Origin of the sequence: Rhizobium sp. BR 314, from assembly GCF_047445805.1 — a bacterium.
Taxonomy (GTDB): Bacteria; Pseudomonadota; Alphaproteobacteria; order Rhizobiales; family Rhizobiaceae; genus Rhizobium; species Rhizobium lusitanum_B.
Genome location: NZ_JARWLA010000037.1, coordinates 1 through 57,671 on the forward strand (window position 1 = coordinate 1; position 57,671 = coordinate 57,671).

The window sequence follows — 57,671 nt, forward strand, 5'->3', positions numbered from 1 at the left end:
GCGCAGTTCCCGCCCCGAAATCCTTGCGGAAGAAATCATCGAACGCTTGACCTATCGCATCGGCAAGGATGCGAAAGTGGCCAAACCGCATGACTGGTTGACGGCAACGATCCTTGTTGTTCGCGACCGCGTTATCGACAAGTGGATGGAATCGACGCGCCGCGTCTACGAGACCGGCGCCAAGCGGGTATATTACCTATCGCTCGAATTTCTGATCGGGCGCCTCATGCGAGACGCGATCTCCAATCTCGGCTTGATGGAAGAGATTTCCGACGCCCTGTCTTCGCTCGGCGTCGACATCCGGGTCATCGCCGGCCTTGAGCCTGACGCAGCGCTTGGCAATGGCGGCCTTGGCCGCCTCGCCGCCTGCTTTATGGAATCGATGGCAACCGTCGACGTCCCGGCTTACGGCTACGGCATTCGTTACGTCCACGGCCTGTTCCGCCAGCAGATGGCCGATGGCTGGCAGGTGGAACTGCCGGAAACCTGGCTCGCCCACGGCAACCCCTGGGAGTTCGAACGTCAGGAAAGCTCCTACGAAATCGGCTTCGGCGGTGGTGTCGAGACCGTTGGCGGCCACGACGATCAGCCTCGCTACGTGTGGAAACCCGCCGAGCGCGTCATCGCCACGGCCTTCGACACGCCTGTTGTCGGCTGGCGGGCAAAGCGCGTCAACACGCTGCGTCTCTGGTCGGCACAGCCGATCGATCCAATCCTGCTCGACGCCTTCAACGCCGGCGACCATATCGGCGCGCTGCGCGAAAGCAACAAGGCAGAAAGCCTGACGCGCGTCCTCTATCCGGCCGATGCAACGCCTGCCGGCCAGGAACTGCGTCTGCGTCAGGAGTTCTTCTTTTCGTCGGCGTCGCTGCAGGACATTCTGCGCCGCCATCTGCAGCAATATGACGACTTGACCAATCTGGCGGACAAGGTCGCGATCCAGCTGAACGACACGCATCCGGCCGTTTCCGTCGCCGAAATGATGCGCCTGCTCGTCGATGTTCACGGCCTTGTTTTCGACAAGGCCTGGGACATTACGCGCGAGACGTTCGGCTACACCAACCATACGCTGCTGCCTGAAGCGCTCGAAAGCTGGCCTGTGCCGCTGTTCGAACGGCTCCTGCCGCGCCATATGCAGATCGTCTACGCGATCAACGCGAAAATTCTCGTCGAGGCCCGCAAGGCCCGCAACTTCAACGACACGGAAATCCGCTCGATCTCGCTGATCGACGAAAACGGCGATCGCCGCGTGCGCATGGGCAATCTCGCCTTTGTCGGTTCGCACTCCATCAACGGCGTCTCGGCACTGCACACCGACCTGATGAAGGTCACGGTCTTTGCCGACCTGCACAAGCTCTATCCGGACCGCATCAACAACAAGACCAACGGCATCACGCCGCGCCGCTGGCTGATGCAGTGCAATCCCGGCCTGACCGGCCTTGTCCGCGAGGCTATCGGCGATGCCTTCCTCGACGATGCCGAACAGCTGAAGCCGCTCGATCAGTTCGCCCAGGACAGCGCGTTCCAGGAGAAGTTCGCCGCCGTCAAGCGTGCCAACAAGGTGCAGCTGTCCAATCTCGTCGCCAGCCGCATGGGTATCAAGCTCGACCCGAGCGCGATGTTCGATATTCAGATCAAGCGCATCCACGAATACAAGCGCCAGCTTCTCAACATCATCGAGACGGTGGCCCTTTACGATCAGATCCGCTCGCACCCCGAGTTGGATTGGCAGCCGCGCGTCAAGCTCTTCGCCGGCAAGGCGGCCCCGAGCTATCATAACGCCAAGCTCATCATCAAGCTGATCAACGACGTCGCTCGCGTCATCAACAACGATCCGTCGGTTCGCGGCCTGCTGAAGGTCGTCTTCGTGCCGAACTACAACGTCTCTCTCGCCGAAGTCATGGTCCCGGCCGCCGACCTTTCCGAGCAGATTTCGACTGCCGGCATGGAAGCATCGGGCACCGGCAACATGAAGTTCGGTCTCAACGGCGCATTGACCATCGGCACTCTCGACGGCGCCAATGTCGAAATGCGCGACAATGTCGGCGAAGACAACATCATCATCTTCGGTTTGAAAGCCGATGAGGTGGCGAGCCTGCGCAGCGATGGCCACGATCCCCGCGCCGTCATCGAGCGTTCCCGTGAACTCGCGCAGGCGCTTTCGGCCATCGCATCGGGCGTCTTCTCACCGGATGATCGCAACCGCTACGCCGGCCTGATCGAAGGCATCTACAGCCACGACTGGTTCATGGTCGCCGCCGATTTCGATGCCTATGCCTCCGCGCAGCGCGAGGTCGACATCCTCTGGGCTAATCCGTCCGAGTGGTACGCGAAGACGATCAACAATACCGCGCGCATGGGCTGGTTCTCCTCCGACCGGACAATCCGTCAATATGCCAAGGAAATCTGGAGAGCCGGATGAAAAAGCCGAAGAGACCCGCTGACGGCACAAGCTTGAGGGACATTTCGGCAGAGGATATTGCTGCAATTCTCGCAGGCACCCATACCGATCCATTCGCCGTTCTCGGCGTTCACCGGACGGATGACGGTTTTGTAGCACGCTGCTTCATCCTTGGCGCGGAGGCGGTGAGCGCCACCGCGCTGGATGGCACCATCATCGGCGAGCTGGATTGTCTCGATCCAGCGGGTTTCTTTGCCGGCGAGGTGAAGCTCTCCAAACAGCAACCGGTACGCTATCGCGCCCGGCGCGCCGATGCTGAATGGGCGGTCACCGACCCCTATAGCTTCGGCCCGGTCCTCGGACCGATGGACGATTATTTCGCCCGTCAGGGCACGCATTTGCGCCTCTTCGACAAGATGGGCGCCCATCCCATAAAGCATGAAGGCGTGCAGGGCTTTCATTTCGCCGTCTGGGCACCGAATGCCCAACGCGTTTCGGTCGTTGGCGATTTCAACAATTGGGACGGTCGCCGGCACGTCATGCGTTTCCGGTCCGACAGTGGCATCTGGGAGATCTTCGCTCCGGATGTACCGCCAGGCGTCGCCTATAAGTTCGAGATCCGTGGCCAGGACGGCGTGTTGCTGCCGCTGAAAGCCGATCCGTTCGCTCGCCGCAGCGAATTGCGCCCGAAGACCGCCTCCGTCACCGCCAATGAACTCAATCAGGTCTGGGAAGATGCAGCCCACCGCGAGCATTGGGCAAGCGTCGACCAGCGCCGCCAGCCCATCAGCATCTACGAGGTGCATGCCGGCTCCTGGCAGCGCCGTGATGACGGCTCCATGCTGTCATGGGATGAGCTTGCCTCGCGCCTGATCCCCTATTGCGTCGACATGGGCTTCACCCATATCGAGTTCCTGCCGATTACCGAACACCCCTACGACCCATCCTGGGGCTATCAGACGACCGGCCTTTACGCACCGACCGCGCGCTTCGGCGAACCTGAAGGGTTTGCCCGTTTCGTCAACGGCTGCCACAAAGTCGGCATTGGCGTCATTCTGGATTGGGTGCCTGCTCATTTCCCGACCGACGAGCACGGTCTGCGCTGGTTCGATGGCACCGCACTTTATGAGCACGAGGATCCGCGCAAGGGCTTCCATCCCGACTGGAACACCGCAATCTACAATTTCGGCCGCACCGAAGTGCTGGCCTACCTACAGAACAATGCCCTCTTCTGGGCAGAAAAATACCATTTGGACGGTTTGCGCGTCGATGCCGTCGCCTCCATGCTGTACCTCGACTATTCGCGCAAGCATGGCGAATGGATCCCCAACGAGTACGGCGGCAACGAAAACCTCGAAGCTGTCCGCTTCCTCCAGTCGATGAATTCAAGGGTTTATGGCGCCCATCCGGGCATCATGACGATTGCCGAGGAATCCACGTCCTGGCCGAAAGTGTCGCAGCCGGTCCACGAAGGCGGCCTCGGCTTCGGCTTCAAATGGAACATGGGTTTCATGCACGACACGCTGAGCTACCTCGCCCGCGAGGCCGTGCATCGCAAGTACCACCACAACGAGCTGACCTTCGGCCTGATCTACGCCTTCTCGGAAAATTTCGTTCTGCCGCTCTCCCATGACGAAGTGGTGCACGGCAAGGGATCGCTGATCGCCAAGATGGCCGGCGACGACTGGCAGAAATTCGCCAATCTGCGCGCCTATTATGCCTTCATGTGGGGTTATCCCGGCAAGAAGCTGCTGTTCATGGGTCAGGAATTCGCCCAATGGAGCGAGTGGAGCGAAGAACGCGCGCTGGACTGGAATTTGCTGCAGTACCGTATGCATGAAGGCATGCGGCGCCTCGTCCGCGATCTCAACTTCACCTATCGCAGCAAGCCGGCGCTGCATGCCCGCGACTGTGAAGGCGAAGGCTTCGAATGGCTTGTCGTCGACGATTTTGAAAATTCGGTCTTCGCCTGGCTGCGCAAGGCGCCCGGTGAAAAACCGGTTGCGGTCATCACCAATTTTACGCCAGTCTACCGTGAGAATTACACGTTGCGCTTACCAGCTGAGGGGCGGTGGCGCGAGGTGCTGAATACCGATGCCGACATTTATGGCGGCAGCGGCAAAGGCAATGGCGGACGTGTGCAGGCAGTAAGCGCCGGCGGCGGCATACAAGCGACGATAACGCTACCACCGCTGGCGACCATCATGCTCGAACCGGAATTTTGAGATCACTACGGACAGGGAGGAATAAAATGGTAGAAAAACGTTTCCAGCCGCTGGCACGCGACGCCATGGCCTACGTTCTTGCCGGGGGCCGAGGCAGTCGATTGAAGGAATTGACAGACCGTCGCGCCAAGCCGGCCGTCTACTTCGGCGGCAAGACCCGCATCATCGATTTCGCCCTCTCCAACGCGCTCAACTCCGGTATCCGCCGCATCGGCGTCGCCACTCAGTACAAGGCGCACTCGCTGATCCGCCATATGCAGCGAGGCTGGAACTTCTTCCGCCCGGAGCGAAACGAGAGCTTCGACATCCTGCCGGCATCGCAGCGCGTGTCGGAAACGCAATGGTATGAAGGCACGGCCGACGCCGTTTACCAAAACATCGACATCATCGAGCCCTACGGCCCGGAATACATGGTCATCCTCGCTGGCGACCATATCTACAAGATGGACTATGAATGGATGCTGCAGCAGCACGTCGATTCTGGTGCCCAGGTCACCATCGGCTGCCTTGAAGTGCCTCGCATGGAAGCGGTCGGCTTTGGCGTCATGCATGTCAATGAGAAGGACGAGATCATCGATTTCGTCGAGAAGCCCGCTGATCCGCCCGGCATTCCCGGCAATCCGGATTTCGCGCTGGCATCGATGGGCATCTACGTCTTCCACACGAAGTTCCTAATCGAATGCCTGAAGCGCGATGCCGCCGATCCCAACTCCAGCCGTGACTTCGGCAAGGACATTATCCCTTATATCGTCAAGAACGGCAAAGCGGTCGCCCATCGCTTCACGCAATCCTGCGTTCGTTCGGATTTCGAGCGCGAAGCCTACTGGCGCGACGTCGGCACGATCGATGCCTACTGGCAGGCCAATATCGACCTGACGGCCGTGGTGCCTGAGCTCGACATCTACGACAAGTCCTGGCCGATCTGGACCTATGCGGAAATCAGCCCACCGGCGAAGTTCGTCCATGACGACGAAGATCGTCGCGGTTCGGCCGTTTCCTCGGTGGTTGCAGGCGACTGCATCATTTCCGGCGCCAGCCTCTATAACAGCCTTCTTTTCACCGGCGTACGCGCTAACTCCTACTCCAAGCTGGAGGGGGCCGTCGTGCTGCCGAGCGTAAAGGTCGGCCGCCGCGCGCAGCTGAAGAATGTCGTCATCGACCATGGCGTCACCATTCCCGAGGGATTGGTGGTCGGTGAGGATCCCGATCTGGATGCCAAGCGCTGGCGCCGCACGGAAAGCGGCATCTGCCTGATCACCCAGACGATGATCGACAAGCTGGATTTGTAACTTATGAAGGTTCTCTCGGTATCGTCCGAAGTCTTCCCCTTAATCAAGACAGGGGGCTTGGCCGATGTGGCCGGCGCCCTGCCAATCGCACTAAAGCCTTTTGGCATCGACACGAAGACCTTGATCCCGGGCTATCCCGCAGTCTTGAAGGTCGTTCGCAACCCGGTCGCCCGCCTCGAATTCGCCGACCTGCTCGGCGAAAAGGCGACCGTGCTGGAAGTCGAGCATGCAGGCATTTCCCTCCTGGTGCTGGATGCGCCGGCCTACTACAACCGCACCGGCGGGCCCTATGTCGATGCCACCGGCAAGGATTACCCCGACAATTGGCGGCGTTTCGCCGCCCTGTCGCTGGCGGCTGCGGAAATAGCCGCAGGTCTTCTGCCGGGTTGGCGGCCGGATCTGGTGCATGTGCATGATTGGCAGTCGGCCTTGGTGCCGGTCTACATGCGATATTATCCGACGCCCGAGCAGCCGAGCGTACTCACCATCCACAACATCGCGTTTCAGGGCCAGTTCGGCTCCGACATCTTCCCCGGTCTGCGCCTGCCGGCTCACGCCTTTTCCGTTGAAGGCGTCGAGTATTATGGTGACGTCGGCTTTCTGAAGGGCGGCTTGCAGACGGCCCACGCCCTCACCACCGTCAGCCCATCCTATGCGGAAGAAATTCTGACGCCGCAATTCGGCATGGGCCTCGAAGGCGTCATCGCCAGCAGGGCGAACAGCCTACACGGCATCGTCAACGGCATCGACGACGACGTCTGGAACCCGGCAACCGACACCATGATCGAACAGACCTACAGCGCAACGACGCTGAAGGATCGCGCCGCGAACCGCGGGCGCGTGGTCGAACATTTCGGCCTCGATGACGACGATGGCCCGATTTTCTGCGTCGTCAGCCGGCTGACCTGGCAGAAGGGGATGGACCTTCTTGCAGGCGTTGCCGGCGAGATCGTCCACATGGGTGGCAAGCTTGCGATCCTGGGCGCCGGCGATGCGGCGCTGGAAGGCGCCCTATTTGCCGCAGCCGGCCGTTATCGCGGACGCGTCGGCGTTTCCGCCGGCTATAACGAACCCATGTCGCATCTGCTTCAGGCCGGTTGCGACGCGATTATCATCCCCTCGCGCTTCGAACCCTGTGGCCTCACGCAGCTTTATGGCTTACGCTATGGATGTCTGCCGATCGTCGCACGGACGGGCGGCCTTAACGACACCGTTATCGACGCCAATCATGCCGCTCTGCAGGCGAAAGTCGCGACCGGCATCCAGTTTTCGCCCGTCACCGCCGAAGGACTGCTGCAAGCCATGCGCCGTGCCATGCACCTTTTTCAGGATCGAAAGGTCTGGACGCAGATGCAAAAGCAGGGCATGAAATCCGACGTATCCTGGGGCAGGAGCGCAGAACGCTATGCCGCTCTCTACTCCAGTCTAGTCTCGAGAGGCGCTTAACCCGATGATTAAAACCGTATCCACCACCCCCTACACGGATCAGAAACCCGGCACCTCCGGCCTGCGAAAGAAGGTTCCCGAATTCCAGCAGCCGAATTACGCGGAGAACTTCATCCAGTCGATTTTCGATTCGCTCGAGGGCTATCAGGGCAAGACCCTGGTCATCGGCGGCGACGGTCGCTACTACAATCGCGAGGTCATCCAGAAGGCCATCAAGATGGCTGCCGCAAATGGCTTCGGCAAGGTGATGGTCGGCAAGGGCGGTATCCTCTCGACGCCTGCTGCCTCGAACATCATCCGCAAATACAAGGCCTTCGGCGGCATCATCCTGTCGGCCAGCCACAATCCCGGCGGTCCGACCGAAGATTTCGGCATCAAGTACAATATCGGCAATGGCGGCCCCGCGCCTGAAAAGATCACCGACGCTATTTTTGAGCGCACGAAGGTTATCGACAGCTACAAGATCGCTGACTTTCCGGATATCAACCTCGATCGCATCGCTCGCGAAGATGTCGGCGGTATGATCGTTTCGGTCATTGATCCGGTCGAAGATTACGCTGCCCTCATGGAGGAGCTGTTCGATTTCGGCGCGATCCGCAATCTCATCAGCCTCGGCTTCCGCATCTGTTTCGATGCGATGAGCGCCGTCACCGGTCCCTATGCCAAGGAGATCTTCGAGATCCGCCTCGGCGCACCGGACGGCTCGGTGCGCAACTTCCTGCCGCTGCCCGATTTCGGCGGTCATCATCCCGATCCGAACCTTGTCCATTGTAAGGAGCTCTACGATGAGATGATGAGCGATGATGCGCCCGACTTCGGCGCGGCATCGGATGGCGACGGCGACCGCAATCTCATCATCGGCAAGGGCATCTACGTGACGCCGTCCGACAGCTTGGCGATCCTGGCTGCCAACGCCAATCTCGCGCCCGGCTATTCACACGGCATTGCCGGCATTGCCCGCTCCATGCCAACAAGCGGTGCTGCCGACCGCGTTGCCGAAAAGCGCGGCGTCGGCATTTACGAGACGCCCACCGGCTGGAAGTTCTTCGGCAACCTGCTCGACGCCGGCATGGCGACGATCTGTGGCGAGGAAAGTTCCGGAACCGGCTCAAATCACGTCCGTGAGAAGGATGGAGTATGGGCCGTATTGCTCTGGCTGAACATCCTGGCCGTGCGCGGTGAAAGCGTCATCGATATCGTGACCCAGCATTGGGCCACCTACGGCCGCAACTATTATTCCCGCCACGATTATGAGGGTGTCGACACCAATGCCGCGAACGGCCTGATCACGGCTCTGCGCGAAAAGCTGCCGACCCTGGCCGGCACGAAGTATGGCGATCTCACGATTTCCGCCGCCGACGACTTCGCCTATCACGATCCGGTCGACAAGTCCGTCAGCCAGCATCAGGGCATCCGCATCCTGTTCGAAGGCGGCTCCCGCGTTGTCTTCCGCCTCTCCGGCACCGGCACGACGGGCGCAACGCTACGCGTCTATATCGAGCGTTACGAACCCGATCCGACCCGTCACAACATCGAGACGCAGGAAGCGCTGGCAGACCTCATTGCCGCAGCTCAGGCGATCGCAGATATCAAGGGCCACACCGGCCGCGACGCGCCGACAGTCATCACCTGATCATGATGTCAGCCTAAGCCTTTCTCCTCGCTGGCGCGGGGAGAAGGCGGCCGGAAGTCGCCACGAAATTGGACGACGACCGGATGAGAGCTTTCGCGGAAATCGACGTGACTGCACGACTTGCCGGGCGTCCTGCCTTTCACCTGCCTCTCTCCCCGCAAACGGGGAGAGAATTGAGTCCCAGCGACGCGGAAAGCCCACGAGACATGTCAGATCAGACAATCCGTTCCCTTGGCGCTACCCTTACCGACGCGGGCGTCGAGTTTGGCGTTACCTCCAAGCGTGCCGAACGCATCGAACTCTGCGTGTTCGATGCCGAGGGCAAGAAGGAGATCCTGCGCCTGCCATTCACACGGGATGGCGACGAGCATCGCCTTCTCGTCAAGGGCGCGAAGCATGGCATGCGCTATGGCTTGCGCGCCCATGGCGCATACGATCCCGATCAGGGCCTGTGGTTCGACCCTTCGAAACTGCTGATCGACCCCTATGCCAAGGAATTGGACCGGCCGTTTCAATATGATCCGCGCCTCGGGATTGTCGGTGAAGACACCCAAGACCTGATGCCGAAGGCGATCGTCACGCGTGATGTAGCCGTTGCCCCGGCCAAGCCGCTGTTCCAACCCGGCGGCCTGATCTATGAGGTCGCCGTCAAACCCTTCACCATGCTGCACCCGGATGTGCCGGCAAAGCAGCGCGGCACCATCGCTGCCCTCGCCCACCCTTCGGTGATTGCCTACCTCAAGCGCCTCCGCATAGATGCGGTCGAGTTGATGCCAATCACCGCCTGGATCGACGAACGGCACCTGCCGCCGCTCGGCCTCACCAATGGCTGGGGCTACAATCCGGTTGGCTTCATGGCGCTCGATCCGCGTCTTGTTCCCGGCGGCGTAAAGGAATTGCGCGAGACCGTCGCCGCACTCCACGCTGAAGGCATCGGCGTAATCCTCGATCTCGTCTTCAATCATACCGGCGAAAGCGATCGCCACGGCCCGACGCTGTCGCTGCGCGGTCTCGACAACCCCAACTACTTCCGTAGCCTGCCGGATCAGCCCGGCACGTTGGTCAACGACACCGGCACCGGCAACACCGTTGCCTGCGACCAGCCGGCGACGCGCAGATTGATCATCGACAGCCTGCGCCATTTCGTCCAGCATACAGGCATCGACGGCTTCCGCTTCGATCTCGCCACGGTGATCGGCCGCGGCGGCAACGGGTTTGATCCCCACGGCATGACGCTGCGCACCATGCTGGCGGACGAGGTGCTTCGGGATCGCATCCTGATAGCCGAGCCGTGGGATATCGGTCCTGGTGGCTATCAGCTCGGAAATTTCCCCGCGTCCATCCTCGAATGGAACGATCGTGCCCGCGACGACTTGCGCCGCTTCTGGCGTGGCGACGCAGGGATCGGCGATCTCGCGACGATTCTTGCCGGATCCTCCTCCATCTTCGGCCGCGACGGCCGCGCACAGACGCGCAGCGTCAACTTCCTCGCCGCCCATGACGGCTTCACGCTGATGGATCTCGTTTCCTACGAGAATAAGCACAATGAGGCCAATGGCGAGAACAATCGCGACGGCCACAACGAGAATTACTCCTGGAACAATGGTATCGAGGGCAAGACAGACGATCAGTCCATCCTGAACAAGCGGCGCGCCGATATCGAAGCCATGCTTTCCACCCTGTTTGCCACACGCGGTACGATCATGCTCACTGCAGGCGATGAGGGTGGACGCAGCCAGCAGGGCAACAACAATGCCTATTGCCAGGACAACGCCATCACCTGGATGGACTGGGCGACGCTCGACGAGGAACTGATCGGTCACACCGCCTGGCTCGCCGGCCTACGCCGCCGCTTCTCCGCCTTTGCCGATATGGACTTCTTCAAAGGCGATGGCGACGTGCTCTGGTTCTCGGCAAGCGGCGAACCGATGTCTGTGCCGGATTGGGAAGCGCCGGATGCCGGCATCCTTGGCATGGCGGTCCGGACGGAAGATCGCTCCAATGGCCGGTCAACGCGCCTTGCCATGCTGTTCAACCGCTCCACGGAAGAACTTTGCGCCGCGCTGCCGACCTCGGAAAGAGGCGGCTGGTCGCAGTTGACGGTGTCAGGTGAAATGCCAGCGGGAGAGCATATCGCCATCCCTGCCCGCTCCGCTTGTTTCTTCGTCGAATCCTGATCTTCGTTGCACTTTCCGTTCCGATTCGCCAGAAAGGGTCAGCGGCCATTAGAGCCGGATGATTTTAGATCGACTCGACTAAAAATCATCCGGCTCTAGAAGCAAAGAGGTAGAGCATGATGTCGTCCGAAAACCGCGCACACTTTTCGGCATCATGCTCTTGAACTGACGAGGATGGAATGCCCGGCGATATATCGCTTGCAGAGATCATGAAACTTGCGGGAACGGAGATCGGCGTTTCCGACTGGATCACCGTCGACCAAACCATGATCGACACCTTCGCGGACGCCACGCTCGACCATCAGTTCATTCATGTCGATCCTGAGCGCGCCAAGGCGGAAACGCCCTATGGCGGCACCATCGCCCACGGCTTCCTGACGCTCTCTTTGCTGTCCGCAATGAACTACAGCGGCCTGCCGAAAATCCGCGAGCAGACCTTGGGCATCAACTACGGCTTCGAAAAGATCCGCTTCATATCGCCGGTCAAATGCGGCACGCGGGTGCGCGGCCGCTTCCAGCTCGCCGAAACGCGGCTACGCGGCGCCAGCATGCTCATGCTGACCTATGATGTCACAGTCGAAATCGAGAACGAGCGCAAGGCGGCGTTAACTGCGACATGGACGACCATATCGCAGTTCGATCCCAAGGACCGGCCGAAGGAGGTTTGATCCGAGCGAATGCGGGACCTAGAGGCCCGCATCCTCCGCAGCCTCGCTCAGAAGGCCAAAGGCATAATCGGAGAAGGAGCGCCAGACTTCGACGCGGAATGTCTGGTCATCGAGCCGCAAGATCACCACTTCTGCCTTGCCGAGCAGCGTGCGCGAGCAAGCGCCGACGGGAAATGCGCCTAGCGAAACATCCTGCGGGCAACCACCGGCAAGCGTCGCTTCCGCACCGGGGCCTGAGACGATGACGGCAGTGTTGCGGTGAGAAACATCAGTCGCCGAGTGCAACACACCGGACGATGCTGCCGCGCTGACCAGATCGGCGCCATTCTCATCGATGACAAGCCATTCATCGGGTCCGATCCACAGAGCATGACGACCGTTGTCGCTGGCCGAGGTCTTCGGCCGGGTCGGCACTTGCAGGCCGAGCGCATGCGAAAGGCCGCCAACAGAATCGGCCGGTGCGCGCAGCGAAATGCGGCTTGCGGAGGCCGCGGGCGTCAGCCGAACGGTGGCCGAGCCGCCGTGGCGGCCGGAAAGTGGCAATTTGCGGGTAGCGAGATCAGCCATTGATCCGGCCTCCTTCCTTGTCAAAGAACACCAGATCCGTCACCTCGACGGCAATCGTCTTGTCAGGCATCGGCACGTAGAGCGTCTTGCCCATGCGCTCACGACCGCCGGCAACCAGCGCGAAGGCGATGGAGCGGCCGAGATTTTCGGACCAATACGCCGAGGTAACGTGGCCAAGCATGGTCATCGGCTTCGGTTCATTCGGATCGGCGACGATCTGCGCACCCTCCTCCAGCACCACCTTCGGATCGCGGGTGACGAGGCCGACGAGCTGCTTGCGCCCTTCCTTGACGAGATCCGGCCGCTTCAGTCCGCGAATACCGACGAAATCCGTTTTCTTCTTGGAAACGGCCCAGGCAAGGCCGGCATCGTCAGGCGTAACCGTACCGTCCGTATCCTGGCCGACGATGATGTAGCCCTTCTCGGCGCGCAGCACGTGCATCGTCTCGGTGCCGTAGGCGCAAGCGCCCAGCGGCTCGGCGCGAGCCCATACGGCCTCCAGAACCGACTGGCCGTAATCGGCCGGCACGTTGATTTCGTAGCCCACTTCACCGGTGAAGGAGACGCGGAACAGCCGCGCCGGCACGCCGCAGACCTTGCACTCGGCCACACTCATATGCGGGAAGGCCTCATTGGACAGATCCTGTCCCTCGACCAGCGGCTCGATGATCTCGCGCGCCTTCGGTCCCTGCACGGCTATGACGGCCCACTGTTCCGTGGTCGACGTCAGCCACACCTTCAGATGCGGGAACTCGGTCTGCAGATAGTCTTCCATATGATGTAGCACGCGCGGCGCACCGCCTGTTGTCGTCGTCACATGGAAGCGATCATCGGCCAGGCGTCCAACGACACCGTCGTCATAAACGAAGCCGTCTTCGCGCGTCATGATGCCGTAGCGGCAGCGGCCGGGCTTCAGCGTATCCCAGGCATTGGTGTAGATCAGGTTCAGGAACTCGGCCGCATCCGGCCCGACCACCTCGATCTTGCCGAGGGTCGAGGCATCGAACACGCCGGCCACTTCGCGCGCCGTGCGGCATTCGCGATTGACGGCCTGATGCATGGTTTCGCCGGCGCGCGGATAGAACCAGGCGCGCTTCCAGTTGCCGACATCTTCAAAGATCGCGCCGTGCGCCTCCTCCCAAGCATGCATCGGCGTCTTGCGGGCGGGATCGAAAAGCGAGCCGCGCGAATGGCTGATGAGCGTGCCGTAGGTGACAGGCGTATAGGGCGCACGGAAGGTGGTGAGGCCGACCTGCGGAATATCCTTGCCGAGCATTTCGGCAGCAATCGCCAACCCGTGCATGTTGGAAAGCTTGCCCTGGTCGGACGCCATGCCATTGGTGGTGAAGCGCTTGATGTGCTCGATGGAATGCATGCCCTCGCGCACCGCAAGACGAATGTCCTTGGCGCAGACATCATGCTGGAAATCGACGAAGGCCTTCGCATTCGTGTCCGGTCCCGCACCTTCGGCAGCGCCGATCATACCGCCGGTCCATTCGAAAGCCTGCTCGGCATGGAGCTGGATCTTCTCGCCACCATTGGTGGCGCCCGTGGCACGCGCCATCAGCTCACCGGCGGCCAACGATTCTTCGATCGCGGCCTGCAAGCCATCCGTGCCGTTGCAGGCACCGACCGACAGGCAATCCTGAACATAGGTGCCCGGCAGGAAACGCTGCTTCTCTGCCTCGAATTTCAGCTTGCCGCGCGACTGCGAGAACATATGGACCGAGGGCGTCCATCCGGCCGAGACCAACAGGGCGTCGATGGCGATCTTGCGGGTCGCGGAGCTGCCGTTGCGCGAAACGGTCATGGATGAGACGCGCAGCTTGCCAGCGGTATCGACGACAGCATAGTCGGTCATCACTTCGATGCCGAGCTGCTTTGCTTCGGCCAGCACTGCTTCACCCGGACGGGCGCGGCTGTCGACGATGGCAACGACCGAGATGCCAGCGCGCTTCAGGTCGAAAGCGGCCTCATAGGCGGAATCATGCGCGGTATAGACGCCGATCTTCGCGCCGACGGCGACGCCATAATGGTTGAGATAGGCGCGCGCGGCCGAGGCAAGCATGATGCCTGGCCGGTCGTTGTTCGGAAACACCATATGGCGTTCAATGGCGCCTGTCGCCAGAATGACACGCTTGGTACGCACTTGCCACAGCCGCTCGCGCGGCAGGTCGCGGCCCGGCTTCGCCAGATGGTCGGTCACCCGCTCGGCAAGGCCGATGAAATTATGGTTGTAGTAGCCGAAGGCCGTCGTGCGCGTCAGCACCTGGACATTCGGCATCGCCTTGAGCTTGGCGACGATAGCCTGCGCCCAGTCATAACCCTCGACGCCGTCGATCTTGACGCCAGTGTCGAAGCGCAGCGCGCCGCCGACATCAGGCTGCTCGTCGCAGAGGATGACCTTGGCGCCTGTCTCGGCTGCGGCGAGCGCTGCGGAAAGACCGGCAATACCGGCACCGACAACAAGCACGTCGCAATGGGCATAGCGGCTGGCATAGTGATCCGGATCCTCTTCCGTGGGCGCGACGCCGAGGCCGGCTGCACGACGGATGAAGGGCTCATAGATGTGCTTCCAGGCCGACTTCGGCCACATGAAGGTCTTGTAGTAGAAGCCGGCCGCAAAGAACGGCGACATCCAATTGTTGACGCCGCCGACATCGAAGGCAAGCGACGGCCAACGGTTCTGCGACTGCGCCTTCATGCCGTCGAAGACTTCCTGCACGCTGGCGCGCACATTCGGCTGCCGCCGCGCCGCATCGCGGGAGATATCGAGCAAGGCATTCGGCTCTTCGGCCCCAGCCGAAAGAATGCCGCGCGGACGGTGGTATTTGAACGACCGCCCGACGAGATGAACGCCGTTGGCAAGCAGGGCGGAGGCGACGGTATCGCCTTCGAGCGCGGTATAGCTCTTGCCGTCAAAAGTGAAGCGAGCGGTTCTGGCCGGCGTTAGACGTCCCTTGCCTGCGATACGATTGGCGCCGCTCATTCAGCAAATCCCTCTTTTTGTGCCGACTGTTCCTGTTCGTTCTGATGCTGTGCCGCCGGCTCGGAAGTGCGCTGAAGCAACGTTGCCGGATCCGGCTTCGGCTCGCCGGCCTTATAGGTACGGTAGAACTGATCGCTCACCGTGTCGCGCGCCGCATTGAAGAAGCGGCCGCAGCCATGGATATGCCGCCAGCGCTCGAAGATCAGGCCCTTCGGATTGTCGCGCAGGAAGAAATATTCCTCGAACTCCTCGTCCGAGATCCCGGCAATATTGGCCGGCCGCACGATATGCGCATCGCCGGCGTTGCGGAATTCGAGTTCCGAACGCTCTTCCTCGCAATAGGGGCAGTAAATCAGCAGCATCGTTTTCTACCTGTGTTAAAGCTCGGAGCCCGAAAGGCTTGTGCCGGGAGGCTGGGCGCAAAGCCGCCGTCCCATGGTGACAAATGGTGTTATGCGCTTCAGCAGCGTCTCCAGCGATCCATAGGGTTTGAGCACATCGGTCATTCCCAAATTGATCAGGCTCATGCCCAACAGATCCGTGTCGATCGCAAATGCTCTCTTCGCCTCCGGTGTCTGCTCCGGCACGAAATAGACCGCCGGCTTTTTCAGCACCTTGACACAGGCAAGCACGCCGCTTTCGGCCGTAAACGGCCAGTCCGCCTCGTCCTTTGCCTTGTGGATCACCTGCATGCGAACATCCTCGGCCTCTGGAAAGAGATCGCTGACTTCGGTCACGACCGCTCCCGCCGGCAATGAAAACCCGACCGCAAGAACGATCCCGACCGCCGTCGGCATCAGTGCGCCACGGCTGCGGCTGCTGCTTCATCGATCAGACGGCCGGTACGGAAGCGATCCAGATTAAGTCCGGCATTGAACCGATGCGGCTCGTCGCGGGCGATGAGATGCGCAAACAAATTGGCCGAACCGGGCGTCGCCTTGAAGCCGCCCGTGCCCCAGCCGCAATTGACATAGAGCCCCGGCACCGGCGTCTTCGACTGGATCGCCGAACGGTCCGGCGTGTTGTCGACGATGCCGCCCCAGGAGCGCATCATCTTGACGCGGCGGAACATCGGGAAGAGCTCACAGATCGCATCCAGCGTATGGGTGATGATCTGCAGTCCGCCGGTCTGGCTATAGGAGTTGTACTGGTCCGTGCCGGCACCGATGACGAGCTCGCCCTTGTCGGACTGCGAGATATAGGCATGCACCGTGTTCGACATGACGACGCAGGGGAAGATCGGCTTCAGTGGCTCCGAAACCAGCGCCTGCAGCGGGCTCGATTGCAGCGGCACGCGCACGCCGGCCATCTGCATGACGACGGTGGTGTGACCGGCTGCGGAGACGCCGACCTTCTTGGCGCCGATGAAGCCTTTGCTCGTTTCGACGCCCGTCACGCGGCCATCCGGGCCACGACGGATGCCGGTGACTTCGCAATTCTGGATGATGTGAACGCCGCGATCGGAAGCAGCGCGGGCAAAGCCCCAGGCAACCGCATCGTGTCGAGCCGTACCGCCGCGACGCTGCAGGGCAGCGCCGTTGATCGGGTAGCGCGCCATCTTCGAAATATCGAGCGGCGGGCAATAGGCTTTGGCCTGTTCCGGCGTCAGCCATTCATTGTCGATGCCGTAGAGGCGGTTGGCGTGAATATGCCGCTTGAAGGACTGCTGGTCGTGCACATTGTGCGACAGCATCATCACGCCGCGCGGCGAATACATGACGTTATAATTGAGATCCTGAGAGAGCCCTTCCCAGAGCTTCATCGAATGCTCGTAAATGTGCATGCTCTCTTCATAGAGATAGTTCGAGCGGATGATGGTCGTGTTGCGGCCGGTATTGCCGCCGCCGAGCCAGCCCTTTTCGATGACGGCGACATTGGTGATGCCATGCTCCTTGGCGAGGTAATAGGCCGCACCCAGGCCATGACCGCCGGCGCCGACGATGATGACGTCATACTCCTTGCGCGGCTCCGGCGAGGTCCATTGAGCCTCCCAGCCCTTGTGAGCCCGCATCGCTTCCCGTGCCACGGCAAAAACAGAGTATTTACGCATTCGCCCTCAACTCCTTCAGGCAAGACGCCATCTTTATGGATCATACAAATCGCAAATCAGAAACCGACACAACGGCTCTTTTGCGACGCATTCAGGACCAGCTTTCGACACGGATAAATTTACCCCGCGCTGGAACCCTCCCGTGATCAAGCACTAGCAGCTTTATTTGTGCTGCAGATGGCAGACCTTCACACGCCCGCCATGACCATCCTTGCGCCAGACACATCCCTCATTCCGCGGTTTTCCCTTGTAAAGGTAGATTCTCGCACGGTGTTTGCTGTCGAAAGTCTGGTTGGAAAAGTCATGGCCGCCGACTCGCACATTCTTGCCAAAGCGCACTTCGCCGGCTGCGGCAGGCGCGTGCACGGTGACGAGAACGGCGAGGACAACCATAAATGCCGCGCGCAGTCTCCCAACGACAGCGAAGCGGAGCGATTCCATAAAGCGATTCCCCCTCGATCCGGTCAATTGCTTAGACTGTGCAATTACCGCAGCACACGAATGACTGTGATCCGAAATACTCACACAAGCATGTCAATGTGGCAAAGATCGAGGTCCATCGATCGTTAATTCAGCCGCTTCGGAGAAGCTGCCACAGGCACAACTGACTGAATTCGGTACTCGACAAACCGCTTTTTCCTTTGCAAACTCACGATCTGGCTAGACTTTGACAAACCGATCTGCTATCCCGCCTACCAATCGCAAGGCTGCGGCTGCGCGAACGTTATATTTTTGCCTCCTGGCGCTGCCGTCGCCGCTGGCATCAACCAAACCAAAGGAACGTGATTCTCGTGCAGGTACTTGTCCGCGATAACAATGTCGACCAGGCTCTCCGCGCTCTCAAGAAGAAGATGCAGCGCGAAGGTATTTTCCGCGAAATGAAGATGCGCGACTACTACGAAAAGCCGTCGCAGAAGCGTGCTCGCGAGAAGGCTGAAGCTGTTCGTCGCGTTCGCAAGCTTGCTCGCAAGCGCGCTCAGCGCGAAGGTCTTGTTGCCAAGTAATCGCCGTTTTTCGACGTTTTCAGATGCATGTGGGGCGGGGGCGAGTCGTTCGCCGCCGCCTTTTTGATTTATTCTCGGCGCAAATCGGATTAAATCAGAACCGCCTGATATGACGCATGGGGAAAGCGAACCCGATAATGGCAATGACGACTTTCGAAAAGTACCGCGCTTCGAGCAACGCCTCCCGTGCTTCGAAGAAGATCGCGGCCCTGCCAGCCTTGGCGATTCTTGCTGCAATTTGCCTTTCCGGCTGCCAGACAGCCTCTACCGATAGCGTGATCCGCATCGACAAGGCGCAGGGCTCCTCCGAAAATATCGCCTCGCTGACTTCGGTCATCAATGCCAATCCGCAGGATCCGGAAGGCTATAACGTGCGCGGTACGGCCTATGGCCGCGGCGGCGATTTCAACCGTGCTCTCGGTGACTTCAATCAGGCCATCCAGCTCAATCCGAAGTTCTATCAGGCCTACGCGAACCGCGCGCTCATCTACCGCAACATGGGCAAGCTGCCGGAAGCAACGGCAGACTACAATGCCGCCCTGCAGATCAACGGCAGTTACGACGTCGCCTACATCGGCCGCGGCAATCTCTACCGCCAAGCCGGCCGCGACAACGATGCCTTCAACGATTATTCCAAGGCGATCAGCCTGGGAACGACGGATGGCCGCGCCTATAACGGCCGCGGTGTGATCTTCCAGAAGCGCAATCAGCAGGACAAGGCGATCGACGACTTCTCCAAGGCGATCTCGCTGTCACCGAATTCGCCTGAGCCTTATAACAGCCGGGGCATTTCCTATCTCGCGCAGAACGACGACGACAACGCATTCGCCGACTTCAACCATGCCATCGACCTGAACAATAAGGTCGCCGAATCTTGGGCAAACCAAGCGTTCGTCTATGAGCGCAAGGGCGACAAGGCGAAAGCCCGCCGCTCCTATCAGCATGCCATCAATCTCGATCCGAATTACCAGCCGGCCCGAGACGGTCTGGCCCGCGTCGGCGGCGGCGCCTGAAATTAGAACATAGCGACGCAAACCCGCTTAGCCGCCGGCAAACCTTGCCCGGCGGCTTTTCTTTGCGCCATCCAGCGCTTAGTCTCCATGAATCCTATCACAGCGAGACAGCGACATGTCCTCCCAGCAAAAAGTCACCGTCATCGGCGCCGGAATCATCGGCGCTTCCATCGCCTGGCATCTTCAGCGTAAGGGCGCCGATGTCACGGTGATCGCGCAGAAGGCCGGCGGTGTCGCAACGCCGAACTCCTTCGCCTGGATCAATGCAAGCTGGGGCAATCCGGAATTCTACTTCCATTTCCGTCGTCGCTCGATGAATGAATGGAAGCGGCTTGCGGTGGAGCTGCCCGAGCTGCCACTCAGCTGGTGCGGCGGATTGTGCTGGGATCTTCCCGAGGCCGAGCTGGATGCCTACGCAGCCCAGCATCATGGCTGGGGCTATGGCCTGCAACCGGTCAATCGGGCTAGCAGTGCAATGATCGAACCAAGTCTTGCCGAGCCGCCGGACTATGCATTGCATGTCGCCGAGGAAGGCGCCGTCGAGCCACTTGCCGCTGCCGAGATCCTGCTGAAGGACGCAACGAGAAAGGGGGCAAGGCTACTGTCGGGCATCGAGGTCAGGCGCCTGTTGACGGAGAATGGCCGCATCACCGGCATCGAAACTACGCAAGGAACTTTCGAAGCCGATCATGTCGTTCTCGCCGCCGGCGCAGCGACGGTCGCGCTCGCCGCATCGGCCGATATCGATGTGCCGCTCGAAGCCCCGCCGGGCCTGATCGTCCACTCCCGTCCCGCGCCAAAGCACCTGAACGGTCTGGTTCTGATGCCCGAACTGCATATGCGTCAAACGGCGGAAGGGCGCATCATTGCCGGCAGCGATTTCGGCGGGAGCGATCCCGCCGGCAATCCGGAACAAGCAGCCGATGAACTGTTCGGCAAGGTCAAGGCGGCCTTGAGGGGCGGAGAGGACTTGGCTCTGGATTTCTACACGGTCGGTTATCGTCCGACGCCAAAGGACGGCCTGCCCATTCTCGGAGGGGTCGATGCCGCAGCCGGCCTCTATCTGGCAGCGCTCCATTCCGGAGTGACGCTGGCACCTCTGGTCGGATTGCTTGCCGCCGAAGAGATACTCGACGGCAGGAAGATCGCGGAGCTTTCTCCCTTCCGTCTTTCTCGCTTCGCATGAGAGCCGGACAGGCGGTTGCCGAGATGGGAAGAACACCTCGCTATGGTCGTAAATATCGGGGATCGCTTATGATTTCGCAGCAATGACTTTTCAGATGTTGCAAGGCAATTTACCGGGCCCTAACATGGTACATTCAAGAGCATGCAGCTCGGGTCTAAGCATGGGGGCGCTTGGCATGATGACCAAAACCATTCTTTTCGTTTTTGCCAGCGCGGGCCATCGGCATGGGGATGCGATCGGCTAATCGCTCCATGAGGAAGCCACACTTCCCAAAAGCGTCGATTGGAGCCTATCTGATCGCCATCGCATTGGCGATCGCCTTGCCTATCCTGGCTTTTGTCGCACTGCTCCTCGTCCAGCTCGAAGACAATGAGCGCGATGCGTTGAAGGGAGATACGGTCCAGGCCGCCCAAGGCTTGGCGCGCGTCATAGACCGTCAATTGCAGGACATGGCGACGACGTTGCGGCTGCTTTCGTCCTCACCGGAACTCGAGCACAATGACATCGCCACCTTCTACGCACGGACGGAGACCGTTCTGCGAACCGATTCGCTTTTCGTTCTGCTCATGGAGAAGGACGGCCAGATTCGGCTGAATACGCGCTGGCCTTTCGGCAAGGCGCTCGGCAAAACGGGCAACATAGCCGCACTGCAATCAGCGCTGGCTTCCGGACGCATCGAGACCTCCGACGTCTTCGTGGCATCAACGGCACGACGCTGGGTATACAACGTCACTCTGCCGCTCGAGCATTCTCCAGCCGGCGCCGCCCTGGCTATCACCCAGGATGCCAACGACCTTGCCAAGCTCGTGACGACGGAGGCGCTACCGCCGGGTTGGTCGGCAGCCGTCATCGATAAGTCCGGCCATGTCGTCGCGGCCGGCGGCCCGACCACCCACGCACCGGGCGATGTTTTCACCAAGGAGATCCTGTCGAAATTGATCGCATCCAGCGGCGTCTATCAGGACGAAAAGGTCCTGCCGCGCTCTCTGCTCGGCTACGCGCAGATCTCCGGTTGGTCATGGAAGGCGGTGGTCTGGGGGCCGGTCGCCTCGGCGCAGTCTTCTCTGATGAGCACCTGGCGCTTCCTCATCTATGGCGGCGTCACGCTGCTGCTGATCGCGCTGATCGCCGTCTACGCACTGGCGAGGCAGGTGCGTATCACCATACAGAGTATCGCCGACATGGCGGAGCGCATGGGCCGCGGCGAGATTGTCGCTCCGATCGACACCAGTGTTATCGAAGCCAATCAGGTGGCGGTCGCTCTCTCCAACGCCTCCTTTGACCGAAGCGTCACGGAAGATCGCCTGCACTTCGTGATGCATGAACTCGTGCATCGCACCAAGAACCTACTGGCGCTCGCCCAGGCGATGACACGTCAGCTCGCGCGACAGACAGACAGCGTCGATACCTTCCAGCGAGCGGTCGCGGACCGATTGGAGGGGCTAGCCCGCTCGATAGAAGTGTTGACCAGCGAACAATGGTCCGGCGTCTCGCTGCGACGGGTGATCGACATCCATCTCGCGACGTTCCTGCAGGCCCCGCAGCAACTGGATGTCCAAGGTAACGATTTCCTGCTGAAGCCCGAGGCTGTTCAGAACCTCGGCCTGGTTCTGCACGAGCTGGCAACCAATTCGGTCAAATATGGCGCGCTTTCGGCACCCGAAGGCAAGATCGATATCGAATGGACGAATGAAATCGGTGACAACGGACCGATGATCCGTTTCATCTGGAGCGAAAGCGGCGGCCCCGAGGTCAAACCGCCAACCGAAGCCGGCTTTGGCACCACCGTCACGAAGGTCCATGCCGCCGCGTCCTTTGGAGGTAATGTCGAGGTGGACTTCCGTGCCACCGGCCTCATCTGGACCCTAATTGCGCCGCGCAACATGATGGAACGCGAGCGAAGCTAAAGACTACGTCCGGGAGACGGCAGCAGCACGCGCAAGCAGCAGCGCACGCTCCCTGTCATTGCCCGTCATCTCGGCGGCGCGACGGAATTCGACGACAGCCTCTGCACCTCGTCCGAGTTTTTCCAGAAGATCGCCGCGAACGGTCGGCAGTAAATGGGACTCCTTCAGCCGCGGCTCGTCCTTCAACGCATCGGCGATCACAAGCCCGTAAGCGGCGCCGAACGCCATGCCGACGGCGACGGCGCGATTGATCTCGACGATCGGCGACGGGGCGGCCAGAGCCAGTGCCTGGTAGTAGGCAGCGATGGCGATCCAGTCGGTTTCGGCGGCAACCACTGCCCGAGAATGACATGCGGCAATCATCGCCTGCAGCAGATAAGGACCGGGCATTGTCGTGAGGAGCAGGGCGCGGTTCAAGCGATCGAGGCCGCTGCGGATCAGCGACCAATTCCACCGGCTACGGTCTTGATCGAGCAGCAGAATCGGATTGCCCACTTCATCGGTCCGGGCAGCGAAGCGCGAAGCGTTCAGCTCCATGAGGGCCAGCAGCCCCAGCACCTCGGGCTCCTGCGGAAGCAGTGCCGCCAGCGATCGTCCGAGACGCAATGCCTCGCCGCATAGATCGGCCCGCAGCCAATGCGGTCCTTGCGTTGCGACATATCCCTCGTTGAAGATGAGATAGAGCACCTCCAGCACCGCTGCGAGGCGCTCTCGCCGCTCGTCTCCCCGAGGTGTCTCAAACTCAAGGCCAGCCTCGCGCAGCGTCCGCTTGGCGCGAACGATGCGTTGGCCGATGGTCGCTTCCGACAAGAGAAAGGCGCGACCGATTTCCTGCGTGGACAACCCGCCGAGCAGCCGCAAGGCAAGTGCTGCGCGTTGTTCGGGCGGCAGTACCGGATGACAGGCGGTGAATATCAGCCGCAGCAGATCGTCGTCGATATCTTCATCCAACAATGACTCGATATCGGGCGTCTCGCGCTCAAGTGCGGCAAAGTCGATCGCGAACTCGCGATTCTTGCCGGCAATCAACGTGGTACGGCGCAGCCGGTCGATCGCCTTGTTTTTCGCAGCCCGTGTCAGCCAGGCCGCCGGGTTACGCGGGATGCCATCGCGGGGCCAGCGTTCGAGGGCCAACACGAAGGCATCCTGCGCGATCTCCTCCGCCAACCCGATGTCCCGCAATAGGCGGTTGAGCCTGGCGGCGAGCCTTGGCTGCTCGATCCGCCAGACAGCTTCGATGGCACCAGAGGTGGTCACCCCTTGAGCTCGCTGAAGCCTGCAGCCGCTTTCTGCACATCCTCGGGGAAATCGCTCATCTCCTGAACGCGGCGAACCTCGATGATGGCATTTTCCCCTGCGGGGCAACGGCGCGCCCATTCGATGGCCTCGTCTCGCGAGCGCACGTCGAGGATCCAGTAACCGCCCAGCACTTCCTTGACCTCCGCGAAGGGGCCATCGACGACCGTGGGCTTTCCGCCCTTGAAGCTCACTCGCGCACCGGAAGCCGGAGGATGCAGTCCTTCGAGCGCCAGAAGCACGCCGGCCTTCTTCAGTTCTTCATTATATTTCATCATCGCCTCGATCGCCTCCAGGCTGGGCAAGGCATCGGGCGCGGCGGAAGCGTAGCCGTCGGGAATCATTAGCATCATGAATCGCATGAGTTCTGTCTCCTTGGTTGATTAGAACATAGCACACGACGAACGAGCCACCGCAGAATCGACGGGAGCTCGAAAAATAGATTCGATTTTTTGAAGGATGATACGTGCCGGGCCACGAACCTCGATCGTGGGCCTTGCACGTTGCGATGACTTACTCATTCATCGCCTTGACGATTTCCTCGGTCACCTTCTTGGCATCGCCGAGAAGCATCATCGTGCCATCCTTGTAGAACAGCGTATTGTCGATGCCGGCATAGCCTGAGCCGAGCGAACGCTTGATGAAGAGGCAGGTCTTGGCCTTGTCGACGTCAAGGATCGGCATGCCGTAGATCGGCGAAGTCTTGTCGTCGCGCGCAGCCGGATTGGTGACGTCGTTGGCGCCGATGACATAGGCGACATCGGCCTGGGCGAATTCCGAATTGATGTCCTCGAGCTCGAAGACTTCGTCATAGGGCACGTTGGCCTCGGCCAGCAGCACATTCATATGGCCCGGCATACGGCCAGCCACAGGATGGATGGCATATTTCACCTCGACGCCATGCGCCTTCAGCCTGTCGGCCATTTCGCGCAGCGCATGCTGAGCCTGCGCCACGGCCATGCCGTAGCCCGGCACGATGATGACCTTGGAGGCGTTCGCCATCAGATAGGCGGCATCCTCCGCCGAACCGAGCTTCACCGTCCTGTCGGAATTGTCGACCCCACCCGCGATCGTCTCGCCACCGAAGCCGCCGAGAATAACAGAGACGAAAGAGCGGTTCATGCCCTTACACATGATGTAGGACAGGATCGCGCCTGAGGAGCCGACAAGCGCGCCGGTAATGATGAGCGCCAGATTGCCGAGGGTGAAGCCAATGCCGGCGGCAGCCCAGCCGGAATAGGAGTTCAGCATCGACACGACGACGGGCATATCGGCGCCGCCGATCGGCACGATCAGCAACACGCCGAGGGCCAGTGACAGCAGGACCACTGCCCAAAAGGCGAAATGGCTCTCGCTAGCGGCCAGGCTGATGATGAAAATGACGATCAAAACAAGTAGAGCAGCGTTGATGACGTGGCGGTTCGGCAGCATGATCGGCTTGCCGGACATGCGCCCATCGAGCTTCAGGAAGGCGATGATCGAACCGGTGAAGGTCAGCGCGCCGATGGCGACACCGATCGCCATCTCGACGCGGGCTTCGGTATGAATTTGGCCGATTTCACCGATGCCGAACGAAGACGGGGTATAGAGCGCGGACGCCGCGACGAGAACAGCTGCCAGACCCACAAGTGAATGGAAGCCGGCCACGAGCTGCGGCATCGACGTCATCGGAATGACGCGGGCGATATAGGCCCCTGCCCCGCCACCGATGGCAAGGCCGAGAATGATCAGCCCCAAGCCGCCAAATGACGGCGTTGCCAGCACCAGCGTGGTGACAATCGCAATGCCCATGCCGATCATACCGTAGAGATTGCCGCGCCGGCTGGTGGCAGGATGGGAGAGGCCGCGCAGCGCCAGGATGAACAGGACGCCGGAGACGAGATAGAGGAACGCCGCAACATTGCTCAGCATGCGGCCCTCACTTGTCCTTCTTCTTGTACATTGCCAGCATGCGCTGGGTGACAAGGAAACCACCGACGATATTCACCGAAACAAGCACCAGCGCTACGAAGCCGAAGCTCGTGGCGAGACCGCTCGCAGAGATACCGACCGCCAGCAGCGCGCCAACTACGATGACCGAGGAGATGGCGTTGGTGACCGCCATCAGCGGCGTATGCAGAGCCGGCGTCACCGACCAGACAACATAGTATCCGACGAAGATCGCCAGCACGAAGATGGCCAGCTGAAAAACGAAGGGGTCGACTGCACCGCCAGTTGCGGCGCTCGCTACTTCCGGGGCCCGTGCGGCGGCGACCCTGACGGCGGTAACGGCATCATTCAGTTGCTGAAGCGCTTGGTCCATCGCTTGGCTTGCCATGTCAGAGATCTCCCTTCTTGACCGTCGGCTGGTCGGGATCGACGAAGTTCGGGTGCACGACTTCGCCGCCATCGGTCAGCATCGTCGCCTTGATCAGCTCGTCGGCACGGTTCAGACCAAGGCTTTTGCTGTCCTTGTCGACCATGGTTTCCAGGAAGGTGACAAGGTTCTTCGCGTAGAGAGCGGAGGCGCTGGCGGCGATCCTTCCAGCCATGTTCGGGTATCCGATCACCTTGACGCCTTCGACATCGGCGACCTTGTCATATTCGGCACCCTCGATATTGCCGCCGCGCTCGATCGCAAGGTCGACGGCAACAGCACCGGGGCACATCGCTTTCAGCATATCGCGGCCGACGAGCCGCGGCGCCGGCCGGCCCGGGATCAGAGCCGTCGTGATGATGATGTCCTGCCTGGCAATATGCTCGGCAACGAGCGCCGCCTGCTTGGCCTGATATTCGCTGGACATTTCCTTGGCGTAGCCGCCTGCAGTTTCCGCCGCCTTGAACTCCTCGTCCTCGACGGCAATAAACTTAGCGCCGAGCGAGGCGACTTGTTCCTTGGCCGCCGGGCGCACGTCCGTGGCGGAGACCAGGGCGCCCAGCCGCCTCGCGGTCGCGATCGCCTGCAGGCCGGCAACGCCCGCACCCATGACGAAGACCTTCGCGGCTGGGATTGTACCCGCCGCAGTCATCATCATCGGCAAAGCCCGGTCGTAGACGGAGGCAGCTTCGATGACTGCCTGATAGCCGGCAAGGTTCGCCTGCGACGACAGAACGTCCATTGATTGCGCGCGCGTGATCCGCGGCATCAGTTCCATGGCGAAGCTCGTGATTCCGCCGCGCGCCATTTCGGCGAGGGCAGCCTCGTTGCCGTAGGGATCCATGATGGCAATGACGATAGCGCCGTTCTTATAGCGGGAGATCTCGCCGGCCGTCGGCCGCCTCACCTTGAGGATGACATCAGCCGCCCTCGCATCCTCGGCGGAGCCAATGCGCCCACCGACGGCTTCAAATTCAGTATCTGGAATGCGGGACAAGGCACCTGCGCCGGCTTCGATCACGACATCGAAGCCGAGATTTCGCATCTTCTTCACGCTGTCGGCGCAGGCGGCGACGCGCGTCTCCTCCGCCACGCTTTCCTTGGCTACGAAAACCAGATTGCTCAACGACAATACCTCGCATTAAACGGCGACGCACCGAACACGGTGGCGCGACGACCTGTAGAATTACGGGAAAGCCCGGGCCAAAAGGCCCGGTGTCGATCAGCGCGGAAAGGTCAGCGCAGAAGAATGATGCTTGCGATGGAAAGAACGATGAAAATCAGCAGGCCGCCGAGGAAACCTGCATGACCGAAAAAGCCCGCTGCCATGCCGATCAGCAGCGCTGCAACAATCGCGGAGCCGACCTTGGCGCCTGAAATGAAAAGACTATAGGTCTTCTCATGCTCCTTGTAATCCATCGGAGCACCCACTTCGGCGGGTCCAGTATGATGTTCGGCCATTCCAATAATCTCCCCTCAATACACCCAGCCCGAATAGCCCGAATGGGCCAAGGGCTGAAGTTCGTCCTCAAAAGCGGCGGCACCAGACAAGATGATACCGCAGCCAAATTTCCTCTACCGAGGGGTTACACAAAGCGAGAAGAAATGCAATGCACGAGAAGGTCGCAGCCACACACAGGCTAGCCGAATTGCCCGTGAATCTCACGCCTTCCGCCGCTCGCCAGCCGTGCTGTCGGCAGAATGGTCAGAGGCGGTGAACCATTATCCTTGTCGCGCGAGAACATCATGCGCCGTTCGTAGGGTTCCGAATCGAAGAAGGGATAGCGCTTCATCAGCTTGCCGCGAATCTCCTTCGATCGCGACGCCAGCAGCGTTAGTTCGAAACCATAGGTCTTGGTCATACGCGGCGGCACGACAGTGTCGGCATAGAAGACGCGCTTGTAGAAGGCCGCATGCGCCGGACGAATATGCTGCATCACTCGATCAGTGTCGAAATAGATGGCACCGACGATCGCCGGGCGCAACGTGAGATAAGGCAGTGCCGGCAGTTCGAGCTCCAGATCGGGATCGACGGCAAAGCGGGCGGGATCGATCAGCGTCATGCCGGCATCGAGGAAGGCGTGTATCTCGTCGGGAAAGATGCCGGTCGACTGGCATACCCGATGATCCGGCGTGACATGGTGTATTCGCACCGTGCTCACCAGTTCTTCGTAGTAATAGACACCGAAGATATAAGCATGATCATCGAAATCGATGTCGTCGATAAGGTTCTTGGCGGCCACGGGCAGGACGGAGCGCGCCTTGTAAGCTTTGTAGCGTAGCCGCGCGACATCCTCCATGTCTTCGCTGCTTTCGATCCGGCGGTATTCCACGTGATCGAGCACCTCCATCAGCTTCCCTGCGAAGCTGTTTTGCAAAGCACTCATGTTAGTCATGGTTAATGTTCCGTAAAGGTTAACGGAACATCTTTGGTATTAATGGAAAATTTGATCAATATTTGTTTTAAATTTTATTAACTATTCGTTCATTAAGGTTAATTTTCTTAATCAATACCGGTATAGGTTTTTGCACTTGAAATTGTTCAAGTCAGCACCGTAGCAAGCCAGGATTCGGGCGGTGTCGCCTCCCCGTTTGCGTAGGTGAAACGGACTGCGGTCTTCCGGATAATTCAACGAAATGAATGGCTTACTGAAAGAGCTTGGCGGGAAAAGAGGCCGCAGCTCAGCGCGTCTACGTCTTTGAAGAGATGACCAGGGACACGGGCCGCAGATGCGTCAGGCGACGTGATCGTGCCGCAGGCCCGATTGCCGGCGGCTGAGGCTGTCTACCATTCCCACAACCTGCTCTTTCGACACAGGCATGGAGAACACATAGCCCTGAATGATATCGGCCAGGTCCTTCTCGACGATCAGAGCCAGTTGCTCCAGCGTTTCGACACCCTCGATCACGATGTGAAGGCTCAAGGCACGGGAGAGATCGACGATACCGCAGAGAAGCTTGAAACGACGGCTGTCCGTCGTGATATCGCGAACGAAGGAGCGATCGATCTTGACGATGTCCACAGGCAAGGAGTCGAGATAGCTGAGGCTCGAAAAGCCCGTGCCGAAATCGTCGATCGCAATCGTGATGCCCTTGGTCCGCAGATCCGCCAGAATGGAACGAACGGTCGCAATCTCGTCCATAAGGCAGCTCTCCGTGACTTCGAGATGCAGCCGCGACGGCTCCAGTCCCGACGTCTCGAGTGCTTCCACGACGACATCGACGATATCATTGCTGCGCAGATCGTGGGCCGAGAGGTTGACCGACACGGCAATCGGCGCCGGCCAGGCGACGCAATCGCGGCAGGCCTGATTGATCATGAAGCGGGTAATGCCGCTCACGATCCCCATCTCTTCGGCAATCTGGACAAAAATGTTGGGCGGGATCGAGCCCTTTTCCGGATGAACCCAGCGCGCCAGCGCCTCGCAGCAATCGATGCGGGCGCCGTCCGGCGTGAACATTGGCTGGTACATCGCCAGAAGCTTGCCGTTTTCCACCGCTTCGCGCAGATCGTCCTTCAGCTTCTGCCGCTCGACATAGCGCGCATCCATCTCCTGCTCGAAGGCACTGCAACTGCCCTTCATCCGCAGCTTGGCGTCAAACAAGGCCAGATCTGCTTTGATCTGCCACTCTTCCGGACGGAACTCGCGGCTAGACATGGTCACATATCCGCCGCTGAACGAAATCCTGAGGCTGTTGTCGTCGACATCATAGGTGCCCGTCATCGCGGCGTGCAGCGCGCGGATCTGGGAATCCAGGTCAGGCGCATTGTCTTCGTTCGGGAAGAACAGTACGAATTGATCACCCACCAGCCGCGCCGGAAGCACTGTGGTGCTGGAATGCTCCTTCAGGCGTTCTGCGATGGCAACCAGCAACCGGTCACCCGTCACATGGCCCTTGGTGTCATTGACATGCTTGAAATCGTCGACATCGAGCACGAGAATGCCGACCTGGCTTTCGGCCGTTCGCGCCGCAAGCTTCTCCTTGACGAGTTCGACGAAATATTCTCGGTTCGGCAGCCCCGTCAAAGGGTCGTAGCGCACCATATGCAGGATCTTGCGCTCCGCGCGAATGCGCACGGTAACATCCTCGAAAATCAGGATAACGACACCATCGGCGCGGCGGCTGGCCGAAAACTCGAGGAACTGATCCTCGTTGAACTGGATGAGGGTGCGGGACAGCGTGCCGCTGACGAGCTGCGCCATCTGCCGTTGGATAAGCCCTGGCAACGACCCATCGATGAAGGCATGGCGCGCGCCGTAACGCAGCACGACGTCGAATTCGCAATCCTTGAGCTGCTCCTGATGCGAGAAATTCAGAAGCTCGCATGCCTTGCGATTGACCACGAGGATACGATTATGGGCATCCAGCATGAACAGGCCATGCGTCATGTTGTTGAGCGCGGTATCGAACCGGTCCGCGATCTGCGATATCTCGCGCGATGCAATGACGTTCTTGTAGAGAAATTCGCGCACGCCGTTCGCCATCGCCCGCGTCGTCAATCCGAAGGGGACGAGCATGATGGAGACAACAGCCTTGTAGAGCTGCTGCGACACCAGACAGGCGATAATGATCGGCAAACAACAGGCTAGCGTCTGGAGATCGATCGCCTTCTGGGAACCGTAGTTGCGGCCGACGATCGAAACCATCGACGCCATCGTGACCGCGATGCAAATGAATTCCGCCAGCGGATCCTGCACCATAAGGATGGCATAACCGCTGCCGATGCCGAGGATGGAGGCGGTTCCTGCCGCTCCGATGACATAGCGAGTTTCCCAATGGGCGATATCAGCGCGCGTGAAAGCGTGCTTGTCGGCGGCATCGAAGCGCCAGAAAGAGTGCATCCGCAATGCGAAAACGGCCGCAAAAGCCACGCAGAGAACGAGATAGATGCTCGCGCGCGTGCTCATGAAGACGATGACATACGTCAGGATGTGAACAGCCACGCCCGTAAACAGCGTTTTACGGTTTCCGAAAAGCGAACTGACGAACGACAGATAAACATCTGTCGGCACGGTGTCCGGGCTTGGAGGCTTCATTCAGAGTTCCCCTGATGCGGCGGACACCCTATGTGAAACACTTTAAAATTTGATTGCCTAAATAGTACGCATCTAGACAGATTTTCCAATTAAGCCGGTAACTTAGGTTGAATTGACGTCATGATACGCATCGTATTCGTGCAACTGATCCAAGTGCATTCCGACCGCAGCTTAATATTTAAGTCACTAATAAATAAAACAAAACATCATTAAACACTTATGTAATGCGGATTATAGCTTGCCCGCCCGCTGCTGGATCATCATGAACGTATCAAATGTGTATTCGGAGAGCTGCATCCACAAATATGCATCTTTCTTGTAGGCCACCTGGTCCTCATAGATGCGCTTGAAGGAATCGTTGGATTTGGAGAGCTCCGCGTAAAGCGCGCCAGCGGACTGGAAGCAGGCCTCCATGATTTCCTGGCTGAAGGGCCGCAAGGTCACGCCCTGTTTGACGATTTCCTTCAGGGCCTGTGGGTTCTTTACATCGTATTTCGCCAGCATGTTGGTGTTGGCAAAAGCGCAGGCATCGGTAAGAACGGCCTGATAGTTCTTCGGCAGTGCGCCCCATTTTTCCAGGTTGAAGAATGCATGCACCACGGCGCCGCCCTCCCACCATCCCGGGTAGTAATAGTATTTCGCAATCTTCTGCAGCCCGAGCTTCAGGTCATCATAGGGACCGACCCATTCGACCGCATCGATGGCGCCCTTGTCCAACGCGCCGTAGACATCGTTCACGGCGATATCCTGTTGCGGGGCGACGCCGATCTTCTCCATCACCTTTCCAGCAAGGCCGGCCAGGCGCATCTTCAGGCCCTTGAGATCGTCAAGCGTGTTGATTTCCTTGCGGAACCAACCGCCCATTTGCGCGCCGGTATTTCCGGCAGGAAGGCCTAGCATGCCTTGCGTGGCGTAAAACTCGTTCATCAGCTTGTTGCCATTGCCCTGGTAGAACCAGGCATTGGTTAGCCGGGCATTGAGGCCGAACGGCAGCGCCGTGCCGATGGCATAGGTCGGGTCCTTATTGGCGAAGTAGTAGGAACAGGTGTGCGCGGCATCCACAGTTCCCGCGCTCACCGCATCGGCGGCCTGCGCACCGGGCACGATTTCTCCGGCCTCGTAAACCTGGATGGTGAAATTACCGTTCGTCGCATCCGAAACATGGGCGGCGATATCTTCGGCGCCGCCATAGATCGTATCCAGGCTCTTCGGAAAAGACGATGTCATCTTCCAGGTGATCTTGGGAGATTCCTGGGCCAGAGCCGGGCTGGCAAGCGCGGAGGTAGCGGCGCCTGCGCCAACAGCCCCTGCCCGCCTGATAAAGGAACGGCGATCCATCGAATTCTCCCATACGGACGGCTTTGCTGGAGAGCGGCGCGCTCCCCGACCCGGCGCAAGCGATGGAGCTAACCACGCCGCACCCGGTCTTTCAAGTTTGCTCTTGCATCGCATTATGGCGATTCCTGTACATCCTTGTGACGAAGGAAAACAAAGCCGCCCGGAAACCACTCCGCGTTGCCGACGAACGGATATTCGCATAGATTTGAAGCGAGGCTAATTCGCCCTCGGATTGACATCTTCGCCAGTCAGGGGTCTGAGGAAATAGCTCTTTTCGCACATCCCGGAGTCTCGAATGTCCAGACCGATCATCGCCATCCCCGCTGATATCCGCGAGTTCGACGGGACAAGCTGGCATGCGGTGCAGCTGCAATATGTCCGCGCCGCCGTGAAGGCTGCCGGATTGATGGCTCTGATCGTTCCTGCACTTGAAGATGACAACGATGCCGACGCCATTCTCGACCGTGTCGACGGCTTGCTCGTCTCCGGCTCTGCAACCAATGTGCATCCATCGCTCTATGGCAAGGAAGCCAAGGACAGCGACGGTCCCTTCGATCCGGCGCGCGATGCGACGTCGCTGCCGCTCATTCGCCGTGCCATCGAGCGCGCGATCCCCATGCTCGCCATCTGTCGCGGCATTCAGGAGCTGAATGTTGCTCTCGGCGGCACGCTCGCCAGTGAAATCCAGGACCAGCCCGGCATATGGGATCATCGCAAGCCGCAGAATGTCGACCGCGACACGATGTATGCGATCCGCCAGAGCGTCTTCGTCAAGGAAGGTTCGTGCATCGCCCGCGTCGTCGGACCGGGCGAAGTGCGCGTGAACTCGCTGCATCGCCAGGCGATCGCGAATACGGCACCGAGGCTGCAGGTGGAAGCATTGGCCGAAGACGGCACCATCGAGGCCGTCTCCGTTATCGGCGCCAAGGCCTTTGCAGTCGGCGTGCAATGGCATCCGGAATATTGGGCCGAGACGGATTCGCCGTCGCTCAAGCTCTTCAGCGCCTTCGGCGACGCCGTTCGCGACTATGCTGCCAGCAAAGAGCGGCTCGCCGCCGCCCAATAGAGCGTTTCAGCCTTTCGTCGGATCGCGAAAACGCTCCAATTCCCTGTCGCCGGCATATACAGGAGGAAAATCGCGGCGCAATTTTCCTCCGGATGCTTCGTCGGCATGGGGCCGTATGATTAGCCGCGCGGCTTGACCGGCGTTTCCGGCACCGGTGTCAACGGCTGGCCCTTTGCGAACCATTCGATGATGTTGTCGACCACGAGATCGGCCATGGCATTGCGCGTCGGCATTGAAGCGGATGCCACATGCGGCAACAGCGAAACATTCGTCAGCGTGAGATAACCGGCCGGAACATTGGGCTCGTCGTAGAACACGTCGAGACCGGCGGCTCCGAGCGTGCCATTGCCGAGCGCAGCAATCAGCGCATTATCATCGACTGACCAGCCGCGACCGACATTGATGAACACGCCTTGTGGCCCGAGCGCAGACAGGATCTCGGCGTTGATGACTTTGTGCGTCTCCGGCGTCTTCGGCACGATGGAGATCAGCGTATCCACCGATTGAGCCATTTCCTTCAGCGTCGGATAGTAATCGTAAGGCAGCGAGTCACGCGGCGAGCGCGTGTGATAGCCGATCCTCACCTTGAAGGGCTCGAGCCGTCTCGCAATCTCCAGACCGATGCGGCCGAGGCCGTTGATACCGACACGACGTCCCTTCATCGAGAAGGGAGAGAGTGGAAATGCCCCTTCCTTTGCCCAACGCCCCTCGCGCAGCCAGTCTTCCGCCTTCGGAAACTGGCGCAGCGTGTTCAGCAGCAAGGCGATCGCAGTATCGGCGACCTCGTCATTGAGAACATCGGGGGTGTTGGTGACCACGATCCCCTTGGAAGCGGCATGCTTCACATCGATGCCATCATAGCCCACGCCGAAATTGGCGATGACTTCGAGATTCGGGAAGGAATCGATCCATGCAGCATCGAAGCCGCCTCCGACGGCAACACCCCGCACCCGCTCCGCCGTATCCGCATCGACCTTCGGGCTGTTGCCGCGATCGACCGAAATAACATCGAACTGCTTTGCAAGCCTTTCGAACACACGCGGATGTATCTTCCCCGGAACGAGGACGGCAATGCGGTTATCGGGCATGAATCTTTCCTCTTGCGATAAGGTTCGGCGCTCGTGGAGCAACCCCGGGAAAAGCGGGCAGCGCCTTCCCGTCCGGAATTGCGCCGAACAATGAAATAGAGCGGTTCTACGATCCCGTGAAGGGCCGAATTGCTCTAGCGAGCCTTATAAGGAGCCGTCGACTGTCGGATACGCATTTCCGGCTTGATGAGATGGATACCATCCGGCTCATGGCTTCCGGCCAGCCTGTCCAAAAGCGCTCGCGCGGCAAGCCTTCCGACTTCGGCCTGACCGTTCCACACCGTCGTCAGCGCCGGCGTTGCGATCGCCGCCTCCTCCAGATCGTCATAGCCGGTGACCGAAATATCCCGTCCGGGCACAAGTCCGGCGCGGGAAATGCCGTTCATGAGGCCGATGGCGACCAGATCGTTCCAGCAGACGGCCGCCGTCGGCTTCTGCTGCAGCGACAGGAAATGTACCGCCGCCTCGAAGCCGCCCTGCTTGGAGCGCGCGCCGGGAATGCGCAGATTGGGGTCGACTTCGATACCGGCCTTGCGCAGCGCATTGACATAGCCCTGATAGCGGTCGCGTCCCGTCGAGGTCTGATCCGTACCGCCGATCATCGCAATGGTGCGGTGTCCGAGGCTGATCAGGTGGTTGGTGGCAAGCGAGATGCCGTAGCTGTCATCGCCGCGATAGGTCGGCAGGTCAAGCGCATCGATCTGCCGCGCGACGAGGATGGCGGGCATGCCGTTTTCCTCCGCCAGCTCGAAATCTTCCGGCGGCGTGCCGATCGCCGGCGACATGATGACGCCATCGCCACCGAGCTGCAGCAAGGTCTCGATGAACGTTCGCTGCTTTTCGACGGAATCATAATGATTGGACAGGATGAAGGTATGGCGGCTGCGGTCGAGCTCGCTTTCGATTGCCTTCAGGATTTCCCCGTAGAAGGGGKTCATGATGTCGTGGACGACGACGCCGATGATACCCGATCGCGAGGTTCTGAGGCTGGCGGCGCGGCGATTGTAGATATAGCCGAGCGCCCGCGCCTGATCCTTGATCTTCTCTCGGGTGTTGACCGCGACCAGCGGACTGTCGCGCAAGGCCAGTGATACAGTTGCCGTTGAAATGCCAAGCGTTTCCGCAATCGTCGAAAGCTTTATCTTTTGCGCCACGCGCTCCCTCCCCGTGAGCAGCCGTAACCTATTCCGTTCGTTTCACGATTCCGGAATTTAAAATATTTAATTAAAAGCTTTAATCGCGTTGCGCAACTCGAATTGTTGAGGAAACTCAGATTTCCTCATCGTCTTCCTCGTCATCGCCCGCCTGGAGGTTGTTCTCGATTGCCTTGAGCAAGCGAACGAGCGAGCGAATGTCTTTTTCCGAGAAGCCGCGTGTTGCGAGCTCATCGCAGCTGGCGGCGGAGCTTTCGATCTCACTCACGCTGTTTCGGCCCGTTTCGGTGAGATAGACCTTCGTCAGGCGCGCATCTTCGGCATCCGGCCGCCGTTCGACGAAGCCTTGCGCCTCCATGCGGCCGATGGTGCGGGTCATCGTCGGCGCCTTGACGCCGAGTTTCTGCGCCAGCGAGCCGGCCGGAAGACCATCGCTCGCAGCCAGGGCAAGAATGACACCGTCTTGCCCGGCATAGAGGCCGCTCGCCGTCAGGCTGCGGGTCATCACCGTACGCATCGAACGTGCCGCCTGCGTCAGTGCCGGCGACAAATCGGCAAGCGTGTAGTCCCGGTGATCCTTCTTCTTACCTGACTTACTTTTCTTCCCGACCTTGTTCTTCTTACCCATCGTGATTCCGTTGACCTTTTCGCCGATGCGCCATCACGCTATGACATTGCGCAGGTTATTGACATAAACAAGAGGCACATCCTCAGATGGCGCATCCTTTGCCACGTTTCGACGACAATGATGCTACACTCGCCCCAGAAGAACGGGCAAAATGGATCGCAGTGCTGCCACTTGGCGCCTATGAGCAACACGGCCCCCATTTGCCCTTCGATACGGACACGCTGATCGCCGAAGGCATCGTCTCACGTCTCAGGGTTGCCTTGCCCGCCAAACTGCCGGTCACCTTCCTGCCCGCCGAACCGGTCGGCTACTCGATCGAACATATGAATGTCGCCGGATCGAAGTCGCTGACCTTTGACGCGGCCGTCAATCGATGGCTCGGAATTGCCGAGCGCATGAGCGGAATCGGCATCCGCAAATTCGTCATGCTGAATGCCCATGGCGGCAACTCCCCGCTGATAACAATCGTTGCGACGGAAGCGCGCGTGCGCTTCAATATGCTGGCGGTCGCGACGAGCTGGACACGCTTCGGCGTACCCGACGGACTGATCTCGCCTGACGACAGGGCCATCGATATTCACGGCGGAGACATCGAAACCTCCGCCATGCTCGCCCTCCATCCGCAGCAGGTGGACATGGCGAAAGCCGCAAATTTTCCATCACGGCAATCCGATTTCATTCGCGACTTCAATCACCTTCGTGCCTACGGCCCTCATGCCTTCGGTTGGAAGATGTCCGACCTCAGCGAAAAGGGCGTGGCCGGCAATGCCGGCGCTGCAACGGCACAAAAGGGCGAAAGACTGATCGCGCATTCCGTCAAAGGCCTTGTCGAACTGCTTGAGGATGTCGATCGGTTCGATGTCTCGACATTGACTTAGCGTTGCCGCCGATCCGCGCCTCAGCAACCCAATGTGATCTTATAACATATAAAAGCCTTTGAACTGAGGTCGCCAACTCCTTATATGGAACCCGACCAATGTCTGCTCCCCGGGGCAACCTTCCATATTTCGAGGCTCCCATGACCGAAACAGCCACGCAAAAGCCCATTCCCGTCACCGTTCTCACCGGCTATCTCGGTGCGGGCAAGACGACGCTGCTGAACCGCATCCTGTCCGAAAATCACGGCAAGAAATACGCCGTCATCGTCAACGAATTCGGCGAGATCGGCATCGACAACGACCTCATTGTCGAGTCGGACGAAGAAATCTACGAAATGAACAATGGCTGCGTCTGCTGCACCGTTCGCGGCGACCTCATCCGCGTCGTCGAAGGCCTGATGCGCCGCCCTGGCCGCTTTGACGGCATCATCGTCGAAACGACAGGCCTTGCCGATCCGGTTCCAGTCGCCCAGACCTTCTTCATGGACGACGATGTCCGCGCCAAGACTGAGCTCGATGCCGTTGTCGCGCTCGTCGACGCCAAGCACCTGCCGCTGCGCCTGAAGGACAGCCGCGAAGCTGAAGACCAGATCGCTTTTGCCGATGTCGTCGTCATCAACAAGTCCGATCTGGTATCGCCGGAAGAGCTGGCCCAGATCGAGGACGTCGTCCGCGCCATCAACCCGGCTGCCCGCGTTTACAAGACGACCCGTTCCGGCGTTGATCTCGCCCGCGTGCTGAACCAGGGCGCCTTCAATCTGGAGCGTGCGCTTGAAAACGATCCGCACTTCCTCGAGCACGGCCACGAGGATCATGTCTGCGGCCCGGATTGCGATCACGACCATCACGACCACGATCACCACCATCATGACCATGACCACGATCATCACCACCATGATCATGATCATGACCACGGTCACGACCATCATCACCACGCCCCGTCGCCGATCCATGACGTGACCGTGCAGTCGGTTTCGCTGCGCGGCGGCGAGATGAATGCCGAACGCTTCTTCCCCTGGATCCAGAAGATCACGCAGGTGCAGGGCCCGAACATCCTGCGCCTCAAGGGCATCATAGCCTTCAAGGACGACCCGGAGCGCTACGTTGTTCAGGGCGTGCACATGATCATCGAAGGTGATCATCAGCGCCCGTGGAAGGACGGCGAGAAGCATGAAAGCCGTCTCGTCTTCATCGGTCGCGAGCTTGACCGCGAAAAGCTGGAAGCAAGCTTCAAGGCCTGCGAGGCGTCTGCCTGATGCCGACTGTTGCTCCGCTTGATATCGACGGCCACGTTCTGGCCGTCGAATTTTTAGGTGACACCCCCCTCTTCGCCAGCGCCGCCGGCACGATCCACCGCCTGGAGGGCGGGGACAAGGCCACCGAAGTTCATAAGGGGATGCTGACCTGCATCCGCGATCCCTATAGCGAAAGCTTGATCTCGGGCGGCGAGGACGGCAAGATCCTGCGGATTGCCGCAGATGGCAGTGCAACGGTTCTGGCCGAAGCCCCGCGCAAATGGATCAGCCAGCTGGCCGCCGGCCCGCAAGGCGCCGTCGCTTATTCCTACGGCAAGAGCACCTTCGTGCGCCTGTCCGATGGCACCGCGAAGGAGTTTCCGGAAGAACGCACCGTCGAGGGCATCGCCTTTGCACCCAAGGGACTGCGCATCGCCGTCGCCCGTTACAATGGCGTGTCGCTGCATTGGGTCGGGATGAGCGCGCAGCCGGTCAATCTGGAATGGAAAGGTGCCCACACCAGCGTCACCTTCTCGCCCGACGGCCAGTTCATCGTCACCACCATGCAGGAGAACGCCCTGCACGGCTGGAAGCTGGATGCCAAGCCGGGCGCCGAAGCGCGCCACATGCGCATGACGGGCTACCCCGCCAAGGTGAAGTCGCTCTCCTGGTCCAACAAGGGCAAATGGCTTGCCTCGTCGGGTGCACCGGCTGCCATCGTCTGGCCCTTCCAGGGCAAGGACGGCCCGATGGGCAAGGCACCGCTCGAACTCGGCAGCCGCGCCAACATCATGGCGACCTGCGTGAAGTTCCACCCGGCCGAAGATATCCTCGCCATCGGCTTCATCGACGGCATGATCCTGGCGGTTCGCATCGGCGATGCCAAGGAGGCGCTCTTGCGCCGGCCGGGCAAGGGTGCGATCACCTCAATGAGCTGGAGCAAATCCGGCAAGCTGCTCGCTTTCGCTTCCGAAGCCGGCGACTGCGGTGTCGTCGACGTTTCGGCTTGAGATGAGGAAGGGGCGGAGCGCGCTTTCCGTCTGGAATCGCGTGAACGCACATAAATGGAGCGGTTGAGCGACCCTATGAAGCGCTGAACCGCTCTGAACAGAAAGACAGGATCATGCCTCAGTCAGGAACGGCCATTGCCGGAAATTCCCCTGCGCTCGACGAAAACGTCTGGGATGTGATCCTTTGCGAGGCTTCCGAGCTTGCGGAGCGCGAGCCGACGCTCGCGCCGCTGCTGCGGGCGCAATTGCTCGCCAGCACTTCCGATGCCGATGGCCTTGCCCACGTGCTTGCCGCGCGCCTCTGCGTGGTCCGGATCGAGCATGATGCTCTGCTGTCGCTACTCTTCGATGTGCTGAGCCGGCATCCGGCAATCCTGCGGGCGACTGAGGCCGATCTCATTGCCGTACGCACGCGCGATCCCGCTTGCACGACCTATCTGCATGCGCTCCTGAACCTGAAGGGCTTTCATGCCCTGCAGACGCACCGCATCGCGCATGCACTCTGGACGGAAGGCCGCAAGGAAATTGCGATCTGGCTTTCCAATCTCGTCTCGCTCGTCTTCGGCCCGGATATCCATCCGGCGGCAAAGATCGGCACCTCGATCATGCTCGATCACGGCTCGGGCATCGTCATTGGCGAAACCGCCGTCATCGAGGATGAGGTCTCCATCTTGCAGAATGTCACCTTGGGCGGCACCGGCAAGGAAAGTGGCGACCGGCATCCGAAGATCCGCCACGGCGTGATGATCGGCGCCGGTGCTAAGATCCTGGGTAACATCGAGGTCGGCGCCTTCAGCAAGGTTGCGGCCGGCAGCGTCGTGGTGAAGGCGGTCCCAGCGCATTGCACCGTCGCCGGCGTGCCTGCAGTAGTCGTCCGTATCCATCGCGCCGACGAGATCCCGGCCGAAACGATGGATCAGAATATTTAGGGCATTTCTAGGAAAAGCGCGCAGCGGTTTTCCGTCCGCAATGCGCAGAGGAACAGGAAGATGGGGCGTTTTCGCGATTCAACGAAAAGCACTCTATCTTCCCGTCAGCATAGCTAAGTCAAAGCGAAGTCCCGCGAAATGGCAGTGCCCTCGCCCGTTCGGAGCGAAGGCAAATAACTTTCAGGCAGCCTTGGAGACCGGTGGCTGTGCGAGCTTGCAGCCGCTGGCAACGATCATGCCGGCAGCGCTGTCCAGCCAGCCTTCCTTGAGCTCGAGAGCCAGGAAACGATCGCGCTGGAATGGGCCTGGCATCACCAGATGGCGGGTCTTCGAAGCAAAGAAGCCGAAGCGCTCATAGTAAGGCGCATCGCCGACGAGTAGGATCGCGCCGTGCTCACGCTTCTTGGCTTCCAGGATGGCCGCGCGCATCAGCGCCGAACCAACACCCTTGCCCTCATAGGCGGGATCGACGGCCAGCGGCCCGAGCAGCAGCGCATCGACCGGGCGGGTCTCCCGATCAACGCCGGCTTCGACGTTCCACAGGCGAACCGTGCCGATGACATGGCCACTGCGGTCACGCGCAACCAGCGCCAGGCCTTCGGCCGGCACGCGACCCTGGCGCAGCTTTTCCGACGACTTCTTGCGGCGGTCGGGACCCATGGCGCGATCCAGCAGGTTTTCGCGCGCAACGACATCGCCTGCGTTTTCCAGGTCGAGGGTGAATGTGGACGGCGCAAAGAATGCGCGCACAGAATCAAGAACAGCGGCCATCTTGGCCTCCCGTACCCAATACCGTTATCAGCGGTGGTGACGAACTATTGTGAGGGTGCCGCCCCGATTGACTGCGGGGACGGCGATATCAAACTCAGATTATGTAGGCTTTCAGCGGGTCGAAACCATTGAATGCCACAGCCGAGTAGGTCGTGGTATAGGCACCGGTGCCTTCGATCAGGACCTCGTCACCGATGGTGAGCGTCACCGGCAGCGGATAGAGGTTCTTTTCGTAAAGCACATCAGCGGAATCGCAGGTCGGCCCGGCGATGACGCAGGGTTCCATTTCGTCGCTGTCGCGCTCGGTGCGGATCGGGTAGCGGATCGCCTCGTCCATGGTTTCGGCGAGACCGCCGAACTTGCCGATGTCGAGGAAAACCCAGCGAGCGGCATCATTGTCCGACTTCTTCGAAATCAGGACGACTTCAGCCTTGATCACGCCGGCATTGCCGACCATGCCGCGCCCCGGCTCGATGATCGTGTGCGGGATCTGGTTGCCGAAATGGGCGCGCAGAGACGCGAAGATCGCCTTGCCATAGGCTTCGGCCGTTGGGACGTCGCGCAGGTACTTGGTCGGGAAACCGCCGCCCATGTTGACCATCTGCAGGTGAATGCCCTGCTTGGCGAGCGAAACGAAGACGCGCTTGGCATCGGCAAGAGCATCGTCCCAGGCATCGACCTTGGTCATCTGCGAGCCGACGTGGAAAGACACGCCGTAGGATTCCAGACCCAGCTGGTGAGCGTAGACGAGAACATCGACGGCCATCTGCGGGACGCAACCAAACTTGCGCGACAGCGGCCATTCGGCACCTTCGCCGTCGGTCAGAACGCGGCAGAACACACGAGCGCCGGGAGCGGCACGGGAAATCTTCTCGACTTCCTCATGGCTGTCGACGGCAAAGAGGTTGATACCGAGTGCGTGAGCACGGGCGATATCGCGCTCCTTCTTGATGGTATTGCCGAAGGAAATGCGGGCAGCGGTCGCACCGGCATCGAGCGCCATTTCGATTTCAGCGACGGACGCGCAATCGAAGCTGGAGCCGAGGCTTGCGAGCAGGCGCAGCACTTCCGGAGCCGGGTTGGCCTTGACGGCATAGTAGATGGCGCTGTCCGGCATAGCATGACGGAAGGCACGGAAGTTATCGCGGACGACGTCGAGATCGACCACCAGGCAAGGACCGTCCGGACGTCGGGTAGCGAGGAAGTCGCGAATACGCTGCGTGGTCATGTCTATTCCCTTTCAATTCCAAAAACTCCGGGGAAGACCCAGAGGACAAAGGGCGACGCTCATTCGCTTAGGAACCAGCCGGTGGAGACCCCGGTACCATGCAAATGCGCGAAGCGCGGATGATGAACGAGTGCCGCAAGCGGCGCTAATTCGCTTTGTCTGCCATGGATTGGAGGGGATATCCCAACCGCACTTCCGGCAATGAAGGTGTGCCTCTTCAGTAACCCCGGCTGATGGAAAGCCGGGAGAGAACAAAAAGGCCCGCACCGTCGTTGCTTCAGATGTCCTCGCATTTTTCGGTTGGCCGAAATAGCGACTGGAGGGGTTAGTTCCAGGTACCTTACCGATTTTCTCACCACATCGAGGATCGGCGGACACCCACGGGCACGTGCGACTTTGGGCTGATCCGGAAATAGGAACATTCGCGATCATAATCAAGAAAATTTTTGCCCTATGCCCGAAAAAAATAATTGAACAAAATGCGCCGATTTGTTCAACATCCCGAAACAGTTAACGGGGGGCTTCGCCATGGATACTTTAACCCGGATTCGCGCCTTTATAGATGTGGTGGAAGCTGAGGGCTTTTCAGCGGCCGCACGCAAGACCGGACGCTCCAAGGCGTTGCTTTCGAAATATGTCCGCGAACTCGAAGATGAACTCGGCGCGCTGCTGCTCAATCGCACCACCCGCCAATTCTCCATGACCGAGGCCGGCCACACCTATTACCGCACCGCCTCCGACATCCTGAAAGAGATCGACAACCTCGCCGACCTCGTGCGCGAGAACAATCAGCAGCTGAAGGGACGACTGCGCATTTCCGTGCCGCGCACCTTCGTCGATGCCGAAGTCGGACAGTCGCTGATCGATTTCGCCAAGGAAAATCCTGATCTGGCATTGGAGATCGCGGCAGACGACCGCTTTGTCGATCTGATCGAGGAAGGCTTCGATGTGGCCGTGCGCATCACCAAGCTTGAAGATTCCGGCATGATCGCCCGCAAGATTTCAGACTTCCGCGTCCATCTCTGCGCGACGCAGGAGTTCCTCGATCGCCATCCGTCCCTGGAGCACCCGACCGACCTTACGCGCGTGCCCTTTATCATCGACACCAACACCCGTTCGCAGGGTAGCATTCGTTTCGTCGATGCCGATAGCACCATCTTCAACGTCGCTATCAACGGCACGCTTGAGGTCAACAGCCCGCATGCGACGCTACGTGCGTCGCTTGCCGGCCTCGGCATCGCCGTCGTCCCCGATTTCATCGGACGCAAGGCGATCGAAAGCGGCCAGTTGCTGACGCTGTTCAACGACTATCTCCCGACCGACCGCGGTATTTATGCCGTCTATCCGCATCGCCGCTATCTTCCGGCAAAGGTGCGCATCTTTGTGGATTATTTGCACAACTGGTTCCGCAAGAACGGCTGAACACTCCGGCTGTCACAACCAACAAGGCCTGCAGCCGATCGCCCATGCCCCGCGTGTTTATAGGAGGAAATGCCCCCAACTCTGTCTCGGTTGAAATTTCTCCCCGCGCCCTGTCAAAATCGCGCCGGTTCAAACGTCACTGCTGCAGCGGGCACTGAAGCTCCGCGTAACGCGAGAAAGGAACGCGTCATGCAATATATGCTGTTGGTGTATTGGAACGAAGCTGAACACAAGAATGCTAAGAAAGAGCAGAAGGCCGAGATGTTTGCGGCCTATGCGGCCTACACGGAAGTGTTGAAAAAGGCCGGAGCGTTCCTGGCAGGCAGTGGATTGCAGGATTCCTCGACGGCAACCGTGGTGCGTGCGCCGGATGGCAAGCCCTCGGTTCTCAACGGCCCCTATATCGAGAGCAAAGAGCAATTGGGTGGCTACTATCTAATCGAGGCGGCTGATCTCGATAGCGCCGTCCTCTGGGCAGCTCGTTGTCCGGGCGCTCAGCATGACACGGTGGAGGTTCGCCCTCTCATGGTTTATTGACGCCGTGTCGCCAGAAGACGACCAGCCTGCTATTAAGGCTGCCGAGGCGGTTGCGCGCCGAAGCTATGGCAAACTGGTCGCCATTCTCGCGGCGCGCACGCGCGATGTGGCCAGCGCCGAAGACGCCCTATCGGATGCCTTTGCCTCTGCCCTGGCCAATTGGCCAGTCAATGGCGCGCCGCATAACCCCGAGGCTTGGCTGCTTGCCGTTGCCCGGCGCAAGATGATCGACGCCATCAGACGCGGACGGGTCGGCGCCGCCGCCTCCGAACATCTTCGGCTCATGGCGGAGGAGTTGGAGGCAACGGCGAGCCGAACGCCGGAAATTCCCGACGAGCGCCTTGCTTTGATGTTCGCCTGCGCACATCCGGCAATAGAGCCCGGCATCAGAGCGCCGCTGATCCTGCAGACGATCCTCGGGTTTGACGCACAGACAATCGGTTCCGCCTTCCTGGTCTCGCCTGCCGCAATGGGCCAACGACTGGCGCGGGCCAAAAATAGGATTCGACGCGCCAAGATTCCTTTGCGCGTGCCCGACAAGGCAGACATGCGCGGGCGCCTTGGCGCAGTTCTGGAAGCGGTCTATGCGGCCTATACGGAAGGCTGGAGTGATCCGGCCGGCGCCGATGCGAGCCTGCGTAACCTGGCCGAGGAGGCGATTTGGCTCGGCCGGCTGATCGTCGCGCTCTTGCCAACGGAGCCCGAAGCGCTCGGCCTGCTTGCGCTGATGCTCTATTCACATGCGCGGCTTGATGCCAGGCGCGGTTCGGCCGGCGAATTCGTACCGCTGGCCAATCAGGATGCTGCTCTTTGGGACGAAGGGTTGATCGACGAGGCTGAGAGGTTGCTTATTCAAGCCAGTGCATTTGACGCCTTCGACCGCTATCAATTGGAAGCGGCGATCCAATCGGCCCATGTCGCGCGACGCCGAACAGGCAAGACTGATTGGGTGGCGATCGAGCGCCTCTACGATGGTCTCTGCGCAATTACCGGCTCGCCCGTGGCTGCCATCAATCGAGCGATCGCCGTGGCACAGACGCGTGGCGCGGCCGCTGGGCTGGCGGCGCTGCCGACGCTAGATCCCGGTAGCCGGCTTAGCGAGTATCAACCCTATTGGGCAGCGCGAGCCGAACTTCATGCAAGAACAGGCGAGATAATGGCGGCATGCGAGGCCTATGACCAAGCGATTGCGCTGGAAATAGATCCCGCGGTCCGCCGATTCTTGCAAAAGCGACGAACGGAAAGCATGGCGCCAGTTAGCCCCGAGGGGCGTCAGACAAAGACAGATCCTGACAAAACAAGCTTGCTTTGAGTTACGCTAATTCTTACACGCTCGTCAGAGCAACGCATCAACGGACTTGTTCTTCCCAAAATGAATCTCTTCTTCTCGGCAGGTATTGCGAGATCAAATACTTGAATGAATCACCTTGAATTGGTTTTGATACCGGTTCCGCCGGTCGGTCCCAATTCCGTCTCATTTCCTGACCAGAAGTCGAAGGGAATCAATGCTCGCGAAACAAATCGGACGCATGAGAAAACCCACGATTTTACACGCCGTCGCCCTCGCCGGCGGACTGCTGTTTGCGCCGGCGATCGTGTCGGCGCATCCGCATATCTTCGTGGAAGCGCGGCTCGAAGTGCTGGCGGGAGCGGACGGCAATGTGCAGGAACTGCGCAATGTCTGGCGTTTCGACGAGGTGTTCTCCTCCTCAGTACTGATGGATTTCGACAAGAACACCAATCTGAAGCTCGACGCGGACGAGCTGAAGGAGGTCGGCAAGACCGTGCGGGAATCCCTCGCCGAATATGACTACTATGCCAACCTGACGCTCAATGGCAAAAGCATAAAAGTCCAAAAGCCGGACATCATCAATGTCGATTTTCGCGACGGCCAGCTTCTGATGTTCTTCGCCGTCAAGCCAGCCGAGCCGATGCCGCTGGCAAAGGGCAACAAGCTCAGCTTCGGCATCTACGATCCCACGCTCTATACCTCGATCGATTTTCCGAGCGATAAGGAGCTGGTGACGGAAGGCGATGCCTTCAAAAGCTGCACACCGAAGGTCGTGCGCCCGAACCCGGATGAAGTCATCGCCGAAAACAAGGCGACGTTGACGGATGCCTTCTACAACGATCCGACGGGCACGACGATGTCGAAACTCTTCGCAACGCGGATAGACGTCCAATGCTGATTTCGAGAGTAGGAAAGCTCGCTCCGGCTGCAGCATTCGCCCTTCTGGCGGCAGCCGGCCTCGCCCATGCTGCCGGCTCGCCGCTTGGCATCGGCACGGCCGAGCCGAGCTTCCAACCGATGGGCGGTCCGCTTGCGCCGATCTTCCTCTATGTGAATTACGAGCAGCAGGCCTTCTATCGCGCGCTCACAAAATCCATCGAAGCCATGCGCCGGGATCCCTGGCAGCTCTGGACGTTGATCGGCCTCTCTTTCGCCTATGGCATCTTTCATGCTGCCGGTCCCGGCCACGGCAAGGCGGTCATTTCCTCCTACATGGTCGCCAACGAGATAGAGTTGAAGCGCGGTATCGGCATTTCCTTTGTCTCGGCGCTCATCCAAGGCCTCGTCGCCGTCCTCGTGGTCGGCGTTGCCTATTTCGTCCTGCGCGGCTCCGGCATCACCATGACCATGGCCACCAACGCAATGGAACTTGCCAGCTTCGTCATGGTCATTCTGTTCGGCTGCTGGCTTCTGTTCCGCAAAGTGCGGACGATGCTTCAGAACCGGGCGCAACGCCGGGAGATCGAGCTTGCGACCTCCGCAGGACCGATCAGCCTGTCGCTCTTCGCAGGTGCCGCTACCGGCACCGATTCCGTGCGGGGCTTTGCGCGCAGCGTCACCGCCGCCACGTCTGCCACAGGCGGCTATCAATGCTACGATCCCGCCCATGCGACAGGCGACGGCGCCTATTGCGAGACCTGCGGCCACGCGCATCTACCTGACCCCAAGATGCTATCGAGCGAGAAGTTCAGCGTCCGCGAAGCCTGGTCTGCTATCATCGCCGTCGGCCTGCGCCCCTGCTCCGGGGCGCTGCTGGTCATGACCTTTTCGATGCTGAACGGGCTTTATCTCGGCGGATTGCTGTCGGTGCTCGCCATGTCCATCGGCACGGCGTTGACCGTTTCGCTGCTTGCAATTATCGCGGTTTTCGCCAAGGGCACCGCCATGCGTTTCACCCGCAAGGGTTCGCGGCTCTCGGCATGGGTCGGCAACAGCATCGAGATTCTCGGCGCGCTGCTAGTCGTCTGCACCGGCATCATCCTGCTCGGCGCGTCACTGCAGAATTAAGGACGGCTTACCGCTGCCCGCGGTGCTGATAACGCGCCCTCAGCCAGAACACGAAAAAGAAGGCCAGGATAACCAGCACGCCGAAGCCGGTGCCGAGCCATGGCGAAAATGTTCCGAGCCAGACGATGACGTTCGGCATCAGATAGAGCACAGCCGTTGCGACCAGCAAAATAATCCCCGCTGCAATCGCCGCCGAGCGCGTGTCGCTTTTCTTGTCCGTCAAATCGCCGATTCCTAGCACGCCGTGAAATGTGTCGGCGAAGGCTTAGGCCAGCCGCCGACGAAAGGCAACCGGCCCGTGTTTATCAGCTTCAGACTTTGGCGCCTGCAACTGTCGCCTCGATATGATCGACCAGCGCATCGGGCAGACCGAGGCGTCCGGCCAGCAAATCGAGGTAGCCGCGCTCGGCTCTGGTGTCCGGTTCGATCGTCAGCCGTGATGCCGTATAGACCTGCACCCGCTGCTCTTCCGTCTTTGCCGAAGCCACGATGGTATCGAGATCGACAGGATTGGCAAGCTCACGCTGGAAGAAGGCTTCCGCCTCGGATCCTATGCCCGATTCCTGTACCTTGCCTAGAATGCGCTGGCGTTCGGAATCGTCGATGTGGCCATCGGCGCGGGCGGCCGCGATCATCGCGCGGACCAGAGAGAGCGTGAAATCATTGCTGGCGATGGCCGGCACCGTGCTGAAGCCGGAATCGGAGGGAGGCGGCAGGAATTGCGGCTCGGCCTGAGGGGCAGTTTGCGGAGCAGGCTGCGGCTGATTACCGTCGCGATAATTTTTGTAGGCCTGATAGCCAAGCCCGGCGATGGCGGCGAGGCCTCCGAGCGTCAGGACATTGCCAGCGACCTGACGTCCCGTCTTCGTCCCAAGCAGCACACCGGCGATCGCGCTCGTTGCCATGGGATTGTCGCGGGCAAGATTGATGACCTCAGTCGCCTTGTCCTTGACGCTACCCTGCATTCCGGGAACCTGAGATCCCAAAAACTGGTCCAGCAGCTTGCGGGCATCGATCATGTGGTGCTCCTTCCGTCCTGTTGATGGTGACAGGGAGATAGGAAGCGCAACCGCAAATACCAATCCGCTGGATAGAAAAAGGCGCGCATGGAGCCACGCGCGCCTTCGAAATCGAATGGAAACGAGGGCCTCAGCCCTTGAGCGCGGCGGCCTCTGCGGCAAGCCTGGTGATCCCGGCCCAGTCACCGGCCGCAACCAGCTCCTTCGGCGCGACCCAGGAACCGCCGATGCAGACGACGTTCGGCAGCGACAGGTAGTCATGGGCGTTCTTCAGAGAAATGCCGCCGGTCGGGCAGAAAATCGTACCCGCAAGTGGGGAAGACAGAGCCTTGAGATAGGCAGCGCCGCCAGCCTGCTCGGCCGGGAAGAACTTCAGCACCGTATAGCCCTCTTCCCGCAGCGCCATGACTTCGCTGGCAGTGGCAGCGCCCGGCAGCAACGGCACATGCGAGGAGCGGGCGGCATCGAGCAATTCCTGCGTCGTACCTGGGCTGACGATGAACTTCGAGCCGGCTTCGACGGCCGCGTCCCACTGGGCGACATTGAGGATCGTGCCGGCGCCGACTTCGGCCCCTTCCACTTCCTCGGCCACGGCGCGGATGGCATCGAGAGCGCCGGCGGTGCGCAGCGTAATTTCGATCGCCTTCAGGCCGCCGGCAACGAGCGCCCGCGCCAGAGGAACGGCCGATTTCGCGTCTTCGACGATCAGCACGGGAACGACCGGCTGCAATTTCAGAATGGAAAGAAGCTTCGCAGTTTTCTCGCCCATGGTCGGTACGCTCCTTTAAAACGATTGAAATCCGGCTTTCGAATAACCTCCCCAAGGGTGCTTGTCGAGACAAAAGCGCACTCTCGCGACGATGGGTAGGAATCCGCTCTGACTTGCTATAGGCTAGACTGATCTGTGCCGGTGGAGCATGTCAAACGCATGGCAAAAGAGATCGAGCGAAAGTTTCTGGTGCGCGGCGATCATTGGCGGAATTTCGTGTCGGAGAGACTGGTTCTGCGACAGGGATACATCGCTTCCATGGAAGATCGTTCAGTGCGGATCAGGCTGACGAACGAGAGCGTCGCGACCTTGACGATCAAGATCGGCAAGAAGATGACGCGTGACGAATTCGAATACGAGATCCCTGTTCCAGAGGCGGAAGAACTATTAGGGACAGCTCTTGGGCTCGTCATCGAAAAGACCCGCCACAAGGTGCCCTTCAAAGGCTTTGTCTGGGAAGTCGACGTCTTCCGCGGCGCCCATCGCGGCCTCGTCATCGCCGAGGTCGAAATGGAAGACGAAAGCGACAATCCGGAATTGCCGGACTGGATCGGCCGGGAAGTGACCGGTGACTACCGCTATTCCAATCAGGCGCTCGCGACCCAGTTCGAACGGGAGTATGATGAGCTATCGCATACGGCCTGACCGGGCCATTGATGGCGAGGTACACAGGGTCGCCGCGCATCAGCTCGGCAAAGCCATGGCTGTCCTTCAGGATCGCCCACAAGGACTGCACGAAGCGGTGCATGCCGCCCGCAAGAATATCAAGCGCGTACGCGCGCTCTATCGATTGATCGCACCCGTCGCCCGTGAATTTCAGCGAAGAGAGAACGCCCGGCTTCGCGACATGGCGCGTTCGCTCTCAAGCGTACGCGACGCAACGGCGCTGATCGAGGCCGGCCGCTACCTTCAGGAGGCGACGACGCTTGATGACGAGCGACAGGCGCTGTTTCGCGTTACCGATGTCCTGACCGCCCGGAGAGACCGCTTGTCCAAGGMGGAAAGCGACCTCGAAGACAAGGCGCAAGCCGCGATCGCCGCCTGCAACGATGCCATCAAAGCCGTGGGCGATATCTCACTCAAATGCGGCAGGCGCGACACGGCCAGCCTGCTCGAGAAAAGCTGGCGCAAGAATGGCCGCAAGGCGGTGGAAGCCCTTCACCAATGCCGCAGCAGCGATGCCCATTTGGAAAGCTTCCATGACCTGCGCAAACGCAGCCAGGATTGCTGGATGAACCATATGCTGCTGCGGGATGTCTGGCCCGCCGCCATGCATGCGAAGCAGCTGGAAGCCAAAGCGCTGGTCGATGTGCTCGGTCGCTATCTCGACCTGTCGATCCTGTCTGAAGTCACTGACCGCGAACCGCAGCTCTTCGACGGTAGCGACGACCGCGCCCGCCTGCTGGAAGCGATCATCTCCCGCCAGCAAGCCGACCGCGAGGATGCGCTAAGCCGAGCCCATTGGGTCTTTGCCGACAAGCCGGAGCGCGAGGCCCGAACGATCAGACATCTGTGGCTGGAAGCGGCGGATTGAAGCAGCCGACCTGGTGATCGAGGCGGCAAAATCAGCTTTCCGGCGCCTTTTGCCGGCCTTTCCCACCACCTGAACCATCGCATTCAGCCAGGAATGCCGGGCCTTCACGCAAATCCCATTGCCTGAAAGCTCACAAAATTGTATTTCCCCGCCATGACCGACATCCTTTCCGACCCACGGCGCGAGGCGACCGGCGCATTCCTTGTTGCCGCCCTCTATCATTTCGTTTCCTTCCCGCGCTTCGAAAGCCTGCGCGAGCCCCTCTTTGCGCTCTGCGAGGAAAACGGCGTCAAAGGCACGCTGCTCCTTGCGCATGAGGGCATCAACGGTACCATTGCCGGGACGGACGCGGCCATCGGCGCCGTGCTTTCCTTCCTGCGGGCGCAGCCGGAATTTGCCGGCCTGGAGCACAAGGAAAGCCGCGCGTCGAAAATGCCTTTCGTGCGTATGAAGGTGAAGCTCAAGAAAGAGATCGTCACCATGGGCGTCGAGGATGTCGACCCCACCCGGGTCGTCGGCACCTATGTTGCGCCGAAGGACTGGAACGCGCTGATCTCCGATCCCGATACCATCGTTATCGACACTCGCAACGACTACGAAACCGCCATCGGCGTCTTCAAGGGTGCGGTCGACCCGAAGACCAAGACCTTCCGCGAGTTTCCGGAATGGGTGCGGGAGAATACCGGCCTGCACAACAAGCCGAAGATCGCCATGTACTGCACCGGCGGCATCCGCTGCGAGAAGGCAACGGCCTTCATGAAGCAGCAGGGCTTTGACGAGGTCTACCATCTCAAGGGCGGCATTCTGAAATATCTCGAGGAAGTGCCGGCCGAGGAAAGCCTGTGGGAAGGTGCCTGCTTCGTCTTCGACGAGCGCGTCTCGGTCGAGCATGGGCTGAAGGAAGGCAATCATAGGCTCTGCCACGCCTGCCGCAGCCCGATCACCGCCGAAGAAGTGACGTCACCCTTCTATGAAGCAGGCGTTTCCTGCAGCCATTGCTATCATCACCGCAGCGAGGAAGACCGCGAACGCTACCGTGAAAGGCAGCGTCAAATCGCGCTTGCCCGCAAGCGCGGCCAGCAGCACATCGGCTGAAATCTCAAGCCGCGGCGCCGCGCTCTTCATCGAGCGCCGCCGCTTTCTGGATCGAGAAGCGCTTGGTAATCTCGGCCTCCGGCATCGGCTTTCCGTAAAAATAGCCCTGCAGCTCGTCGCAACCGAAATTCTGCAACGCTCTTCCCTGCTCTTCGATCTCGATACCTTCGGCTGTTACCGGGATGTCAAGCGAGCGAGCCAGCGCCACGGTTGCGCGCAGCATCTCGCGGGCACGGCTGTCCTCCAGCACGTTCATCGTCAATGAGCGGTCGATCTTGATGCGATCGAACCCGAACTGCCTGAGATAGCCGATGGACGAGAAGCCCGACCCGAAATCGTCGAGCGCCACTTTGACGCCAAGCATCTTCAGCCGCTCGATCGACTGACGCGTGCGCTCCGGATTTTGGATGATATAGCCTTCGGTGATTTCCAACGTCACGCGTCCGGCCTCGATCTCGGTGCTGTTCAGCACGCTGCGAACGTAGTCGGCGAAGGCTGGATTGCGGAACTGGCCGGGCGAGACGTTGACGGCAACGCGCAGGTCCGGCCATTGTTGCGCCGCTTCGCATGCCTTGCGCAGGACGAACAACCCGAGCGCCTCGATCAATCCAGTGGTCTCAGCGACGGGAATGAATATTTCAGGCGAAATCGGTCCGTGGCCCGGACGATTCCACCGCACCAGCGCCTCGACACCGGTCATTTCGCAGCTCGAAGCATCGACCAGCGGCTGATAGACGAGCGTCAATTCCTCCGTCTCGATCGCGCGGCGCAGATCGAGTTCCAGAACGTTGCGCTCCTCGCGATGCGCATCCATGGCGGTCTCGTAGCAGGTCATGCGGGCACGACCGGCCTCCTTGGCCTTATACATGGCAAGATCGGCGCGGCGCACCAGCTCCTCGCGGTCGATGCGGCCTTCGGCGGAGCTTGCAATACCGATGCTGGCCCCGACAACGACGACACGTCGACCGATCTCCAGCGGCTCAGACAGGAAATCGAGGACCTGTTCGGCCAGCCGCAAGGCGGGCGCGTCGTTAAGTTCCGTGGTCGGAAACACGATGGCGAACTCATCGCCTCCGAGACGTGCGAGAGACGCCTGCGGTGGTACGAGCACGCTCAAGCCCGCCGCCACGGCGCGAATGAGCTGGTCGCCCGTGCCGTGCCCATAGGCGTCGTTAATTTCCTTGAAGCCGTCGAGATCGAGATAGAGAAGCAGGACATTACTGCGGTCAGCACGCGCCCGCTCCACCAGCCGATCGACATCGAGGCGCAATCCCTCGCGATTGAGAAGGCCGCTCAGGCGATCGCGCAACGAGCCTTGGCGCGCCTGCACTTCCTCAGCCCGCAGCCGGCGCCCCGCCAACGACCCGAGGATCAGCAGCACGACAAAGAAAAGGCCAACCAGACCAAGCGCGCCAAGCACCAGCGGCCGCACCTGCTGGTAGCTCTGATCGCCCGGCTCTCGCGAATTCCAGACCAGCCGCCCCAATGGCTTACCCAGAGGGTCGACGATGGAGACGGCGTATCGTGCCACCGTCTCCGCCGGCACCAGCTTCAAACCGCTGATGACATAGATATTCGAGAGCATTTTGATCCGCGCGGCGTCAAAGTAGCGCACGAGGATCAGGTAGCGCCGCTTGCCTTCGGGCACCGGAATCCGGCCGGATCTCTCGCGGATCGTCGCGGCGCCCACAGCAGCAATGCCATTGCTAGTCATGATGTAGCCGCTCGCCTCAGGCACGCCGGTCACGAGCGTACGACGCGCTTGTTCGACGAGAGCCCAAATGGCGGTCCCGAGAACATCCTCGACCTTCGCCGTCATAGGCTCGCCATCGTGAAAGGCAACGATAGGCTTATTGTTGTCATCGACGATGATCGCCGTGTCGAACAGGGCACCGTTGGAGGAGATATCGCCGTAATTGCCGGCAACCCAGCCTTGATCGTCCTTGCCGTAGACGTTTTTCGCCGCATCATTACGTGCGGAATGATCGTGTAGCGTCGCCTCGAGCTGCCCTTGAAAGGTCTTGAGCGCGCCGACAGTCGTCTCCCAGGAACGCTCGTCATCCAGCTTGTTGGAATAATCGGCCACCCGGCCGATCGCGGTAAGCACCATCAGCGTCACGACGGCAACGACCACTGCGAAAGTAATCAAAACGGCCGTCACGATGGAATGACGACCGACCTGCGTACTCTGCCGCAATGACTCGAAAACTGCTCCCAAGGTCTTTTCTCCTTGGGACCTAACTCTGCAGTCAGGACTTCAATAAACGGTTAAGGCGAATTCGAGATTCATACAGGAAGGGGTTGCAAATTTGCCGACACCCGGAGAAATCACCGATCGGCCGAAATCGCTCCCTCGAAACGGCTGAGGCTGGCGAGCAGCAGACCGCTGTCGCGTGCCTCCGAGAGAATGTCTGTCTGCACCTCGTCACTCTTACCAGCAATCGGCAGGCGCAAAAACGCCTCCTCGACGATGCGCAGCGACATGGTTCGCAATACTTCGGCAAGCTGCTCCAAGACCAAGTCGCCGCGATGTGAGGCATGAGCGAACATCAGCGGTTTGAACGGCACCTCGTCGCGTGACACCAGCCAGTCCAGAGCATTCTTGAACCCGCCCGGCATGCCATGAGCATATTCCGGACAGGAAACGATCAGGCCATCCGCCTGTCGGATCTTCCTCGCGAATTCTTCGACGATGGCCGGCGTCCGTTCGCCCTCATTGTCGGGATTGAAGATCGGCAAGTCACCTATCAGATCGCAGATCTCGATGGTAATGCCTTCAGGGCATCCAAGCCGTAGGGCTTCCAGCAGCCTGCGGCTGGCCGAAGCCTGCCGCTGACTGCCACAAAGTGCATAAAGGAAAAGCGGGCGCAGGGTCATGCGCAAACCTAACAGGCCCCACCGATTCGGGCGATAGCTACCCTCCCCTTGAGGGGGAGGGTCGGACCAGAGGTCCGGGGTGGGATGACGATTGCGGATCGCAGGTCACCCCTGCCCGCGCGTTCCGCGCGACCTCATCCTTGAGGGAGAGGTGAGGCCGCATCAATCCGCCTTATGATTGCCTTTCGGAAACTGGGTCGCAAGCTCCCGGTACCATTTGCCGCTCTTCTTGATGGTGCGCACCTGCGTCTCGTAATCGACATGGACGAGGCCGAAGCGCATGCGATAGCCTTCCGCCCATTCGAAATTGTCCATCAGGCTCCAGGCGAAATAGCCGCGCATCGGATAGCCGTCCTTGATGAGATCGGCGACAACACCAAGATGCTCGATGTAATAGTCTAGACGCGGCTGGTCATCGACCTCTCCGTCGACGACGCCCATATTGTAGCAGGCGCCGTTCTCGGTGATGTAGCACTCCGGCAGGTCGTAGCGCTTGTTGAGATCCTCGACGACGTGCTTCAGGCCAGGCGAATAGACCTCCCAGCCGATATCCGTCTTGACGTCGCTGACTGGCGACGCTTCCTTCGTCCAGGGGAAATCGCCACTCTTGGAGCCGTCATCGTGGACGCGCATCGGCATGTAATAGTTCAGACCCCACCAATCGAGCTTCTGATTGATGGTCTTCAAATCGCCGTCCTCGATGACAGGCATGCGATCGCCAAGCGCCTCGACGAACTCCTTGGGATACTCGCCCTTGAAGATCGGATCGAAGAAGGCGCCATTGTGGAACTGATGAGCGCGCTCGACCGCGGCGAGATCCTCGGGAAGGTCCGAGCCCGGCAAGATGGAAGCGGCGTTGAGCACGATGCCGACAGGCACCTTCGGCGCCACGGAGCGGATCGCCTCGACGCCAAGACCATGCGCGAGGTTCATATAGTGCATGGCGTGAAGCGCTGCCTGCATGTTGCGCTCGCCCGGCGCATGAATACCATAGAGATGGCTCAGCCAGACTATGCACCAGGGCTCGTTGAAGGTGGCAACCGAATCCAGACGGTCGCCGAGGCGGCCCATAACGGTCTTGGCATAGCGCTGGAAGGCATGCGCCGTCGACCGTGCCGTCCAGCCGCCGTCACCGGCAAGCGTCAGCGGCAGATCCCAATGGTAGAGCGTCGCGAAGGTTTTGATCCCGCGTGCCTTGCAGCCATCGACAAGGCGATCGTAGAAATCGAGGCCGGCTTCGTTCACCGGGCCGGTGCCGTCGGGAATGATGCGTGGCCAGGCGATCGAGAAGCGATACGCTTCGACACCCATATCCTTGATCAAATCCAGGTCCTGTTCCAGCCGATTGTAGTGATCGCAGGCAACATCGCCATTATCGCGCTGATAGACGCGGCCAGGCATGTTGGCGAAAGCATCCCAAATGGACGGCTTGCGGCCATCGGCCTTGGTGGCGCCTTCGATCTGGAATGCGGCGGTGGCAACGCCGAACGTGAAATCGCCGGGGAAGCGATCGGCAAGAAGCTTCGGATCGATCATGGTGAAAATCCCGTCTGTTTTGGCTTCGTTGGCTGCGGTTTAACCAAGCGGCCCGACAAAGTACAGGGGCGGCGGCGGAAAACTGCAACGTTACAGATATCGACAATTCACGCCTGCCCGGTGAATTCCGGAAAGTTCACCGGCATCGGCGGGATCTTGGCACAGCTCGATAACATCAATGTCAACAGTCGTGACTTGTCTTTCGGCCACGGATCAATTGAGGGTAGCGCTCAAACCTGACAACGAAAGGATACAAATGCTCCCTGCGCTCCACGCTTTTCAACCTCATCTGCTGAGCCTCCTGCGCATCGTCGCATCGCTCGTGCTATTCAGCTATGGAACGCAGAAGGTACTACAATTCCCGGCAGCAGACACCGTGCCGCCTGTCGGATCCCTGCCCTGGATTGCCGGCCTGCTTGAGCTGACCCTCGGCTTCCTCGTCCTGATCGGTTTCAAGACACGGATCGCCGCCTTCGTGCTGTCAGGCCTGATGGCGTTTGCCTACTTCCTGCGCCATGCGCCGCAGAGCTTCTATCCCGCGCAGAACGGCGGCACTGCTGCCATCCTCTTCTGCTTCATCTTCCTGTTTCTCGTTGCCGCCGGCGGCGGCCCCTTCAGCGTCGATGCGCTGACGAGGCGCAAGCAGGAAGTCGCGGCCTGAACAAGCAGGTTCGAGGCAGTTACGCCGCCTCGAACCCTATCCAAAGCTTAGAGCTTGACCCAGGCGCCGTTGCGCTTCGAGGAAGCGACGCAAGCCTCGACAAAAGCCACGCCCTTCACGCCATCATCAACGGTCGGATAGATCACGGCCGGATCGATCACTACGCCCTTCTTGCGGGCATTGATGGCGCGCGCGGCCTCGGTATAGATCGTGGCAAACGCTTCCAGATAACCTTCCGGATGGCCCGACGGGATGCGCGAGACGCGCGCTGCGGCAGCGCCGGAACCTGCACCATTGCGGGTGATCAATCGCTTCTGGTCGCCGAACGGCGTGTACCAGAGATAGTTCGGAT

General features: G+C 60.1%; 52 protein-coding genes (1 of these 52 running past the window's edge). 25 read left to right on the forward strand and 27 right to left on the reverse strand.

What is annotated here, in order from left to right; genetic code table 11:
* The 7 genes from QD461_RS30110 to QD461_RS30140 form a co-directional block, all read left to right on the forward strand.
* Positions 1–2,422 (forward strand): glycogen/starch/alpha-glucan phosphorylase (locus tag QD461_RS30110; protein WP_414090875.1); only part of this gene is annotated, 2,422 nt, incomplete at its 5' end.
* Entirely contained in the window at positions 2,419–4,626 is a 2,208-nt protein-coding gene (gene glgB, locus QD461_RS30115) for a 1,4-alpha-glucan branching protein GlgB (protein ID WP_414090876.1), read from the forward strand. The genes QD461_RS30110 and glgB, both read left to right, overlap by 4 nt.
* A gap of 26 nt (positions 4,627–4,652) precedes the next feature.
* Positions 4,653–5,915: a glucose-1-phosphate adenylyltransferase gene (gene glgC / locus QD461_RS30120; RefSeq protein WP_414090877.1), complete on the forward strand. Its 1,263-nt coding sequence runs from the start codon at positions 4,653–4,655 to the stop codon at positions 5,913–5,915.
* Between the two features lie 3 nt (positions 5,916–5,918).
* Positions 5,919–7,361, forward strand: a complete 1,443-nt coding sequence (gene glgA / locus QD461_RS30125; RefSeq protein ID WP_414090878.1) for a glycogen synthase GlgA — start codon at positions 5,919–5,921, stop codon at positions 7,359–7,361.
* A 4-nt stretch (positions 7,362–7,365) separates the two neighbouring features.
* The gene (locus tag QD461_RS30130) at positions 7,366–8,994 is read left to right on the forward strand and encodes an alpha-D-glucose phosphate-specific phosphoglucomutase (protein WP_414090879.1); all 1,629 of its coding nucleotides are present in this window, start codon (positions 7,366–7,368) and stop codon (positions 8,992–8,994) included.
* A gap of 206 nt (positions 8,995–9,200) precedes the next feature.
* The gene (gene glgX / locus QD461_RS30135; RefSeq protein ID WP_414090880.1) at positions 9,201–11,171 is read left to right on the forward strand and encodes a glycogen debranching protein GlgX; all 1,971 of its coding nucleotides are present in this window, start codon (positions 9,201–9,203) and stop codon (positions 11,169–11,171) included.
* A 179-nt stretch (positions 11,172–11,350) separates the two neighbouring features.
* The gene (locus QD461_RS30140; protein WP_414090881.1) at positions 11,351–11,839 is read left to right on the forward strand and encodes a MaoC family dehydratase; all 489 of its coding nucleotides are present in this window, start codon (positions 11,351–11,353) and stop codon (positions 11,837–11,839) included.
* An 18-nt stretch (positions 11,840–11,857) separates the two neighbouring features.
* Here QD461_RS30140 and QD461_RS30145 read toward each other — a convergent pair whose 3' ends face one another.
* The 6 genes from QD461_RS30145 to QD461_RS30170 form a co-directional block, all read right to left on the reverse strand.
* A complete protein-coding gene (locus QD461_RS30145) occupies positions 11,858–12,406 on the reverse strand; it encodes a sarcosine oxidase subunit gamma (RefSeq protein WP_414090882.1) in 549 nt (182 codons plus the stop codon).
* On the reverse strand, positions 12,399–15,395 hold the full coding sequence (locus QD461_RS30150; protein WP_414090883.1) for a sarcosine oxidase subunit alpha: 2,997 nt from the start codon (positions 15,393–15,395) through the stop codon (positions 12,399–12,401). Before QD461_RS30150 ends, QD461_RS30145 begins: the two co-directional genes overlap by 8 nt.
* Positions 15,392–15,757, reverse strand: a complete 366-nt coding sequence (locus QD461_RS30155) for a sarcosine oxidase subunit delta (protein ID WP_414090884.1) — start codon at positions 15,755–15,757, stop codon at positions 15,392–15,394. Before QD461_RS30155 ends, QD461_RS30150 begins: the two co-directional genes overlap by 4 nt.
* Before the next feature lie 15 nt (positions 15,758–15,772).
* Positions 15,773–16,192, reverse strand: coding sequence for a hypothetical protein (locus QD461_RS30160; RefSeq protein WP_414090885.1), 420 nt, complete (start codon positions 16,190–16,192; stop codon positions 15,773–15,775).
* Positions 16,192–17,445: a sarcosine oxidase subunit beta family protein gene (locus QD461_RS30165; protein WP_414090886.1), complete on the reverse strand. Its 1,254-nt coding sequence runs from the start codon at positions 17,443–17,445 to the stop codon at positions 16,192–16,194. Before QD461_RS30165 ends, QD461_RS30160 begins: the two co-directional genes overlap by 1 nt.
* Positions 17,446–17,607: 162 nt before the next feature.
* Positions 17,608–17,886 (reverse strand): hypothetical protein, encoded by a 279-nt coding sequence (locus tag QD461_RS30170; RefSeq protein WP_414090887.1) that lies wholly within the window; start codon positions 17,884–17,886, stop codon positions 17,608–17,610.
* 350 nt (positions 17,887–18,236) lie between these two features.
* Between QD461_RS30170 and rpsU the strand changes: the two genes are divergently transcribed.
* From rpsU to QD461_RS30190, 4 genes are all read left to right on the forward strand, one after another.
* Entirely contained in the window at positions 18,237–18,449 is a 213-nt protein-coding gene (gene rpsU / locus QD461_RS30175; protein WP_004117638.1) for a 30S ribosomal protein S21, read from the forward strand.
* Between the two features lie 137 nt (positions 18,450–18,586).
* Positions 18,587–19,462: a tetratricopeptide repeat protein gene (locus QD461_RS30180; RefSeq protein WP_414090888.1), complete on the forward strand. Its 876-nt coding sequence runs from the start codon at positions 18,587–18,589 to the stop codon at positions 19,460–19,462.
* A gap of 115 nt (positions 19,463–19,577) precedes the next feature.
* A complete protein-coding gene (locus QD461_RS30185; protein WP_414090889.1) occupies positions 19,578–20,648 on the forward strand; it encodes an NAD(P)/FAD-dependent oxidoreductase in 1,071 nt (356 codons plus the stop codon).
* 251 nt (positions 20,649–20,899) lie between these two features.
* Positions 20,900–22,555, forward strand: coding sequence for a sensor histidine kinase (locus QD461_RS30190; protein WP_414090890.1), 1,656 nt, complete (start codon positions 20,900–20,902; stop codon positions 22,553–22,555).
* A gap of 3 nt (positions 22,556–22,558) precedes the next feature.
* On the opposite strand, the gene QD461_RS30195 is transcribed toward QD461_RS30190, so the two are convergent.
* The 9 genes from QD461_RS30195 to QD461_RS30235 form a co-directional block, all read right to left on the reverse strand.
* The gene (locus QD461_RS30195) at positions 22,559–23,812 is read right to left on the reverse strand and encodes an RNA polymerase sigma factor (protein WP_414090891.1); all 1,254 of its coding nucleotides are present in this window, start codon (positions 23,810–23,812) and stop codon (positions 22,559–22,561) included.
* Positions 23,809–24,213, reverse strand: coding sequence for a YciI family protein (locus tag QD461_RS30200; RefSeq protein WP_184702475.1), 405 nt, complete (start codon positions 24,211–24,213; stop codon positions 23,809–23,811). The genes QD461_RS30195 and QD461_RS30200 overlap by 4 nt, the downstream gene beginning before the upstream one ends.
* A 151-nt stretch (positions 24,214–24,364) precedes the next feature.
* Complete coding sequence (locus tag QD461_RS30205) at positions 24,365–25,759, reverse strand: NAD(P)(+) transhydrogenase (Re/Si-specific) subunit beta (RefSeq protein ID WP_414090929.1); 1,395 nt, start codon at positions 25,757–25,759, stop codon at positions 24,365–24,367.
* A gap of 10 nt (positions 25,760–25,769) precedes the next feature.
* Entirely contained in the window at positions 25,770–26,168 is a 399-nt protein-coding gene (locus QD461_RS30210) for an NAD(P) transhydrogenase subunit alpha (RefSeq protein ID WP_414090892.1), read from the reverse strand.
* A 1-nt stretch (position 26,169) separates the two neighbouring features.
* Positions 26,170–27,333, reverse strand: a complete 1,164-nt coding sequence (locus QD461_RS30215; RefSeq protein ID WP_414090893.1) for a Re/Si-specific NAD(P)(+) transhydrogenase subunit alpha — start codon at positions 27,331–27,333, stop codon at positions 26,170–26,172.
* A gap of 110 nt (positions 27,334–27,443) precedes the next feature.
* Positions 27,444–27,668 carry an aa3-type cytochrome c oxidase subunit IV gene (locus QD461_RS30220; RefSeq protein ID WP_414090894.1) on the reverse strand — a complete coding sequence of 75 codons (225 nt, stop codon included), beginning with the start codon at positions 27,666–27,668 and terminating at the stop codon, positions 27,444–27,446.
* Positions 27,669–27,847: 179 nt separating this feature from the next.
* Positions 27,848–28,603 carry an N-acyl amino acid synthase FeeM domain-containing protein gene (locus QD461_RS30225; RefSeq protein ID WP_184702467.1) on the reverse strand — a complete coding sequence of 252 codons (756 nt, stop codon included), beginning with the start codon at positions 28,601–28,603 and terminating at the stop codon, positions 27,848–27,850.
* Between the two features lie 339 nt (positions 28,604–28,942).
* On the reverse strand, positions 28,943–31,246 hold the full coding sequence (locus tag QD461_RS30230) for a putative bifunctional diguanylate cyclase/phosphodiesterase (RefSeq protein ID WP_414090895.1): 2,304 nt from the start codon (positions 31,244–31,246) through the stop codon (positions 28,943–28,945).
* 231 nt (positions 31,247–31,477) lie between these two features.
* Positions 31,478–32,584: a TRAP transporter substrate-binding protein gene (locus QD461_RS30235; protein WP_414090896.1), complete on the reverse strand. Its 1,107-nt coding sequence runs from the start codon at positions 32,582–32,584 to the stop codon at positions 31,478–31,480.
* 295 nt (positions 32,585–32,879) lie between these two features.
* Here QD461_RS30235 and QD461_RS30240 point away from each other — a divergent pair, with 295 nt between their 5' ends.
* Complete coding sequence (locus QD461_RS30240; RefSeq protein WP_414090897.1) at positions 32,880–33,650, forward strand: gamma-glutamyl-gamma-aminobutyrate hydrolase family protein; 771 nt, start codon at positions 32,880–32,882, stop codon at positions 33,648–33,650.
* 119 nt (positions 33,651–33,769) lie between these two features.
* Here the strand turns inward: QD461_RS30240 and QD461_RS30245 are convergent, their stop codons facing one another.
* The 3 genes from QD461_RS30245 to QD461_RS30255 form a co-directional block, all read right to left on the reverse strand.
* Positions 33,770–34,738 (reverse strand): 2-hydroxyacid dehydrogenase, encoded by a 969-nt coding sequence (locus QD461_RS30245; protein WP_414090898.1) that lies wholly within the window; start codon positions 34,736–34,738, stop codon positions 33,770–33,772.
* Between the two features lie 134 nt (positions 34,739–34,872).
* Positions 34,873–35,892, reverse strand: a complete 1,020-nt coding sequence (locus tag QD461_RS30250) for a LacI family DNA-binding transcriptional regulator (RefSeq protein ID WP_414090899.1) — start codon at positions 35,890–35,892, stop codon at positions 34,873–34,875.
* 115 nt (positions 35,893–36,007) lie between these two features.
* On the reverse strand, positions 36,008–36,520 hold the full coding sequence (locus QD461_RS30255) for a MarR family winged helix-turn-helix transcriptional regulator (protein ID WP_184702455.1): 513 nt from the start codon (positions 36,518–36,520) through the stop codon (positions 36,008–36,010).
* Positions 36,521–36,606: 86 nt separating this feature from the next.
* Here QD461_RS30255 and QD461_RS30260 point away from each other — a divergent pair, with 86 nt between their 5' ends.
* The 4 genes from QD461_RS30260 to cysE all read left to right on the forward strand — a co-directional run bounded on the left by QD461_RS30260 (position 36,607) and on the right by cysE (position 40,572).
* A complete protein-coding gene (locus QD461_RS30260) occupies positions 36,607–37,398 on the forward strand; it encodes a creatininase family protein (protein ID WP_414090900.1) in 792 nt (263 codons plus the stop codon).
* Positions 37,399–37,538: 140 nt separating this feature from the next.
* Complete coding sequence (locus QD461_RS30265; protein WP_414090901.1) at positions 37,539–38,654, forward strand: CobW family GTP-binding protein; 1,116 nt, start codon at positions 37,539–37,541, stop codon at positions 38,652–38,654.
* Positions 38,654–39,643 (forward strand): WD40 repeat domain-containing protein, encoded by a 990-nt coding sequence (locus QD461_RS30270; RefSeq protein WP_414090902.1) that lies wholly within the window; start codon positions 38,654–38,656, stop codon positions 39,641–39,643. Before QD461_RS30265 ends, QD461_RS30270 begins: the two co-directional genes overlap by 1 nt.
* A gap of 113 nt (positions 39,644–39,756) precedes the next feature.
* On the forward strand, positions 39,757–40,572 hold the full coding sequence (cysE, locus tag QD461_RS30275; RefSeq protein ID WP_414090903.1) for a serine O-acetyltransferase: 816 nt from the start codon (positions 39,757–39,759) through the stop codon (positions 40,570–40,572).
* A gap of 180 nt (positions 40,573–40,752) precedes the next feature.
* On the opposite strand, the gene QD461_RS30280 is transcribed toward cysE, so the two are convergent.
* Both QD461_RS30280 and odc2 read right to left on the reverse strand, forming a co-directional pair.
* Positions 40,753–41,343 carry a GNAT family N-acetyltransferase gene (locus tag QD461_RS30280; RefSeq protein WP_414090904.1) on the reverse strand — a complete coding sequence of 197 codons (591 nt, stop codon included), beginning with the start codon at positions 41,341–41,343 and terminating at the stop codon, positions 40,753–40,755.
* A gap of 94 nt (positions 41,344–41,437) precedes the next feature.
* Positions 41,438–42,571, reverse strand: a complete 1,134-nt coding sequence (gene odc2, locus QD461_RS30285) for an ornithine/lysine decarboxylase (protein ID WP_184702444.1) — start codon at positions 42,569–42,571, stop codon at positions 41,438–41,440.
* A 528-nt stretch (positions 42,572–43,099) separates the two neighbouring features.
* Here odc2 and QD461_RS30290 point away from each other — a divergent pair.
* From QD461_RS30290 to QD461_RS30310, 5 genes are all read left to right on the forward strand, one after another.
* Positions 43,100–43,993, forward strand: a complete 894-nt coding sequence (locus QD461_RS30290) for a LysR family transcriptional regulator (RefSeq protein ID WP_414090905.1) — start codon at positions 43,100–43,102, stop codon at positions 43,991–43,993.
* A 189-nt stretch (positions 43,994–44,182) separates the two neighbouring features.
* Complete coding sequence (locus tag QD461_RS30295) at positions 44,183–44,530, forward strand: YciI family protein (protein ID WP_092850243.1); 348 nt, start codon at positions 44,183–44,185, stop codon at positions 44,528–44,530.
* The gene (locus tag QD461_RS30300) at positions 44,493–45,842 is read left to right on the forward strand and encodes an RNA polymerase sigma factor (RefSeq protein ID WP_414090906.1); all 1,350 of its coding nucleotides are present in this window, start codon (positions 44,493–44,495) and stop codon (positions 45,840–45,842) included. The genes QD461_RS30295 and QD461_RS30300 overlap by 38 nt, the downstream gene beginning before the upstream one ends.
* A gap of 217 nt (positions 45,843–46,059) precedes the next feature.
* A complete protein-coding gene (locus QD461_RS30305; protein WP_414090907.1) occupies positions 46,060–46,719 on the forward strand; it encodes a DUF1007 family protein in 660 nt (219 codons plus the stop codon).
* Positions 46,713–47,828, forward strand: a complete 1,116-nt coding sequence (locus QD461_RS30310; protein ID WP_414090908.1) for a nickel/cobalt transporter — start codon at positions 46,713–46,715, stop codon at positions 47,826–47,828. The genes QD461_RS30305 and QD461_RS30310 overlap by 7 nt, the downstream gene beginning before the upstream one ends.
* A 7-nt stretch (positions 47,829–47,835) precedes the next feature.
* Here the strand turns inward: QD461_RS30310 and QD461_RS30315 are convergent, their stop codons facing one another.
* The 3 genes from QD461_RS30315 to QD461_RS30325 form a co-directional block, all read right to left on the reverse strand.
* Positions 47,836–48,051 (reverse strand): hypothetical protein, encoded by a 216-nt coding sequence (locus tag QD461_RS30315; RefSeq protein WP_414090909.1) that lies wholly within the window; start codon positions 48,049–48,051, stop codon positions 47,836–47,838.
* 88 nt (positions 48,052–48,139) lie between these two features.
* Positions 48,140–48,847 carry a tellurite resistance TerB family protein gene (locus tag QD461_RS30320; RefSeq protein WP_414090910.1) on the reverse strand — a complete coding sequence of 236 codons (708 nt, stop codon included), beginning with the start codon at positions 48,845–48,847 and terminating at the stop codon, positions 48,140–48,142.
* 130 nt (positions 48,848–48,977) lie between these two features.
* Positions 48,978–49,616 carry a 2-dehydro-3-deoxy-phosphogluconate aldolase gene (locus tag QD461_RS30325; RefSeq protein WP_184702432.1) on the reverse strand — a complete coding sequence of 213 codons (639 nt, stop codon included), beginning with the start codon at positions 49,614–49,616 and terminating at the stop codon, positions 48,978–48,980.
* 159 nt (positions 49,617–49,775) lie between these two features.
* Between QD461_RS30325 and QD461_RS30330 the strand changes: the two genes are divergently transcribed.
* The 3 genes from QD461_RS30330 to QD461_RS30340 all read left to right on the forward strand — a co-directional run bounded on the left by QD461_RS30330 (position 49,776) and on the right by QD461_RS30340 (position 52,245).
* The gene (locus tag QD461_RS30330; RefSeq protein ID WP_414090911.1) at positions 49,776–50,261 is read left to right on the forward strand and encodes a CYTH domain-containing protein; all 486 of its coding nucleotides are present in this window, start codon (positions 49,776–49,778) and stop codon (positions 50,259–50,261) included.
* The gene (locus QD461_RS30335; RefSeq protein ID WP_414090912.1) at positions 50,236–51,150 is read left to right on the forward strand and encodes a CHAD domain-containing protein; all 915 of its coding nucleotides are present in this window, start codon (positions 50,236–50,238) and stop codon (positions 51,148–51,150) included. Before QD461_RS30330 ends, QD461_RS30335 begins: the two co-directional genes overlap by 26 nt.
* Before the next feature lie 153 nt (positions 51,151–51,303).
* On the forward strand, positions 51,304–52,245 hold the full coding sequence (locus QD461_RS30340; protein ID WP_414090913.1) for a rhodanese-related sulfurtransferase: 942 nt from the start codon (positions 51,304–51,306) through the stop codon (positions 52,243–52,245).
* Positions 52,246–52,249: 4 nt separating this feature from the next.
* On the opposite strand, the gene QD461_RS30345 is transcribed toward QD461_RS30340, so the two are convergent.
* From QD461_RS30345 to QD461_RS30355, 3 genes are all read right to left on the reverse strand, one after another.
* Complete coding sequence (locus tag QD461_RS30345; RefSeq protein WP_414090914.1) at positions 52,250–54,463, reverse strand: EAL domain-containing protein; 2,214 nt, start codon at positions 54,461–54,463, stop codon at positions 52,250–52,252.
* A 110-nt stretch (positions 54,464–54,573) separates the two neighbouring features.
* Complete coding sequence (locus QD461_RS30350) at positions 54,574–55,122, reverse strand: NADPH-dependent FMN reductase (RefSeq protein ID WP_414090915.1); 549 nt, start codon at positions 55,120–55,122, stop codon at positions 54,574–54,576.
* A gap of 162 nt (positions 55,123–55,284) precedes the next feature.
* Positions 55,285–56,658: a GH1 family beta-glucosidase gene (locus tag QD461_RS30355; protein WP_414090916.1), complete on the reverse strand. Its 1,374-nt coding sequence runs from the start codon at positions 56,656–56,658 to the stop codon at positions 55,285–55,287.
* A 256-nt stretch (positions 56,659–56,914) separates the two neighbouring features.
* Between QD461_RS30355 and QD461_RS30360 the strand changes: the two genes are divergently transcribed.
* A complete protein-coding gene (locus QD461_RS30360; protein ID WP_414090917.1) occupies positions 56,915–57,319 on the forward strand; it encodes a DoxX family protein in 405 nt (134 codons plus the stop codon).
* Positions 57,320–57,366: 47 nt separating this feature from the next.
* Here QD461_RS30360 and QD461_RS30365 read toward each other — a convergent pair whose 3' ends face one another.
* Positions 57,367–57,671, reverse strand: partial view of a Gfo/Idh/MocA family protein gene (locus tag QD461_RS30365; protein ID WP_414090918.1) — the end only. The gene runs 883 nt beyond the window's last position; 305 of the gene's 1,188 nt are visible here — the last part of the coding sequence; its start codon lies beyond the right edge, outside the window — the gene reads right to left on this strand; it ends in the stop codon at positions 57,367–57,369.

Bases quoted from the DNA above. Each gene is read 5' to 3' on its own strand.
- QD461_RS30170 (WP_414090887.1), bottom strand. From the start codon at position 17,886: ATGGAATCGCTCCGCTTCGCTGTCGTTGGGAGACTGCGCGCGGCATTT.
- QD461_RS30150 (WP_414090883.1), bottom strand. From the start codon at position 15,395: ATGAGCGGCGCCAATCGTATCGCAGGCAAGGGACGTCTAACGCCGGCC.
- QD461_RS30140 (WP_414090881.1), top strand. From the start codon at position 11,351: ATGCCCGGCGATATATCGCTTGCAGAGATCATGAAACTTGCGGGAACG.
- QD461_RS30180 (WP_414090888.1), top strand. From the start codon at position 18,587: ATGGCAATGACGACTTTCGAAAAGTACCGCGCTTCGAGCAACGCCTCC.
- QD461_RS30235 (WP_414090896.1), bottom strand. From the start codon at position 32,584: ATGGATCGCCGTTCCTTTATCAGGCGGGCAGGGGCTGTTGGCGCAGGC.
- QD461_RS30155 (WP_414090884.1), bottom strand. From the start codon at position 15,757: ATGCTGCTGATTTACTGCCCCTATTGCGAGGAAGAGCGTTCGGAACTC.
- QD461_RS30325 (WP_184702432.1), bottom strand. From the start codon at position 49,616: ATGGGCGAGAAAACTGCGAAGCTTCTTTCCATTCTGAAATTGCAGCCG.
- QD461_RS30305 (WP_414090907.1), top strand. From the start codon at position 46,060: ATGAGAAAACCCACGATTTTACACGCCGTCGCCCTCGCCGGCGGACTG.
- QD461_RS30145 (WP_414090882.1), bottom strand. From the start codon at position 12,406: ATGGCTGATCTCGCTACCCGCAAATTGCCACTTTCCGGCCGCCACGGC.
- QD461_RS30290 (WP_414090905.1), top strand. From the start codon at position 43,100: ATGGATACTTTAACCCGGATTCGCGCCTTTATAGATGTGGTGGAAGCT.
- QD461_RS30360 (WP_414090917.1), top strand. From the start codon at position 56,915: ATGCTCCCTGCGCTCCACGCTTTTCAACCTCATCTGCTGAGCCTCCTG.
- QD461_RS30240 (WP_414090897.1), top strand. From the start codon at position 32,880: ATGTCCAGACCGATCATCGCCATCCCCGCTGATATCCGCGAGTTCGAC.
- QD461_RS30185 (WP_414090889.1), top strand. From the start codon at position 19,578: ATGTCCTCCCAGCAAAAAGTCACCGTCATCGGCGCCGGAATCATCGGC.
- QD461_RS30350 (WP_414090915.1), bottom strand. From the start codon at position 55,122: ATGACCCTGCGCCCGCTTTTCCTTTATGCACTTTGTGGCAGTCAGCGG.
- QD461_RS30220 (WP_414090894.1), bottom strand. From the start codon at position 27,668: ATGGCCGAACATCATACTGGACCCGCCGAAGTGGGTGCTCCGATGGAT.
- QD461_RS30270 (WP_414090902.1), top strand. From the start codon at position 38,654: ATGCCGACTGTTGCTCCGCTTGATATCGACGGCCACGTTCTGGCCGTC.
- cysE (WP_414090903.1), top strand. From the start codon at position 39,757: ATGCCTCAGTCAGGAACGGCCATTGCCGGAAATTCCCCTGCGCTCGAC.
- QD461_RS30245 (WP_414090898.1), bottom strand. From the start codon at position 34,738: ATGCCCGATAACCGCATTGCCGTCCTCGTTCCGGGGAAGATACATCCG.
- QD461_RS30210 (WP_414090892.1), bottom strand. From the start codon at position 26,168: ATGGCAAGCCAAGCGATGGACCAAGCGCTTCAGCAACTGAATGATGCC.
- QD461_RS30200 (WP_184702475.1), bottom strand. From the start codon at position 24,213: ATGCGATTCATGATGCTAATGATTCCCGACGGCTACGCTTCCGCCGCG.
- QD461_RS30190 (WP_414090890.1), top strand. From the start codon at position 20,900: ATGAGGAAGCCACACTTCCCAAAAGCGTCGATTGGAGCCTATCTGATC.
- glgA (WP_414090878.1), top strand. From the start codon at position 5,919: ATGAAGGTTCTCTCGGTATCGTCCGAAGTCTTCCCCTTAATCAAGACA.
- QD461_RS30230 (WP_414090895.1), bottom strand. From the start codon at position 31,246: ATGAAGCCTCCAAGCCCGGACACCGTGCCGACAGATGTTTATCTGTCG.
- QD461_RS30165 (WP_414090886.1), bottom strand. From the start codon at position 17,445: ATGCGTAAATACTCTGTTTTTGCCGTGGCACGGGAAGCGATGCGGGCT.
- glgC (WP_414090877.1), top strand. From the start codon at position 4,653: ATGGTAGAAAAACGTTTCCAGCCGCTGGCACGCGACGCCATGGCCTAC.
- QD461_RS30355 (WP_414090916.1), bottom strand. From the start codon at position 56,658: ATGATCGATCCGAAGCTTCTTGCCGATCGCTTCCCCGGCGATTTCACG.
- QD461_RS30265 (WP_414090901.1), top strand. From the start codon at position 37,539: ATGACCGAAACAGCCACGCAAAAGCCCATTCCCGTCACCGTTCTCACC.
- odc2 (WP_184702444.1), bottom strand. From the start codon at position 42,571: ATGACCACGCAGCGTATTCGCGACTTCCTCGCTACCCGACGTCCGGAC.
- QD461_RS30225 (WP_184702467.1), bottom strand. From the start codon at position 28,603: ATGACTAACATGAGTGCTTTGCAAAACAGCTTCGCAGGGAAGCTGATG.
- QD461_RS30330 (WP_414090911.1), top strand. From the start codon at position 49,776: ATGGCAAAAGAGATCGAGCGAAAGTTTCTGGTGCGCGGCGATCATTGG.
- QD461_RS30280 (WP_414090904.1), bottom strand. From the start codon at position 41,343: ATGGCCGCTGTTCTTGATTCTGTGCGCGCATTCTTTGCGCCGTCCACA.
- QD461_RS30255 (WP_184702455.1), bottom strand. From the start codon at position 36,520: ATGGGTAAGAAGAACAAGGTCGGGAAGAAAAGTAAGTCAGGTAAGAAG.
- QD461_RS30340 (WP_414090913.1), top strand. From the start codon at position 51,304: ATGACCGACATCCTTTCCGACCCACGGCGCGAGGCGACCGGCGCATTC.
- QD461_RS30320 (WP_414090910.1), bottom strand. From the start codon at position 48,847: ATGATCGATGCCCGCAAGCTGCTGGACCAGTTTTTGGGATCTCAGGTT.
- glgB (WP_414090876.1), top strand. From the start codon at position 2,419: ATGAAAAAGCCGAAGAGACCCGCTGACGGCACAAGCTTGAGGGACATT.
- QD461_RS30260 (WP_414090900.1), top strand. From the start codon at position 36,607: ATGGCGCATCCTTTGCCACGTTTCGACGACAATGATGCTACACTCGCC.
- glgX (WP_414090880.1), top strand. From the start codon at position 9,201: ATGTCAGATCAGACAATCCGTTCCCTTGGCGCTACCCTTACCGACGCG.
- QD461_RS30160 (WP_414090885.1), bottom strand. From the start codon at position 16,192: ATGCCGACGGCGGTCGGGATCGTTCTTGCGGTCGGGTTTTCATTGCCG.
- QD461_RS30310 (WP_414090908.1), top strand. From the start codon at position 46,713: ATGCTGATTTCGAGAGTAGGAAAGCTCGCTCCGGCTGCAGCATTCGCC.
- QD461_RS30295 (WP_092850243.1), top strand. From the start codon at position 44,183: ATGCAATATATGCTGTTGGTGTATTGGAACGAAGCTGAACACAAGAAT.
- QD461_RS30300 (WP_414090906.1), top strand. From the start codon at position 44,493: ATGACACGGTGGAGGTTCGCCCTCTCATGGTTTATTGACGCCGTGTCG.
- QD461_RS30130 (WP_414090879.1), top strand. From the start codon at position 7,366: ATGATTAAAACCGTATCCACCACCCCCTACACGGATCAGAAACCCGGC.